Genomic DNA, 57671 nt, shown 5'->3' with positions numbered 1-57671 from the left:
GCAAGAGGAGTCGAATCGACTCCTCACTGCGAAGCAATTTTGCGTACAGTTGAAGAATTGTCACCTCACTCACATACCCCTTCCGATCCAATTGTTACTCTAGAAGAACTGAAACAATGCGATGGCCTTGCATTTGGTAGTCCCGTCTGGTTTGGCAACATGGCTGCGCCGTTAAAGCACTTCTGGGATCAAACCACTCCTTTGTGGGTAAGCGGCGACTTAATCGATAAGCCAGCGTGTGTATTTACCTCATCTTCTTCGATGCATGGTGGTCAGGAAACAACACTCCAAAGCATGATGACCCCATTATTGCATCACGGGATGATGTTACTGGGAATTCCTTATGCAGAGCCAGAGCTACACTTAACTCAGTCAGGTGGTACCCCTTATGGCGCGAGTAGTGTCGGCAAAGAGCCCACTCTCACTAATGATGAGGTTCGCCTGGCACAGAAGTTGGGTAAACGACTGGCAACAGCGGCCATAAAGCTGAAAGGCAGTTAGTAAATTCAAGGATAGTAAGTCGATGTCTGAATCTTTTGACCAACCTGCACTCGGTGCGAAAACCAAAAGCTATCGTTATTTAGCTTTGATCGGCAACTTAGCGTTATTAGCTTGGGTAGCAATTTGGCAGCTCGCGCTGTCTCCTCACCCTCATTTGAGTAGCACAACACTTGCCATTGCTTGGTGTATCCCATTGTTACTCCCTTTACCAGGCATATTAGCAGGCAAGCCATATACTCACGCATGGGCAAACTTTGTGTTAATGCTGTACTTTCTACACGCATTAACCATTTTATATGTCGATGGTGGAGAGCGTTGGCTCGCAGTGGTTGAACTCGTACTCACAACCTTAGGCTTTTTTGGCAACATTCTGTTTGCACGCGCCAGAGGTAAAGAGCTGGGACTTAAATTGAAGCGCTTATCTCAGGTAGAAAAAGAAGAAAAAGCGAAATTCAAAAAATAAGGCGTGTAATTACGCAAAAAAAGAGTCGCGAATTGCGACTCTTTTTTATTATTTTCAAAATATTATACCAGTCTGGAAAGTTAACTGGTCAGGGAACAGGGTTCGATAAACAAACTCTATTTGCCATGGATGGCAAATCAAAGCCCCATGGATGGGTTCATGTGTGTTTGTGTTCGATGCCTGTTTTCTGGTTCTCTATAATTAAGTATGACCACTTTCGTACTTAGGTGGTTATTAGAACTCTATGAACGTTGCCCCTCAGTCCATTCATAAATGACATCATACTGTTCTTGCACTGGCTGAACGACGGCTGGTTCAGATTCTTGCAATTCCTCAACCGATACGTCAGCAGTTAAGGCATCTGACCCTAATTGATCTTCTTCCGTGACCAATTCCGTTTGCATTGAGTCTTGCTCAGGCTGCACAGGATCCACTTCTTCCACTGGCTTTACTGGCTCTTGGTACTCGCCCAGTTGCGAGATCGATGACGCTTCTTTTTCAAACGTTTCTTTAGAGGCCAGGAGATGAAGTTTAAGCGTTAATTCATCCCCCTGAACACGCTTAACCTCACTGCCAGCAACAGAGTTAAGTTTGTGTAACGCGCTCTCTAAGTGGAAAAAATCTATAGCGGAATGAATGTTGACCACTTTCATTGTGATCCCATCAGAAGACTCACCAGACACAACCACGGCACTCTTGCCTGCGTAATAGTCGGTAATTCCGTCAACCATCTCAGCCATTGCATTAGCCCCAGATGCTGACCCGCTGCGAGGAGAACGCTGAGAGATAAGAATTGCCGATGGTGATTGGTCATATAACGTCCAGCGAATTTGATCGCCCTGAGTTTTTACCACCAACACAGCATCTACCGGGTAACGTTGGCTGGCCTTGGCAATCGGCTCAGCAAAACCACCCCATAGATCGGAAACGTTAACACCAGTCACATCATCAAAGTCCCCGACAGGAAAAGTGATTGGTAACCCTCGAGCTTCAGCAGCGGTGTGCAATGCAGAAACCTTCGGTGAGTCTGAGTGCTCCCAAGCAATGGTACGTTCATACGCTTGCTCTTCAATCGCCCAGACGAGAATATTGGCGCGGTGAGCAGACCAAGATGGCAACTGCGCCTGCGTAAGAAGAGAATGAATCTGACCACTGCTGAAACGCATTTTCAAACTTGGTTGGCCATCCACTTGACCGTAACCAAGTTGAGAAATATAGCGCGAGCTTGAGCTTAACGCCTTTTGAATAATCGGATTGCTTAAAGAGGATTGAGAACCAGTCGCTCGAACAATTACCTCTTTCATACCTTGTTCACGAGCCAAAGACTCGCCGTTGTTTTGCTCACTGTCGATAACCACTTCAGCACGATAGATATCTACCTGTGTTAATGCGTAAACGGGCAGGGACAACCAACCTATCAGTAAAAGAGCTAAATAGCGCATAGTTTCATTTTCCTCTAATTAAGAGAAAGCATAATAAGCAACTATCAAATCTTGAGCAAGGCGAGTCATAGACAAATGGCTTAAAATTCAATCAACTTACGCTATTTGCGGCCCAGTGTTCAGAGTCGACTCACCTGCCATCCTTTTTCTTATCAATCAATGTGCGTATTCAAAAAGTCAATTCGTCTGTGTTCCAGATAAATGAACATCTCCTTGCCGACATTACTTGTTCCGATATAAGCCACACGTAATCACATCTTTTAGTTTGCGCATAATCCAATAAAATATGAATTTTGGTTAGTAAAACAGGCACTTTTGTAAGAAATTGGCTCTAAAAGCCTATTTTAGCCACTTAAAATCAGCGAAAAGTTTGATCTGACCATTGTCGCAAACGTTTGCTGAGTGATATTATTCGCCGGATTTGTCTGCGTATCTTTAAATAGGAAATGATTATGAAAAATGCGTTACAAGGCGCTCAGATGCTCTTTGTCGCTTTTGGTGCTTTGGTACTCGTGCCACTTCTGACTGGCCTTGATCCAAACGTTGCACTCTTCGGCGCCGGTGTCGGTACCCTCCTCTTCCAATTAATCACTAAACGTTCTGTTCCAATTTTCCTGGCCTCTTCTTTCGCGTTTATTGCTCCTATTATGTTCGGTATCCAAACTTGGGGTATTGGTGCAACAATGGGCGGCTTAATGGCAGCAGGTATGGTTTATGTTGCTCTAGGCGCGGCGATTAAAGTTCGTGGCGTTGGCTTTATCCATAAGATTTTGCCACCTGTGGTTGTTGGCCCAGTGATTATGGTAATCGGCCTAGGTCTAGCACCAACAGCAGTGAATATGGCGATTGGTAAAACTGGCGATGGTGCGGCTCAACTGGTTAACGGTGACGCTGCGATGATCATTTCAGCGGTATCACTGCTTACGACTATCGCACTAAGCGTATTTGCTAAAGGCTTTCTAAAACTGGTACCGATTGTAGGCGGTATCTTGGCAGGTTACTTAGTGTCTCTTGCGTACGGCGTTGTTGATTTTACTCCAGTCGCTCAAGCTGCTTGGCTCGCAATGCCAAACTTCACGACACCAGAATTCAACATCAATGCCATCCTATTTATGATCCCTGTTGCGATCGCTCCCGCTGTAGAACACGTTGGTGATATGCTGGCGATTTCAAATGTAACTGGCAAAGACTACCTCAAAAAACCTGGTCTGCACCGCACAATCGCGGGTGACGGGGTAGCCACTATGGCTGCAGCTATGGTTGGTGCGCCGCCGAATACAACGTACAGCGAAGTAACTGGCGCAGTAATGCTAACCAAAGCCTTCAACCCGAAGATCATGACATGGGCAGCAGTGACGGCGATTGTTTTGGCGTTGGTGGGTAAACTAGGTGCTATCCTTCAAACTATCCCAGTTCCAGTAATGGGCGGCATCATGATCCTTCTGTTTGGTTCTATCGCAACCGTGGGTCTGAACACATTGATCAAAAACCACGTAGATCTGCATAAGTCGCGTAACCTGGTTATCGTTGCGGTTACGCTCGTATTCGGTATCGGTGGCATGGCTTTCGGTATTGGCGAATTCAGCCTACAAGGCGTTAGCTTATGCGGTATCGTGGCAATCATTCTTAATCTCGTGCTTCCTCATGACCTAGGTGAAAACCATGTGGTAGATAACGCTCAGATCGAAGAAGAAAACTCGAACTAATTCGTCACTTCAATTCGACACATACAAAAAAGGCTTGGTATTGACCAAGCCTTTATTTTTTTGCATTGATTCAGCGTGATTTTTGGCGCTTATTTAGTACCGAAGATCTTATCACCCGCATCACCTAGACCAGGAACGATGTAACCTTTGTCGTTTAGTTTCTCGTCGATTGCAGCCGTGTATAGCTCAACATCTGGGTGCGCTTTCTCTAGTGCTTCAATACCTTCAGGAGCCGCGACCAGAACAAGTACTTTAATCTGGTTACAACCTTTCTCTTTCAGAAGGTCGATAGTTGCAATCATAGAGCCGCCAGTTGCTAGCATTGGATCCACAACCAGTGCGATACGCTCATCAATGTTAGAAGCAAGCTTATTAAAGTAAGGTACTGGCTCAAGCGTTTCTTCATCACGGTAGATACCTACTACACTGATACGTGCACTTGGCATATGCTCAAGAACACCGTCCATCATGCCTAGACCAGCACGCAGGATTGGCACGACGGTTACCTTCTTACCTTTAATCTGGTCAACTTTTACTGGACCGTTCCAACCTTCGATAGTAACTTTCTCTGTTTCAAAGTCTGCTGTCGCTTCGTAAGTGAGTAGGCTACCGACTTCGGTCGCTAACTCACGAAAACGTTTTGTGCTGATGTCACCTTCTCTCATTAGACCAATTTTATGTTTTACTAGAGGGTGTTTTACTTCAACAACTTTCATGTACATCTCCGGCTATAATAGGCAATATTTAAATAAACCTTCAGATTATACACGATTTCCGCAGGGAAAGCAGGATATATAACTAAAGAAAAAAACTAACGCAAACGTTTGCTATCTGTATTTAAGCACTGGTAGAATAGCGCCGTTTTCATATCCAACTTAAATACCGAGGACTTCCCTGTGAGTGGTAATAACTCTTCTCTTAGCTATAAAGACGCTGGTGTTGATATTGATGCAGGCAACGCGCTTGTAGATCGTATTAAGGGTGCAGTAAAACGTACTCGTCGCCCTGAAGTGATGGGTGGTATCGGTGGTTTTGGCGCTTTATGCGAATTGCCGACAAAATACAAACAACCTGTATTGGTTTCTGGTACTGACGGCGTAGGTACAAAGCTTCGCCTCGCACTGGATATGAACAAGCACGACACTATCGGTGTCGACCTGGTTGCAATGTGTGTAAACGATCTTATCGTACAAGGTGCAGAACCATTGTTCTTCCTTGATTACTACGCAACAGGCAAGCTGGATGTCGATACCGCAGCAGACGTTGTTTCTGGAATCGCAGATGGCTGTTTGCAAGCAGGTTGTGCCCTAATCGGTGGCGAAACGGCTGAAATGCCAGGCATGTACGAAGGTGAAGACTACGACGTAGCTGGCTTCTGTGTTGGCGTTGTAGAAAAAGAAGAAGTGATCGACGGTACGAAAGTAGCGGCGGGTGATGCGCTTATCGCAGTAGGCTCAAGTGGCCCTCACTCAAACGGTTACTCTCTGGTTCGCAAGATTCTGGAAGTTTCTGGCGCAGACAAAAACGAAATGCTAGAAGGCCGCACTATCGGTGAGCATCTTCTAGAACCAACTAAGATTTACATCAAATCAGCACTTAAAATGATTGAGAAGCACGACATCCATGCTATTTCTCACATCACTGGTGGTGGTTTCTGGGAAAATATCCCACGCGTTCTTCCTGAAGGCACTAAAGCAGTAATCGACGGGAACAGCTGGGAATGGCCAGTGATTTTCCAATGGCTACAAGAGAAAGGGAACGTTGAAACTCACGAAATGTACCGTACATTCAACTGTGGTGTTGGTCTAATCGTTGCCCTTCCTAAAGATCAAGCGGAAGCTGCGGTTGCCCTTCTGCAAGAAGAAGGCGAAAACGCATGGGTGATTGGTGAAATCGCTCAAGCAGAAGCAAATGAAGAACAAGTTGAAATCAAGTAACTTGCGATTCTCGCTCAAAAAGTAAAAGAATGAGGACGCTATGTCCTCATTTTGCTATCTGGAACTCGAAAACCATTTCAATAGTAGGTGATATCAACGCCAACAATGAGATAATCATTCTTGCGTGCATTGGTATCCTTTAAAAACCTACATTAGTAAGGCAGTCTCAACATCATGAAAAATATAGTGGTCCTCATTTCTGGTAGTGGCAGTAACCTACAAGCGATATTGGAAGCGTGTGAAGCAAATATGCCTAACGCTCAAGTCGCTGCCGTTTTCTCAAATAAAGCGGATGCTTACGGATTAGAGCGCGCGAAACAATTTAATGTTGCAGGCCATTTTGTCGACCCAAAGGCATTTGATTCACGTGAAGCATTTGATGCAGAACTAATGAATCAAATCGACCAGTACCAGCCTGATGCTGTCATTCTTGCTGGTTACATGCGTATACTCAGCAGTGAATTTGTTCAACATTACATGGGTAAGATGATCAACATTCACCCTTCGCTACTGCCAAAGTACCCAGGATTGCACACTCACCAACGTGCGATTGACGCTCAAGATAAAGAGCACGGCACCAGTGTTCACTTCGTAACGGAAGAACTAGACGGTGGGCCGGTTGTTCTACAAGCAAAAGTGCCGGTATTTGCAGAGGATGATGCCAATACCCTAGCCGCTCGTGTTCAAACTCAAGAGCACACCATCTACCCTATTGTCACTAAATGGCTTGTTGAAGACAGATTAAAGATGCAAGACGGCAAGGCTTGGCTAGATGGCAAACAACTTGGTGCTCATGGCTATGCTGCCGCTGAGGAAGAGTAACGTACTCCGACAAAATCAAAAAAGGCAGTCTTAATGACTGCCTTTTTATTAGTTGGAAAATCTCAGTTATTCAAGAGGTTCCGTCGGTGCCTGACTTGCTACTTTCTTTGGTGCGAAAGCGACATCTGCCAGCGCGGCTGCATTACCATCAATCAATTCACCTAAATGAAACAGACCATATTCGCCCGGCTTCATTCGCTGCCATGCTTCATTGCCAGTAAGTGGCTGCGTCGCGATCACAGACACAACATCATTGGGTGTTGTCTCTTCCTGGAAGTTAATTTCAACATCTTCATCCAGTAAAGCCGCTTTCCCAAACGGGGCGCGTCGCGTGATCCAGTACAGGTGATTGGTGCAATACGTCATGACAAACTCACCGTCACTCAGCAGCATGTTAAATACACCCTTTTCTTTCAGTTGATCACAGCATTTTGCTACATAACGAAAAACCGCTTCCATGTCCTCAGGAGGCTCTGGATATCGATCTTCCATTTGCTTCAGCAACCAACAAAACGCCAGTTCACTATCCGTTTGACCTACCGGACGGTGTCGCCCTGTATGCAGGTCCTGGTAGCCTGTTAGCTGGCCATTGTGAGCAAATGTCCAATACTTACCCCACAACTCACGTGTAAACGGGTGAGTATTTTCTAAATTGACTCCACCACGATTGGCCTGTCGAATATGACTGACCACAGCACGGCTTTTAATTGGGTAGTTCTGAACCAACTCTGCGATTTTTGAATCGCAGCTTGGTTTCGGATCTTTAAACGTCCGAAATCCTTTACCTTCATAGAAAGTGATTCCCCAGCCATCACGGTGCGGACCAGTTCGACCTCCACGCTGCATCAGTCCGGTAAAACTGAAACAAATATCCGTTGGAACATTGGCGCTCATGCCGAGCAATTCACACATGGTTTAAAGAACTCCTTAAAAATACCAACCTTGAAACAGGAACTACCGCCTGATTTATTCCATCTCTTTTTCGATCAACTGAATGACGATGTGAATAATCTTAATATGAACTTCCTGAATACGATCAGCGTAGCCAAAGTGAGGCACACGAATTTCAACGTCTGCCAGACCTGCCATTTTACCACCGTCTTTACCTGTCAGTGCAATGGTCTTCATGCCTTTTGCTTTCGCAACTTCAATCGCTTTAAGAATATTGCCAGAGTTGCCAGATGTCGATAAACCAAACAGAACATCACCTTTACGCCCCACCGCTTCGACATAACGAGAGAAAACAAAGTCGTAACCAAAATCGTTACTCACACAAGAAAGGTGGCTTGGGTCAGAAATCGCAATGCCAGCATAACCCGGGCGATTATCACGGTAACGACCCGTCAATTCTTCAGCGAAGTGCATTGCGTCACAGTGTGAACCACCATTACCACATGAAAGCACCTTGCCCTCTTGCTTAAAAGAATCCGCAATCATTTTCGCAGCCGCTTCAATTTGAGCGATGTTATGGTCATCGCTTAAAAATTTGTTGAGCACTTCAGCCGCTTCGTTCAGTTCACTTTTAATCAGATCTTGGTACATAAGACGTTCTCTTTATTATGTCGGTCCTCGGCATGCTTTCACATTACCTCAGCAAATGGTTCTGACACCAACCTAGTATCAGACATTTCATTACTGAGAGTTTACCCACAAACGAGAATTAGTGTCGATAGCGAAGCAACAGATTTGGATTGGTAGCAGCCATAAACTTAGTAGCTTGCTCAATATAACAGCACCTAAATCGCACTTTTAGAATTATTACTCTACTTAGATCACTTTTTACCCAACCTTTGGTTTTACAATTCGTTAATACTTTGATTACAATTAAGAGAACTGGTTAGACCTCTTATCAGAAAACGGACATGCAACACTTATAAAGTCTGAAAAGGAAAACACATATGGACATCTTGCTTTCAATCGTTGCGATGACAATCGTCTTGGGCTTTACGCTCTATCACCGAATGTCACTCGTAAAATCCGTCAGCCTGCTCACTGCGACCATGTTGGTGCTGACTATTGCTGGCTCTGCAGGCTTTTGGGGCTGGGCAATTTACATTCTTGCTATCGCCCTATTTGCCGTATCAGGTATTCGTCAGTCTCTTATCAGTCGCAAGGCGTTAGTCGCTTTCAAAAAAGTGCTGCCAGCTATGTCTCAAACTGAAAAGGAAGCCTTAGATGCAGGTACAGTCTGGTGGGAAGCTGAGCTCTTTAAGGGTAAACCTGAATGGCAAAAGCTGCATGCTATTAAAGCACCTAAACTGAGCGCCGAAGAACAAGCTTTCCTTGATGGCCCGGTCAACGAAGTCTGTGCCATGGTTAACGATTTTCAGGTGACCCATGAACTGGCCGACTTATCTCCTGAAGTCTGGCAATACCTGAAAGACAACAAATTCTTCGCCATGATCATCAAGAAGAAATACGGTGGTCTGGAGTTTTCTGCTTACGCGCAATCACTGGTATTGCAAAAACTGACCGGTGTTTCTGGCGTTCTCTCTTCTACTGTTGGCGTACCGAACTCTTTAGGTCCTGGTGAACTGCTTCAGCACTACGGTACAGAAGAGCAAAAGGATTACTACCTCCCACGTCTGGCCGAAGGTAAAGAGATCCCATGTTTTGCCCTAACCAGCCCAGAAGCAGGTTCCGATGCGGGCTCTATCCCCGACTACGGTGTGGTGTGTAAAGGTCAGTGGGAAGGCAAAGAAGTCTTGGGCATGCGTCTGACATGGAATAAGCGTTACATCACGCTTGCTCCTGTAGCAACGGTGCTTGGTCTTGCCTTTAAACTGCGTGACCCTGAAGGCTTACTTGGTGACAAAGAAGATCTCGGTATCACCTGTGCGCTGATCCCAACGAATGTAAAAGGCGTTGAAATCGGAAATCGCCACTTCCCTCTCAACGTACCATTCCAGAACGGTCCAACTCGAGGAAAAGATATCTTCGTTCCTATCGATTTCATTATCGGTGGTGAGAAGATGGCAGGCCAAGGATGGCGTATGCTGGTTGAGTGTTTATCTGTCGGTCGTGGTATCACACTGCCTTCAAACTCAACGGGTGGTATTAAAACAGCTGCACTGGCAACCGGTGCTTACTCGCGTATTCGTCGTCAGTTCAAACAGCCTATCGGCCACATGGAAGGCATCGAAGAGCCTTTGGCACGTATTGGTGGTAACGCCTACGTCATGGACGCGGCAAGTAACTTAACCGTGGCTGGTATCGACCTTGGCGAGAAACCGTCCGTCATATCTGCAATCGTGAAGTACCACTGTACCCACCGTGGTCAGCAGAGCATTATTGATGCTATGGACATCGTTGGTGGTAAAGGTATCTGTATTGGCCCTTCAAACTTCCTGGCTCGTGGTTACCAAGGTGCACCGATCGCCGTGACGGTTGAAGGCGCGAACATTCTGACCCGCTCGATGATCATCTTCGGTCAGGGTGCGATTCGTTGTCATCCATACGTTCTGGAAGAAATGAACGCGGCGCACTCTAACGCAAGTAACGCTGTTGAGAAGTTTGATAAGGCGCTTGCAGGTCATGTGAGCTTCACCATGAGTAACCTTGTACGCAGCATCTGGTTTGGTTTAAGCGATGGCCTTGGTTCATCTGCACCAACTAAAGATGCGACTAAACGTTACTACCAACAATTGAACCGCTACAGTGCTAACTTAGCCCTTCTGTCTGATATTTCGATGGCGGTACTTGGTGGCTCGCTGAAGCGTAAAGAGCGTCTATCAGCTCGTCTTGGCGATATTCTCAGTCAACTTTACTTAAGTTCAGCGGCGCTAAAACGCTTTGAACAAGACGGCCGTCCGGTTGAAGATTTACCTCTGGTTCACTGGGCGCTGCAAGATAGCTTGAAGCAAGCAGAAATCGCCGTCGATGAATTCCTGGCAAACTTCCCGAACAAAGTAATGGGTCGTGCACTGCGCGTAATGCTCATGCCATTTGGTCGTGTACGTAAAGCGCCAAGCGACAAGCTTGACAGTAAAGTAGCGCGCATTCTGCAAACCCCGAGTGCAACCCGCTCGCGCATTGGTCGTGGTCAGTACCTGGCACCAACAGAACATAACCCGGCAGGTAAGATTGAATTAGCATTGTCTGTCATTCTGCAAGCCGAGCCAGTATTCGACAAAGTGTGTAAAGCGCAAGGCAAACGTCGCCCGTTCTTACGTCTGGATATGATTGCGGAAGAAGGGCTAGAGCAAGGAATTATTAGTCAGGAAGAAGCGGAACTTCTCAGAGAAGCAGAGCAGCACCGTTTGGATACCATCAATGTCGATGACTTTGAACCAGAGCAATTGGCAGCAAAGCCGAGTTATGTCCAGATGGACAGTGTCGCCTAAGCAAATCCAAGTAGTGGTCAATAAGAAAACCGGGAGCCAAATGGCTCCCGCTTTTTTTGTTCTCTACTTAGCGTATTTTCATGTTTGCGACTGAAACTAATGGGAACAAGTCGACTTCACGCTGGGGTGACTGATAGCTAGTTCACGGACGTAATAACAGAACGATGTATACTTTACTGTAAATAAACCATTTTTTGAGGGTGCGTCTGTGGCCAAAAAATTATTCTCGCAGTGGTTCCCTGGTCTCGTTCAGCTTAAGCATTATCAGCGTGAATGGTTCACTAATGACTTTCGAGCTGCTTTTTCTGTCGTTGCCGTTGCCTTACCTGTCGCCATCGCTTATGCACAATTAACCGGAGTTTCTGCCGTTATCGGCCTCTATTCATGTGTGCTACCGATGTTGGTTTATGCCTTGATGGGTACGTCACGACAACTCATTGTTGGTCCTGATGCAGCAACCTGCGCCGTGATTGCCGCCGTTGTCACCCCTCTTGCAGCAGGTGATCCCACCAAGCATTGGCAACTTGTTATGACCATGACGGCGATGACGGGTATTTGGTGTGTGGTTGCGAGTCGCTTTAAGTTAGGCATTTTTGCCGATTTTCTCTCCCGACCGATTCTGCTTGGGCTACTTAACGGTGTCGCTCTGACCATCATTGTCAGCCAGTTTGCTAAAGTCGTTGGCTGGCGATACGAGCAACGCTACCTACTAGAACGCTTATGGGAAGCTCCTCAACGCTTAACTGAAGTTCACTGGCCTACCGTATCGTTAAGTATTGCGACAATTGTGTTTTATCTGCTAAGCAAGCGCTTTCGTCCCGCTTGGCCAGCCGCCATGCTTGCTATATTGGTCACGACTGGCTCTGTTTGGCTACTCCACTTACAAGATATGGGCGTTTCAGTGGTGGGAATTACACAAGGCGGCTTTCCTCAGTTTCAAACACCAACGTTTGAATTGGGAGAGGTGCGTGAACTGGTGATCCCGGCATTGAACCTTGCCATTGTCAGCTTTGTCAGCATGATGCTCACTGCACGCAGCTTCGCAGCCAAAAACGGCTATGACATTGATGCCAATAAAGAGTTCAGAGCCTTGGGCTTTGCCAACATCGCGTCGGCATTTTCACAAGGTTTTGCTATCAGTGGTGCAGACTCTCGTACCGCAGTGAACGACGCTAATGGCGGTAAATCACAGTTGGTCTCTATCATTGCTGCACTGACTATCGCGGTTATCGCGGTCTTTATTTATGAGCCTTTACAGTTTATCCCTATCGCTTCACTTGGCGTGGTATTGATCATCGCTTCATTATCGCTGCTCGATCTAAAAGCAATATGGAAATTGCGCCAGCGCGACAAAGATGCCTTCAATCTTGCGAGCATCACTTTTCTGTCGGTGTTGGTCATTGGCGTGATTCCGGGAATTACCTTAGCTGTGCTGTTAGGACTGTTTCAATTTTTGCGGATAGTCATGCGCCCAAGCGATCAAATCCTTGGTTTGGATGAAAAAGGCACCATACGAACGCTCGATAGCTCAGGCAAAGCCACTCGGATACCAGGGATGGTGATTTACCGGTTTAACTCACCACTGACGTACTTTAATGCCCCTTACTTTAAGCGCCGGGTATTGGAGCATGCAGAACATACCAAAGACGTCAGTTGTATCGTGGTAGACGCCGTATCCAGCTTTACTCATCTTGACTTAAGCGTGATGGCAACCGTGTCGGATCTTCATGAAATGCTGAAGAAACGAGGCATACGATTAATTCTTGCTGGCCGTAAACGACGCTTACGTCAATGGTGTGATCTAACAGGCATTAGCACCAGCGACGGCGGGATTTTACTGCGTGCTGATATGTATCTCGCCATCAAACTTAGCGGATGCTACATCAGTGCTGTTGGTGAAGGACAGATCCCGGCGGTGCAAAAAGAACCAGACTTGGAGCCAACGCCAAGACCGATTCCCGAAGTGGCTTAATGCCGGTCGTTTAACAGCAATTAGCATATCCAAGTCTAGCGTCACCCTGAACAGCGACGAAGGAGCGTTATTCAGGGTCTTCTATCCGAGCACTTTGTTGTCAAAGATATTCTTATATCTTCTCAGCATGCTGATATTAGATTCCTAGTCTCGCTATGGCTCGCTGGAATGACCCGATAATCCCAGTGTAGCGACAGTCACCCTTTCTTAATTCTAATTCTAATTCTAATTCTAATTCTTGGGCATTTTCAGCTGCATCTCGGGTGTTGCTTCCCTTTTTGCTTTTAGCTTGCGCCATATCAGCCAAACTAAGAGTCCGATGATTAGCATCACCACATTACCGACAGCAATAATGGTCATGCTGCGCTTACGCTCCGCTTCACGTTCGGCAATAATGCTTTTTTCCATATCGATACGGTGCTGTTCGGCGAGTTCGGCTTCTTTAGCTTTACGCGCAGCTTCCAAGTCCACGTCGTCAACCACGCTGAATGTCTGCTCCTGAATTGGAAAAATCAGCGGACGTTGAGTGGCAAAATCGGTGGCAAATATACTGCCGTGCCATGAGTGCTTACCCAGTTCAGCATCGTTAGTTAAATCCACTGTCGCTTTCAAACCATCTTGAGAAACCTGACCTTGGCCGTGGCTCTTAAAGCCATCAGGCGCGCTTTTTTCCACACTAACTAAGATGGAACCTGGAGCAATCATGCCCTGCTCGCCACTAACCACCAGCTGATGAGGTTGGTTTTGTTCATGAGATTGAATAAAGGTGCGCGAGATGGGATTTGGATACACCAGTACGACCTGCTCTTGAGCACGCAAGAAAACGCCGTTTCCCGAGACAATACGTGCACGATATTTTCCCGGCTGGACTTCAATTGGCAACTGAACGGTAAATACCCCATCACCAGCCTGCTCATCCAGTTCTCGGCCGTCATCTTTGAATTCACCAAGCACTATTGGCACCGGACGCGACTCTTTAATAAGTTCATCTTCATTGTCAACAAACTTGGTGAAGGTAACCTGGAGGTTAACTCGGTCGAGAAAGTCTCTTAAAACAAGTGGTTTATCATCTGAAGTGAGTCGGGCGGTAAATTTGAGCGCTTCGCCGTTATATAAATGATTAGGAAAAGCGTCTGTGCTTAGCTTCAAGTGGGAAATTAAACGAATGTTATTTTTCGGCGTGACTTTACCCACGGCTTGCCAGGGGCCTGGCATCGGCTCATCGATTGACACAATATCGAGTGTAGGCTCCTGATACCAACGAAGATTATCGTAAGAGCCCCAAGCAAAGTATTTTTTACCGTCGGGGCGAACTAACACAACAGGTTGAGAACTTTTCTCACGATGCACCAGAAAGGTAATTTGCTCGATACTCGGATCGACACGAAAGCGATTATCTAACAGAGACATGGTAGATTCGCTCGCGGCACTCGCAAGACAACTCCAAATTGCCAGAATAGCAACCGACAAAGCCCTCAACATAGTTTCTCCTACTGATGCCAAATACAGTCGTTCACCAGCTCCAATCTTTTCTGGTGCGCCTCTAATTCATCGGCACTTGCGCGCAAAACCTTTAGCGCTTTTCTACCTTCAACCCGGCGAACACTTTCTACACCGCCTTCTTGTTTATTGGCGTTAAATTCAAGGCTTGTTTGGCCGCCCGTCATAAACAGGTAAACGTCAGCCAGGATCTCCGCATCGAGCAAAGCCCCGTGGAGTGTACGGTGCGAGTTATCTATGCCGTAGCGTTCACATAGGATGTCGAGGTTATTTCGCTTGCCCGGGAAGATTTTCTTCGCCATAGCAAGGGTATCGGTGACCTTACAGAAATCATCCGTTTTACCGATAGTTGGATCGAGCATTTCAAACTCGTAGTCCATAAACCCGGTATCGAAGGGCGCGTTATGGGCAACCAGTTCAGCCCCTTTAATGAAGTCGATAAACTCTTGGTGCACACTGGCGTACTCAGGTTTATCAACTAAGAATTCATCGGTAATACCGTGAACTTCAACCGCTTCTGACTGAATTTCGCGATCAGGCTTTAGATAGACGTGGAAGTGACGGCCGGTCAACTTGCGGTTTATGATCTCCACGGCACCGATTTCGATAATGCGGTGTCCCATGTAGTGAGGACCACCTTCTCGGTTCATACCCGTGGTTTCGGTATCGAGAACCACAATGCGATTATATTCAGAATTGCTGCTGGTATTCATAAGCTTATATGTGTCAGACTATGCTTTAATAAATGTTTCGGCTAATAGTACCAAAAATATGACCAAACACGTTGAGATTTTCACTGACGGATCTTGTTTAGGTAACCCTGGACCAGGTGGTTACGGCATCGTTTTACGCTACAAAGATGTGGAAAAGACCCTCTCCAAAGGTTATACCCTAACGACCAACAACCGCATGGAAATGCTCGCAGCAGTGGTAGCTCTGCAAACGCTGAAAGAGCCTTGCAAAGTTGCATTAACAACCGATAGCCAATATGTTCGACAAGGCATTACACAGTGGATCCATAACTGGAAAAAACGGGGTTGGAAAACCGCGGACAAAAAGCCAGTGAAGAACGCCGATTTATGGCAAGCGCTCGATAAAGAAACAGCGCGCCACCAAGTTGAATGGCATTGGGTCAAAGGTCATGCGGGACACCGAGAAAACGAAATCTGTGATGAGTTAGCCCGAACGGCTGCTGAAAACCCAACTGAAGAAGATACCGGCTATCAAGCCACCTAGTGCTTATCGCTTGATATCTTTTTCACTCCGGTGCCCTCTCGATTCATTACCCCAAGGGGGGTAAGCTTTTTCTTTAAACGCCAGTGTGGCTTGATTGGCTTGAGAGGGTAAGTTCGTTTTCGGGCAACAATGTAATACAAACTACCCGCAGGTGATGCCCATTCCCCTAAACTGTTTTCTAACCAAGTCCACATCGTACGATAGCGTGTCATAGGAAAAAGCGCATAACGATCACGATGAACCACCTGATAATTAAGCAGACCCAGCCAGTCCTGAACACGGTTGGATGAAAACATTCGACCACTCCACGGCAAATTATTTTTGCGCCATGGGAGCACGCTCGCTAAGCCTGTAAAACTAAATGGATTAAAACCAGTAATGATCAGGTAGCCGTCATCCATCATCACTCTGTCCACTTCCCTTAGCAGACGGTGAGGATCGCTTGCATAGTCAAGCTGATGAGCCAGAATGACAACATCAAAGCTTTTTTCTAAAAAGGGTAATTCGTAACCATCTGCAACGACATTATGCAACGGGTTCTGGATATCTACGTTGACTTGGTGTTGAATATTACAATTACTGCTGGTTAGCTCACAGCTCAACCCGCCCAGTTTGAGCATGTGGTAACCGAAGAGTTTCGGGCACCACTCATCAAACCGAGTTTGGATTGACTCAAGCACCCAAGGTCCGTTATTCATATCAGACCAAGTAGATGGGTGTGGTATAGTTTTGTTGCTGAGTGCTGGTTTCATTAACCACCTGATTAAAATGGGTGACGGAGAACGAATCGTGTTAGAGATCAAAAGCATACCCGCATTTAATGACAATTACATCTGGTTAATTCAAAATAACGATAAACGCTGTGCCGTTGTTGATCCGGGTGATGCAAAACCTGTATTAGATTATTTACAAGCTAACGAGTTAACTTTAGAAGCGATCATGATTACACACCACCACAATGATCACATTGGTGGCGTTCCAGATTTAGTTCGTGCCTTTCCTAATGTTACCGTTGTCGGTCCAAAAGCGGAGCCGATCCCGACGCTAACCGCACCAATGGAAGAAGGCGACAAATTAGAGCTGTTCGGTGAAATCTTTATGGTTATGGGCTTGCCTGGTCATACGCTGGGGCATATTGGCTATGTTGGTGATGGCAAATTGTTTTGTGGTGATGTGCTGTTTTCCGCAGGGTGTGGCCGAATTTTTGAAGGTACACCAGAACAAATGTTTGACTCACTGAGTAAAATCTCAGCGCTTCCGGAAGAAACTCAGGTCTATTGTGCACACGAGTACACCGCCAGTAACGTCGCATTCGCCCTTGCGGTCGAGCCAGATAACGAGAAGCTTCGCCAGTACCGTGATGATGTAAATCGACTACGTGCGTTGAAAATCCTTACCCTGCCAACGACGCTACGTCAAGAGAAATGGATCAACCCATTTTTACGAACTACCCACCCAGAAGTCATTAAGTCTGTGACGAATCGCATAAAAAGTGACGATCCATGCTCAGTTTTTACGGCATTAAGAGTGTGGAAGAACGAATTTTAACCAATTTTTACTTGTAAGTTTACAAGACCCCAGTATTATCATGGATTGATTTTTCAGAGAGGCGCTTCCGGCGCTTCTCTGCGTTTTGGGCAGGATATAAATCTAATTTTATGTCTACTCATTTCATATTAAGAGGTTTTAACCTCTTTTATTAGTGTTTAAAGAAATATGTCTATTATCTTGCGATTGCCACGTAGCGCTTGCTACGCGACAGGCTGGAGAAGATAAAAAGGCCCTAAATAGGCTGAATCCATGCGTTTGAAGTACAGCTTGGCTTTGGCGTTATTGCTTTCTGGTTGTCAGATGACCTCTCCAGATTCAACAACGTCAACACCAGAGACCAACAAATCAGAGCTAGCTGCCAAGCAAAAAGCAGCTAAGGAACAAGCAAAAAGTAAGCAATCTTTGGCAAGTAAGACGGCCAAAGAGTCGCCAAAGGTGCTTTCTCCTCAGGAACAAGAAGATGTATGGCAACGTATCGCCATGCAGCTTGAAATGGACATCCCACACAATAAAAAGGTGGATTACTACCGTACCTGGTATCTTAAACACCCAAACCACCTTAAAACAGTATCACAACGTGCAGAACCGTTTCTGTACATGATCGCTGAACAGATTGAAAAACGAGGTTTACCGATGGAACTGGCGTTATTGCCAGTGGTTGAAAGCTCGTTCGATGCATTTGCCTATTCACATGGTAGTGCTGCCGGTCTTTGGCAATTTGTTCCGGGTACCGGCAAAATGATGGGCCTTGAACAAAACTACTGGTATGACGGGCGTCGCGACGTAGCAGCCTCTACTGATGCAGCATTAGACTACCTTGTGAAGTTGAACAAGCAGTTTGATGGTAGCTGGGAACATGCTATTGCGGCTTACAACAGCGGTGGTGGTCGTGTATCCAGAGCGATCCGCAAGAACAAGAGCCGTGGTAAGCCAGTTGACTTTTTCTCTTTGGATTTACCTAAAGAAACCAGCAGCTATTTGCCTAAGCTCCTAGCACTGGCTGATGTGGTAGCAAATCAGGATAAATACGGTCTTAACATTCCGGCGATCCCGAATAAACCAGTATTAGCATTGGTTGATCCAAAAGAACAACTTGATCTCGCGATTGCAGCCGATTATGCAGGCATTGGTGTAAAAGAGCTACAAAGCTACAACCCGGCCTATAATCAGTGGTCTACATCGCCAAGCGGTCCACATAAGCTTCTTGTTCCAATAGAAAAGAAGGATGCGTTCCTTGCTCAGGTGGAACAGAACCGTGGTAAAGGCGTTAAAGTAGCGCGCTACAAAGTACAATCGGGTGACTCACTCGGTGTATTGGCGCAAAAATATGGCACGACAACGAAAGTGATTCGCCGTGCTAATGGTTTGTCGAGTGATAATATTCGCATTGGCCAGCATCTGCTGATCCCGACATCGACTAAAGATGACGCGAAATACGCATTATCAGCGAAGAACCGCTTAAGCAAGACACAATCTACATCACGTGGGCAGCTTAAGCTGACGCACGTGGTACAGTCTGGTGAAAGCTTGTGGTCAATTGCCCGTGACAATAACGTATCGTACAAATCTCTTGCTAAATGGAACGGCATGGGACCAAAAGACACGTTAAGAAAGGGCCAGAAGATTGTCATTTGGAAGAAAGCGGCGAGTGACTCCATCATTCGTACTGTATTCTACAATGTACGTTCTGGAGACACCATCAGCGGCATCGCAAGTAAGTTCAAGGTGAAGAGTAACGACATTGTGAAATGGAACTCTCTGCAAAAGAAGAAATACCTGCAACCAGGACAGAAGCTTAAGCTGTACGTTGACGTCACTAAGGTAAGTGTATGAGCCCATCAAGCAACCCGCTTGTGATGTTGCTGGATATATTCCGTTCGCCAACCTCGTGCTTTTTAGCGCTATATCAGCGTGGAGGCTGGGGGTGGCAACCCTTTATCCTATTGATGGTCAGCCCGTTCCTGTTTTGGGGCGCGTATTTCTCTAACGTGGACTTTACTTGGCTAAGTGAACAGCTAAGCGCACAGTTACAACAGATCGATCCCCAGCAGATCGACTTGCTGGAACCAAACACGTTAATGGCGAGTGCAATCATTAACGATGTCGTTAACCGATTTGCGACACTGCTTCTGCTAGCGTTTTGGTTCTTTCTTGCAACCAAAGCCAGTAAACAGCAGTACGGCTATTGGAAGTGGTTTGCCGCCTCTTGTGCGATTTTGTTCCCAGCCGTACTGGGCGATATTGCAAGCTATGCGAGCTTAATACTCAAGCATGGTGAAGTAATGACATACGCTGCAGATCTCAACAGCCTGAATGGCCTGCTGAAACTGCCGCTAACTAATGAATGGTCTCACTTCGCAAGTTCACTGCCATTGCTACTGCCATGGTACATCGTTTTAGGTTACGGTGTTGTCCTGACCTGGACAGAGTTCGAACGTGGACAGGCTTTGGTTATTTCAAGCCTGCCATGGATTATGTTTTACGTGGTTTGGGCGCTTTATATTGTCGTCACCTAATCGTCTAGGCTAAACGAGACCAGTAATGGATTATGATCGGAAGCGTCGCTCTGCGGCGCTTTCGCGTTTTTGAGCACAAGACCACGATAAAACACATGGTCGAGTCGCTGTCCGGTAATAAACTGGGTTCGATGATCCGGTGAAAACGCCACTTCTTGCAGGTTTGCTTGTTGTAAAGCTTGCTTCATTGCCTCCAATCGATACTCATTCCAGCTGTTAAAATCACCAGCAAACAGAATTGGCCCAGAGTGTTGTTTAAGCAATTCCTCCAAAGCCGCTATTTGAGAGTAGTATTCTTCCGTTCCAACAGTGAAATTAATCGCGTGTATATTAACGACGGCAAGTATACTACCGTTACTCAAACGGTACTGACTGTAGAGTGCGGATTTTGGTAAACGCAGCCACGGCTCCGTTGATGTATAAGCACAGGCTTTCTCAGGCAGCTTTTGTGCAATATTAATAACGCCAGCGCCACTGCCCAACGCTTTAAACGCACTTACCTGGTTGCTAATCCAACCACCGTCCACCAGCCATTGCTTGAACGGTTCTGTCATACTGGCTTCTTGCAGTAATAACAACTGCCGGTCAGAGGAAAATGAATCAAGCGCACTTTGCCAAGTATCTTTACCCTGCTTGTAGATATTCCAAATCAACACATTGAGCTCACCATCATCATCTAATACTTGTGAACCATCAAACTCGATGCACTGAATATCTTCAGTAACTTCTTCCCCTGTTTGGGTAATAATTTGCGGTTGCTCTGGAACCGTGAAGATAATTTGAAAGCCCAACACAACAGCCATGAAAAAAAAGACTATCGACACAACAAAACGCTTAAGCATAAAGGCGTACCTGAGTAAGGTTATGAAATAAAAAAGGGAGCCATATTCGGCTCCCTTTTAGCTTAATCAAAAAATTAAATCGCGTCTTCGTCTTCTTCGCCGGTACGAATACGGATAACACGTTCTACATCCGTTACGAAGATCTTGCCGTCACCAATTTTACCGGTTTGCGCCGTTTCGATAATGGTTTCTACGCACTTATCTGCGACATCTTCGGTCACTACGATTTCAAGTTTCACTTTAGGTAGGAAATCCACCATGTATTCTGCACCACGGTATAGCTCCGTGTGACCCTTCTGACGACCAAAACCTTTGACTTCAGAAACCGTCATCCCTGTGATGCCAACTTCAGCCAATGCTTCTCGAACATCATCCAGTTTAAATGGCTTGATAATCGCTTCAATCTTCTTCATGTTCATCCCTTAAGCTTTAATCGTATGGGGATATTATCGTTTACCGTCTTACAACATTCAATCTTTGTCTCGTTTTGGTGTCGTAAAATCTTGAGTTTGATGGAGTTTATAAAAGCAAAAATAATAAAGCCAGTGTGAGTCTCTGGCTTCAGTTAACGCGAATGATGGATGGGCGACTACAAGCTGGAGTAGTAAGCCGCTAAGTTAGCGATATCATCATCAGAAAGCAGTGACGCTTGTGCCTGCATGACTGCGGCAAGCCCACCATTACGCTCTTTGTTTTTGTAGGCTTTGATTGAACTGATGATGTATTGAGCATTCTGCCCTTTCAGGTTTGGGTACCCGGGGATGGTAGCGATGCCGTCCGCACCATGGCAAGCCGCACATACCGCAGCCTTTGCCTGACCAGCGGCAACATCTCCTGCCGCGAATGCTTGCCCAGATAACATGGTAAGCGCCATCATTGCGCCCATGATTACTTTCTTCATTGCTTCACCTTATCGTTTTTAATTGGAAATGCATTTTATGTTCGATATTGTGTCACGAATTACCGAGGCTTACGCCATATCAGCTCACAGTCTTGGCCACTGAATGCCTTATCAACAAACAAATCGGCTACCGCAACCACCTGATCTTGAAACATAAGAATCGGTATCTGGCGACGTAGCCAACTCGGTACATGGTACTCTTGAAACAGCTTTTTTAATTTACGACTGTGATTACGTCTTACTGGATGCGCCGACAACCCTTCTGGATTAAACGTAACGTTTAAGCGCTCCGGCTGAGGCGGCAAAGCAATAGTTGGCTGTTCGGTTGTCGTACTTAAAGTAAGCTCTCCCAAATTAGCTGGCAGAACAAGCGGTGAATTCACTTGAATAGGGCTTTGCCAACTGGAAACCTCCGCTGGTTCCGTCACCCAGTAGAGTTTATTCCGGAAACGGCGAACCTCACCCTGCTTTAACTTAAGTATTGGGTTGGCGTCTTGCTGTGCTAATACCACTTCACTCCAAATTAAGCCTAGTTGCACTTGAGTGGGCATATTAGCGTTATGTTTCACTAACCACATACGGAGCAAACGAGCCCGGGCAAGTTCACTGTGAGATGCTAACTCCGCAATATCCAGACTGAGATCGGCTTGCAACGCACGATAAAAAACGTCGTTAAGCAGTTCGTCTAATAACGTTTCTTGCTGAGCACATAAAGATGCACTGCGTTGTACTGCTTGGTGAATACTCGGCCAGCGTTGAGACAATTCGGGTACTACGCGGTGACGCAAAAAGTTTCGGTCGTAGCGAGTATCCTGATTACTTTCATCTTCCACCCACTCAAGTTGTAAAGACTGAGCAATAGCCTCTATTTGTTCTCGTCGGGTCGTCAGCAATGGTCTAACAAGTGTACCAGCAGAAAATGGGGTACTTTCTGCCATGCATGACAAGCCTTTAGGGCCACTGCCACGTTTAAGCGCTAGAAGAAAGGTTTCAAGCTGATCATCGGCGTGTTGCCCAGTCAGAAGAAGGTCACCGCTATCAATGTGCTTCGCCAACGCTTGATAACGCGCTTCGCGGGCGAGTAATTCTATGCTTTCCCCGCTATTGACGTCCAAGCTTACATGTTCGACGTCGCACGAAATTCCCGCTTGCTGTGCCCACAACTGACACTTATGCGCCCAATCATCGGCGTTACTACTCAATCCATGATGAACGTAGACTGCGTGGCACGGTATTTCGTATTCGCGCTGATAACGACCTAGTAGCTCTAACAATAAGCGCGAATCGATTCCGCCGCTAAAAGCGAGAACGACCTTCGACTTGGGCTGGTAATGCGCTGTCACTAATTGTGTAAAATGCTGATAAAGCGATTCCATAAGCAATCCGATCAAAACAAAAAAGGGCTGGACTCACATCCAACCCTTTCTATTTTATCCGTTATCTAACCAGATATCAGCAGTAACCGTAGCTCATCAGACGCTGGTAACGACGCTCACGTAGCGACTCTTCGTCAAGTTGTTCTAAATCTTCCAGCTGACGAAGCAAAGTTGCCTTCATGTTTTCAGCCATTTCAACGTGGTTACGGTGTGCGCCGCCAAGAGGCTCTTCGATGATTTCATCGATAAGCTCAAGCTCTTTAAGACGTGGCGCTGTCAGACCCATGGCTTCTGCTGCCTGTGGCGCTTTATCAGAATCACGCCATAGGATAGAAGCACAGCCTTCAGGTGAAATAACAGAGTAAGTAGAGTACTGAAGCATGTTCACGTAGTCACCCACACCAATCGCAAGTGCACCACCTGAACCACCTTCACCAACAACGTTACAGATTACTGGCACTTTAAGACCAGACATCACTTTCAGGTTTTTCGCGATCGCTTCAGACTGACCACGCTCTTCCGCACCAACACCTGGATATGCACCCGCAGTATCGATGAATGTGATGATTGGCATGTTGAAACGCTCAGCCATTTCCATCAAGCGTAATGCTTTGCGGTAACCTTCAGGTTTTGGCATACCAAAGTTACGTTTTACTTTTTCTTTGGTTTCGCGGCCTTTTTGGTGGCCGATGATCATAACAGGTCGACCATCCAAACGCGCAATACCGCCGACAATTGCTTTGTCATCGGCAAAAGCACGGTCACCCGCTAGCTCATCAAACTCTTCGAATGCGTGCTGAATGTAGTCCAGCGTGTATGGACGTAATGGGTGACGAGCCAGTTGAGCTGTTTCCCATGCACCTAAGTTGCTGAATGTTTTTTTCTTCAGTTCCAGGCTTTTCTTCTCAAGCTGTTCGATTTCTTTATCCAGGTCAACCGCAGCATCACCGCCGTGGCGAGATACATCGCGCAGGGCTTCAATTTTTGCTTCTAGTTCTGCAATTGGCTTTTCAAATTCAAGAAAGTTTAGGCTCATCGATGAATCCTTGTTGACTCAGCGTCTAACGTATTGCGCTGAATTTTTAGTTAAATTCGAGTTCTACCTGGTTTGTTCCAAGTAACTGCTTTAAATCATCTATTAATGTATCACTTGGCGTTACCCGCCATTCGGTGCCCAATGTTAACCGCGCTCTGGCGTCGGCACGCTGGTAGTATACATTGACGGGGACGGTTCCGGCTTTGTGCGGCTCTAAAATACGACTGAACTGCTCAAAGAATTGATCATTGATCTGGTTTGCATCAATCGATACCGACAAACCACGAGCGTATTTTTCACGCGCGCTGCCGAGATCCATAACTTCACGCGCCGACATTTTAAGGCCACCGTTGAAGTCATCAAAGCTGACCTGTCCTGAAACGACCAAAATTCTGTCTTTTTCGAGAAGTTCAGCATACCGATCCAGCGCATCGGAGAAAAGCATCACCTCCATTCGACCGCTTCGATCATCTAATGTCATGAGACCAATACGTGTTCCCCGCTTGGTTGTCATCACACGAGCAGCAATTACCAAACCAGCGACCGTCACCGACTGGTCCCGACGTGTTGGCGTGGCTTCTTTTAGTCGACAACTGGTGTATTTGTTTAGTTCCTTCAAATACGCGTTAATGGGGTGCCCAGTCAAATATAAACCCAGCGTTTCGCGTTCTCCGTCCAGCCAAACTTTTTCTGGCCACGCAGGAACCTGGGTATATTTGTGCTCCACTTCTTCTGGTGCATCGGTTAATACACCGAACATATCCGCCTGACCAAATGCTTCCGCCTGGTGGTGCTGACTCGCGGCTTTCACTGCATCATTCAATGACGCCATCATAGCCGCGCGATGAGGGCCAAGTCTATCTAGTGCACCAGCGTAGATCAGCTTTTCAATAACACGCTTATTAACACGTTTCAGATCGATACGAGCACAGAAATCAAACAGGTCTTTAAAGTGACCGCCTTTATTTCTCGCTTCCAGTATCGCATCAATTGGGCCTTCCCCTACGCCTTTAATCGCTCCGATACCGTAAACAATAGCGCCGTTTTCATCAACATTAAAGCGGTACAACCCTGAGTTAATGTCCGGCGGCAGTACCGTAAGCTTCATACGGAAACATTCGTCCACCAGACCAACCACTTTTTCAGTGTTATCCATGTCGGCAGTCATTACCGCAGCCATAAACTCAGCTGGATAATGCATTTTTAGCCATAATGTTTGGTAAGAAACCAAGGCGTATGCGGCAGAGTGCGATTTGTTAAAGCCGTAACCGGCGAACTTCTCTACCAAGTCGAAGATTTTCATCGCAAGTTCGCCATCAATACCATTATTGATAGCACCCTGCTCAAAGATTGCACGCTGCTTGGCCATCTCTTCAGGTTTTTTCTTACCCATTGCACGACGCAGCATATCTGCGCCCCCAAGGGTATAACCGGCTAGCACCTGAGCAATCTGCATTACCTGTTCCTGATAAAGGATAATGCCGTATGTTGGCTCCAGGGTCTCTTTTAATGATTCATGCTGCCACTTTTCATCAGGGTAAGAGATCGCTTCACGGCCATGTTTACGGTCGATAAAGTTATCTACCATGCCTGATTGCAATGGGCCCGGACGGAATAGTGCTACCAGTGCGATAATGTCTTCAAAACAGTCTGGCTGAAGTCGCTTGATCAACTCTTTCATACCACGCGATTCCAACTGGAAGACGGCGGTGGTTTCTGAGTTTTGTAGCAAACGGAACGACGCCTGATCGTCAAGCGGTATCGATTCTATGCGAACCGGCTCTTTACCTTCACGCTCTAAGCGCGGGTTAATCAAGCCGAGTGCCCAGTCAATGATGGTTAGTGTACGCAGACCCAAGAAGTCGAACTTAACCAACCCGGCGGTTTCTACGTCGTTTTTATCAAACTGTGTGACCGGGAAATGCCCTTCTGCATCCGCATAAATTGGCGCGAAGTCGGTGATCGTGGTTGGTGAGATAACCACACCACCCGCGTGCTTACCTGCGTTTCGTGTACAGCCTTCCAATATGTGACACATATCGATGAGCTCTTTGACTTCCTCATCGGCCTCATAGAGTTCAGGTAGCGCAGGTTCTGCTTTAAACGCCTTATCAAGCGTCATGCCTGGGTCTGGCGGAATGAGCTTCGAGATTCGGTCGACAAAACCAAATGGGTGGCCAAGAACACGCCCCACATCTCGGATTACCGCTTTGGCCGCCATGGTACCAAAGGTAATGATCTGAGATACCGCATCACGTCCGTACATTTCCGCTACGTGATCGATCACCTGATCGCGTTTATCCATACAGAAGTCGACATCGAAATCGGGCATGGATACACGTTCAGGGTTCAAGAAACGTTCGAATAGAAGATCATATTCCAGCGGATCAAGGTCGGTGATTTTCAGTGCGTATGCCACCAGAGAACCGGCACCCGAACCACGCCCTGGGCCTACCGGAATATCATTATCTTTTGACCACTGGATGAACTCCATTACGATCAGGAAGTATCCCGGGAAGCCCATCTGGTTGATAACATCCAGCTCGATTTGCAGACGCTCATCGTATTCAGGGCGACGTTGTTTGCGTTCTTGTTCATCCGGAAACAGGAACTCCAGACGCTCTTCCAGACCTTCGCGTGATTTCATGACCAGGAATTCGGTCTCTTTCATGCCCTCAGTCGGGAAAGCTGGCAGGAAGTATTCATTAAGACGCACGGTTACGTTACAGCGCTTCGCAATCTCGACACTGTTCTCTAGCGCTTCAGGAATATCCGCAAATAGCTCACACATTTCCTCTTCAGTGCGAAGGTACTGCTGTGGGCTGTAGTTCTTTGGTCGGCGCGGATCTTCTAGTGTGTAACCATCGTGAATCGCGACGCGAATTTCATGGGCATCAAAGCGATCTGCGCTTAGAAACACCACTTCGTTGGTTGCCACGACAGGCAGGTCGACTTGTTCAGCCAGCTCCACCGCAAAGTGCAAGTAAGTTTCTTCATCCGGGCGGCCAGTACGCAGCAGCTCTAGGTAATAACGGTCTGGGAAGTGCTGCTTATAAAACTCAACACAGCTCTGTACTAAATTCCGGTTACCTTTAAGTAGCGCTTTGCCGATATCACCATTTTTACCACCAGAAAGGACGATAAGACCTTCTGACATCTCGGCAAGCCAAGCCTTATCAATCACGGGATGATGCTGGATATGACCGCGTAAGTAAGCTTTGGAGATAAGCAACGTCAGGTTTTTGTAACCCACATTATCTGCCGCCAGTAATGTTAGCTGTGTCAGCTCCTCACCGAACTCATCAGATTGCATTTTAAAATCTGCGCCGATGATCGGTTTAACACCGCAGCCATGTGCTGTGCCGTAAAACTTCACCAAACCACACAGGTTGGTGAAGTCGGTCAATGCCATCGCAGGCATGCCGAGTTCGGCAACTTTTTTAACTATCGGTGGAACTTTGTTGATACCATCCACCATCGAAAAATCACTGTGAACTCGAAGATGAATGAACTTGGGATCTGACATTAACAGTACCGTGTAACTCTATTTTGTTGGGGATTCTAACCTAAAGGGGCTGGGTTTATAACTCCAATTCACCCCATAAGTTATTCTATGCCTAAGGCTTTCTTTACGGGTTTAAAGCTCTTACGGTGTTCGGCGATCACACCATGCTGCTCTATCGCTTCAAAGTGCGCTTTGGTTGGATAGCCTTTGTGTTTTGCAAAGCCAAACTGAGGGTATTGCATGTCCAGCTCTTCCATTTCGGTATCACGCACGACTTTAGCAATGATAGACGCGGCACTGATCTCTGCCACTCGCAAGTCCCCTTTAACCACCGCTTGTGAATCCATTGGCAACTCTGGACAACGGTTGCCGTCAATAAGTACTAACTCCGGCTGAACATGTAAGCCAGCAATCGCACGCTGCATTGCTACCATGGTCGCTTGAAGAATATTCAGCTCATCAATCTCTTGTGGCGAACAACGACCCACAGCCCAAGCAAGTGCTTTTTCTTTTATTTCAGGAAGTAGCGCCAAGCGCTTTTTCTCGCTGAGCTTTTTCGAGTCAGTTAGCCCCTCGATCGGGTTGTTCGGATCTAAAATAACCGCCGCAGTCACGACATCCCCGACCAAAGGACCACGCCCTACTTCGTCGACACCAGCAATAAGCTGGTAGCCTGATGGAATTTCAAACGGAGGAAGTTCGACTTTTGTTTTTGTCGTCTTGGTTTTGGTAGACTTAGCTTTAGCAACCATGTGGTTCTCTATTTATCAATCAGTTTTAATACCGCGTTTGCGGCTTGTTGATCAGCATCTTTGCGGATCCAGTGATGCATTTCAGTAAACTTGTCTATCATTGCTCTGTTGTCGCTTTCCAGTAGACGAGAGACTTCTGCAAACAGGTTTTCCGATGTGCATTCATCCTGCAAATACTCTTTGACCAACTCGTCATCGGCAAGAATGTTTGGTAGTGAGACATATTTGGTCTTTAGCAGACGTTTGGCCAAAAACGCCGTCAATGCATTAACACGATAACCAACAACCATAGGACGCTTTAGCAGCATACATTCCAGTGCAACCGTCCCCGATGCCAGCATGACCGCATCCGAAGCGGTAATCACGTTGCGTGCAGTATCATCCACCAGCTTAAAGTCCAATTCAGGCGCGTGCTCTTTCCACGCTTGCTCAAATTGCTCACGACGCTTTTGATTCACAAGAGCCACGACAAAACCCAAATCCGGGTATTTCTTGTGTAGTCGCTGACAAGTTTCAATAAACGGCTGTGATAGCATTTTCAATTCACTACCACGACTGCCAGGCAGTACGGCTAACCATTTTTTATCTTGCGCTAAGCCAAGCAATTCTCTGGCCGGAGCTTGCTCGGAACAAAGTGGAATGGCATCGGCCAGCGTGTGGCCAATAAATTCACATGGCACATTAAACTTGTCGTAAAACGATTTTTCGAACGGAAGAAAAGCCAAAACCAGATTCGTCGCAGCTTCGATCTTAAAGATACGCTTTTGACGCCAAGCCCAAACAGAAGGGCTGACATAATGAACCGTTTTGATCCCGGCTTGTTTTAAATCCAACTCCAGTCGTAAGTTGAAATCTGGCGCATCAATACCGACAAAGACATCTGGTGGGTTTTGAGTGAAGTATTTAACCAGCTCAGCTTTGACTTTAAGTAAGCGTGGCAAACGTCCTAGCACTTCCACTAAGCCCATTACCGCTAGCTCTTCCATATCGAAGAGGGACTCACAGCCTTGAGCGATCATTTTAGGGCCGCCAATGCCGACAAACTCCGCGTTTGGATACTGATCTTTCACCGCTTTGATAAAGCCTTCACCTAGCGTATCACCAGAAAGCTCTCCGGCAATGATGCCAATACGTAATGGTTTTTCCATATCTACTTCGCTATTTTTACTGTGCGCTATGGATAAAGAATTGCCCTATCCATAAAACACAAAAAGACCGCAGCCTAATTCAGGCGCGATCTTTTCACATTATTTAACCATCCGTAAATTAACGAATGATGCCACGTTCCGTGGTTTCCAGAATGTCACAGAAACGCTTCACTGCAGGAAACTCTTGCGCCATTTCCGCTAACACAGGCTTCACTTCTTCCAGTGTTTTACCAGAACGGTAGATTTCTTTGTACGCCTTTTGCAGAGCGCGAATTTCTGGTTTTTCGAAACCGTTACGCTTCAAACCAACTAAATTCAAGCCAAATGGCGTAGCATGGTTACCTTGTGCGAGTACGTAAGCTGGAACGTCCTGAACAACCGCAGAACAGCCACCAACATAAGCGTAAGCACCAACTGTACAGAACGGGTGAATTGCAGAAAGTGCCATCACACCAGCGTAGTCATCAACGGTAACGTGACCACCCAAAATCGAGTTATTACCGATGTGAGTGTGATTTCCTACCACGACGTCGTGCGCAATATGAGCATTCACACACAATAGATTATCGTCACCGATAACCGTAGTTGCTTTATCTTGGACAGTACCACGATGAACCTGAACCGCTTCGCGAATCACATTACGATCGCCAATAACCACAGTGGTATCTTCGCCGCCATACTTCTTGTCTTGGTTTTCTTCACCAATCACAGCATGCGGGAAAATACGGTTATCTTTACCAATTGTGGTATGGCCTTTAATAACAACATGAGACATGACTTCTGTGCCTTCACCGATTTCAACCGTTGAGGTAATGTAGGTGAATGGACCAACAGTCACATTAGCGCCAATTTTGGCACCTTCTTCTACCACCGCGGCTGGGTGGATTTTCGCGGTTTCATGAATCATATTAAAACTCTCGACGAGCACACTTCAGCTCTGCTGAACATACTACTTCGCCGTCTACTTTTGCCACACCACTAAATGCAGCAATGCCACGGCGCTCTTTCAGAAATTCAACTTCAATCACCAATTGGTCACCAGGTACGACTGGTTTACGGAATTTTGCGCCGTCAACACTAGCAAAGTAGTACAGTTCATTCTCTGTTGGTGCACCAAATGATTTAAATGCCAATAATCCCGTAGCCTGAGCCATCGCTTCCAGAATCAAAACACCTGGAAATACGGGTAGTTGAGGAAAGTGACCTGTGAACTGAGGTTCGTTAACCGACACATTTTTAATCGCATGAAGGTACTTCTCTTCTTGGAAGTCTGTCACACGGTCGATCAATAAGAATGGGTAGCGATGAGGTAAAAGCTCTTGAATCTCAGAGATGTTCATCGTTTTCTTTTCAGTAGTCAAAGTCGTATTCCTATATAAATTCTCTAGAACCAAGATGGCATGGCAGCGGCAATAGCCGCAATTATTCAAAATGCCAGCAAAGTGTATACCAACTTGATAATAAATATACTAATAGCGCGTTATTATAGAAGAAAAAGACCCGCATTTCGCGAGTCTTTGTTCAGAATATGGAACTAAGATTCTTCTTTTGGTTCCAGCAGTTTCTCAACGGCTTTCAAACGTTTATTCATCTCGTCAATACGGTGAACTCGAGTTGCGGTTTTACGCCACTCTTTGTTCGTCTGTAGTGGAATACCTGATGAGTAAAGGCCTTTCTCGTCGATACTGCGCATTACCATGCTCATACCGGTGATAGCGACACCATCTGCAATGGTGATGTGCCCGTTCAGAACCGACGCGCCGCCGATCTGACAGTATTTACCAATTGTAGTACTGCCCGCGACAATAGTACCACCTGGCATCACAGTACCATATCCGATGTGAACGTTATGAGCGATTTGAAGCTGGTTATCAAGAATGACGTTGTCTTCAATAACCGTATCTTCTAAAGCGCCTCGGTCGATCGTCGTACATGCCCCGATCTCAACACGGTTTCCGATTCGCACAGAGCCAAGTTGCGGGATTTTAATCCACTCGCCTTTGTCATTTGCATAACCAAAACCATCAGAGCCGATCACCGTACCAGATTGAACTAAACAATCATCGCCCAGTGAAACTTCATGATAAAGAGTAACATTAGCCCAAAGCTTGGTATTGTTGCCTAGCTTAACGTTTTTACCGATAAAGCAACCAGCCCCAACAATTACGTTGTCGCCAAGTTCTACGCCCGTTTCAATAACGGCGTTTGCCCCAACTGCAACATTCTCTCCCATCTTTACATCCGATGCGATCACAGCACTTGGAGCAATATCTGCAGCAGGTTTTGGTGTTGTGTCCATCGCCTGGACAACATGAGCAAAAGCAACATAAGGGTCCGCAACAACAAGAGCGTTACCCACACACTTGTCTTTATGCTCTGCCTTCACCATTACGACTGTCGCTTTACACTCAGACAGATGCTTTGCATATTTTGGGTTAGACAAGAAGGTTACGTCACCTTCTTGTGCTTTATCCATTGGTGCAACACGGTTAACAACAAGTGTGTCATCACCAAATAATTCGCCACCAGTAATCGTTGCCAACTCGGCTAATGTTAATGTTTTCATAACTTCTTATTTTAGAGCTTTAATTACGTCTTCAGAGATATTGTATTCTGGTTTAGCAAATTGAAGCATAGAGCTGTCAATCACTAGATCGTAACCTTTGTTTTTAGCGACTTTTGCCACAGCGTCTTGAATCGTTTTAAATAGCTTCGCTTTTTCTTCCGCTTCACGACGAGCACTTGCTTTTTCTAACGCCTGAGCTTTCACTTTGTATTCGCTGTCTAGCTTTGCAATATCGATACGCAGTTTTTCGATTTCGTCTTGACCTAGAAGCTCGCCATCGCGTTGTAGCTTCTCAATCTTCGTTTTAGCTTGAGATTGAATTTTCTTAAGCTCGTCGGCTTTACCTTTAAAATCTTTCTGCATTTTTTGCAGAACAACTTCACGCTGAGGAAGTGCTTGAAAAACTTGACCTGTGTTTACGTAAGCAATTTTTTGCGCCGCTTCTGCCGCGTTTGCAAACATTGATGAGCCAAGTACAAGAAGGCCAATCCCAGCCGCTTTGATCATTTTATTCAAAATATTTTCCTCTTTAGAAGGTTCGACCGATAGTGAATGTGAAGAATTCTTCATCATCGCCATCATATTTCTTAATTGGTTTCGCTAGTGAGAATACTAGAGGCCCCATTGGAGACATCCATTGCAACGCCGCACCGTAAGACGAGCGGTAATTGGTTGGATCTGAGTAGTCGTAATAGTATTTATCACCGTATTCCGCGCCTGAGTTACGGTAGTCAAATTCTGTATCCCAGACACTTGCCATATCAAAGAAGATACTGGTACGAATTTGGTTACGAACCTCGTCTGATGCGAACGGAGTTGGAACGATCAACTCTAGGCTTGCTAATGCGACAGCGTTACCACCTACAGCATCGTCTGTTGCCGTATCGGCGCCATTGTTTGCGCCAGAGTAATCACGGTAAACCGCTTTTGGACCTACCGAGTTAGAGCCAAAACCACGTAGTGATGTAAAGCCACCCGCGTAGTAGTTTTCGTAGAATGGGAACAAGTTATCGTTACCATTCGTTTCACCGTAACCGTTACCGTATCCTAAACGACCACGGAACAGGAGAGTGAACTCATGCTTTTCAGTCAGTGGCATGTATTGACGAACATCGTACTGCATTTTGAAATACTGAACGTCAGAGCCAGGAACTGTCATTTTGTAAAACGCGCGTTGGTGGTTACCCGCCGTTGGGAAGTATCCACGGTTGAGGTTGTTACGTGTCCAGGAGATATTGATGTCAAAATCGTTGGTGTTCAATGAACCATCTGAGTCAATATTGTCAGCTTGCGCACGTAAGAACTGCTCTACCTGTAAGTAAGGTGATAAGTTACCGATCTTGTTGTGCGTGTAACCAACACCGAACTCAAAGCGGTTTAGCTCATCGAACGGAAAACCCCATGTCAGGCTACCACCGTAACTTTGGTTGGTGTAGTCAACAATACCCGCTTCAGAAGCTTCGAACTCATCGTAGAAGATCTTGCCGCCCAAACTGACCCCATCAAGGTTCCAGTATGGGTCTCGGTAGTCCAGGCTGATGTTCTTCTGGTAATCGTTCATCATGGCGTTAATACCAACGCGATTACCACTTCCTAAGAAGTTGTCCTGCTGCAGACCAACCTGGAAGCTCACACCGGATTCTGTACCGTAGCCCACGCCAAAGTTCACGCTACCGGAGTTCGCCTCTTTCACAGAGTAAACCAGATCAACCTGGTCATCACTGCCTGGTACACGAACGGTTTGTACTTCAACGTTTTCAAAGTAACCAAGGCGATTCAGACGAGTTTTACCTGTTTCAATCGACTTTGAGTTTAACCAGCTGCCTTCCATCTGGCGCATCTCACGACGAAGCACTTCATCTTTGGTCGAGTTGTTACCCGTGAAGCGAATATCACGCACGTAAATTCGATTACCTGGATCAACATTGACGACAAGCGATACTTCTTTGTTTTCATCGTCAAATTCAGGAATGGTATTTACCTGCGGATAAGCGTAACCAGATTCACCCAGAACGCGTTTAACCCCTTCTTCCATCGATGTTACCAGCGAACCGTTATACGTTTCGCTGCTTTGAAACGGCACCATGTCTTCGAACGCATCTTGCTCTCCGACAAGATCACCACGGAATTTTACGTCCTTAACGGTGTACACCTCGCCCTCTTCCAAACCAAGAGTAATGTATACCCCTTTCTTGTCAGGAGAGATTGCAACCTGTGTTGAATCAACGTTAAATTTCAGGTAACCGCGATCGAGATAGAAAGACTTCAGCGCTTCGATATCACCCGCAAGCACTTGCTTTTGGTATTTTTCGTCAGCGAGGAAGTTCCACCAAGGCACGTCAACATTCAAGTTGAAACGAGACAATAGCTCTTCGTCAGAAAAGACTTCATTACCAATAAAGTTAATTTGCTGAATTTTTGCCGATACACCTTCGGTAAAGACAAACTTCAGATCGGAACGGTTACGCGGCAAAGGAGTCACTACGGCTTTTACAGTCGCGTTATATTTACCAACGCTGTAGTAAAAGTCTTCCAAGCCTTTCTCAATATTGCTCAGGGTTGTACGGTCAAGCGCTTCACCTTCACGAATACCTGATGCGTTCAGGTTTTCTTGTAGCTGCTCATCCTTGATCGCTTTGTTGCCTGAAAATGAGATGCTTGCAATGGTCGGGCGCTCTTTGACTTGAACAACCAGCACCTCACCATCACGCAGTACTCTCACATCTTCAAAGTTACCAGATGCGTACAGTGCGCGGATAATTTCTGCAACATCGCCTTGGCCAATGGTATCACCGACGCGTACAGGCATTTTCAGCAACGCGGCACCTAGTGCCACACGCTGCAATCCATCGATTTCAATATCTTGAACTACGAAGTTCTCTGCTCCATTTGCAGACACACTGGTCGCCAGTAAACTTGCAAATAGAATTCGCTTAATCGCCATACTTGTTCTAATTATTCCTTGCTACTGCTATGTCTCTGAACTCTCACAGACGAGTAAAATCATTAAATAGCGCTAACGCCATGAGCGAGAAGATGATCGCACCACCAATTCGGTACCCCATTTCCTGGATTCTCTCTGGAACTGGGCGTCGAATAACGGCTTCAATTGCAAAAAACAGCAAATGACCACCATCCAACATTGGTAAAGGTACGAGGTTAATAATACCTAGGTTAACACTAATTAGAGCGAGAAAACCTAAAAAATAGACCAGACCATAGTCTGCTGTCGCCCCTGCCCCTTTCGCAATCGAAATAGGGCCACTGAGATTATTCAGGCCAACGTCACCGACAATCAGTTTCTTAAGCATGCTGACTGTCAATCCGACAACTTGACCCGTTTTATCAATCGCTTTGCCAATTGATTCGAATACACCAAACTGTAAATCGAAGCGATAACTTTCTGGCCATTCTGCGACTTCAGGGGCAATGCCCGCAAAGCCAATCACTTCTTTGTTAGCCAGCTCACGACTGCCGGGGGTCAACGTCAATGACTGATGATAACCGTCACGTAGCACGGTCAACTCAATGGGAGTATTGGGGTTAGAGCGTACAGCCTCTACCACATCGTCCCAAACGGTCACCGTTTTACCGGCAATCTCGACAATCTCGTCTCCTGGCAATACACCGGCTTGCTCAGCAGCGCCACCTTCCGTAACTTGCTGGATACTTGTATAAATTTCCGGCGTATACGGTTCAAAACCTAGCGAGCGCATCGCCGACTCGGTTTCCGGATCAAACTTCCAATCTCTAAGGTCGAGCGTTTTTGTCTCCTCAGAGCCGATTTCATCATTTGATGCCACGGTGACCATCATCAAATCATCACCAATGTGAGAAATCAATCCCATATTGACAGATTCCCAGTCCGGAGTTTTGATACCAGAGATCGCTTTTAGTTCCATCCCCGATTCAATTCCTGCTTCTGCAACAATCGAATTGGGCGTAACGTCACCTACTACAGGCTTTACAGCAGGCACTCCAATAAGGAAAACCAGCCAATAAGCAAAGATAGCGAATAAGAAGTTAAAGATAGGTCCAGCAGCAACGATTGAGGTGCGCTTCCAAAGCGGTTTTTGGTCAAAAGCTAAGTGCTTTTCGTGTGGGGGAACATCATCAACACGGCTATCTACCATTTTGACGTAACCGCCGAGAGGGATCATAGAGATGCTGTATTCGGTTCCGTCTTTGCCCATCTTGTTCCAGATTGACTTACCAAAACCGATGGAAAACTTTTCAACTTTAACGCCGCAACGACGCGCAACCCAAAAGTGACCAAACTCGTGCACAGCCACCAGAATGCCAAGTGCAACGATAAAAGAAACGAGATTCCACAAAATACCAGTCATTAGCCACGCTCGCGTATCAATTCAAGGGCGATAGTTCTCGCCATTCTATCTAGCTCTAACAAGCTTTCCAAGCTATTCACATTATCAGCTTTACAGCTCGCACTGATTTTATTCAACACCGACTCATTGATGCGAGCTATGTCAGTAAAACCAAGGCGATTATTTAGAAATGCATCAACAGTCATTTCATTCGCTGCATTCAGTGTCGTTGTCGCATGTTGACCTTCATAACACGCATCAATCGCCAGTTTCAAGCATGGGTAGCGCGCAAAGTCGGGCTGCAAGAAAGTCAGCTCACCAACCTGTGTGAAATCCAGCGGTTTAACCCCTGCATTAACGCGAGACGGGTAAGACATGGTTAGCGCAATTGGTGTTGCCATATCAGGCTCACCCATTTGAGCTAAAACAGAACCATCACGATACTGCACCATGGAATGAATCACTGACTGCGGATGAATAATCACTTTTAACTGCTCACGTGATGCGTTAAATAGCCACTTCGCCTCAATGTACTCCAAGCCTTTGTTCATCATTGTCGCAGAGTCAACCGAGATTTTTGGCCCCATTGACCAGTTCGGGTGGGCAATGGCCTGCGCTGGCGTGACTTTTTCTAACTCAGCAATGTCAGTATAACGGAATGGACCACCAGAGCCTGTCAGTAAAATATGAGAAATTCCATGCTCGTCCAGATGACATCGACCTAAACTGGTTTGAACTTGCTCTGGAAGACATTGGAAAATAGCATTGTGCTCGCTATCGACAGGAAGTAACTCTGCACCGTGCTGCTGAACCGCATCAATAAATAGCTGTCCAGACATGACCAATGCTTCTTTGTTTGCCAATAACACACGCTTACCCGCTTTTACTGCCGACATTGTAGGCAATAAACCGGCTGCACCAACAATCGCCGCCATGACACTATCAATTTCGTCTAATGAAGCAACGTGACAAAGGGCATCAACACCACCCAGCACCTCAATATTTGGCGCGAATGAACAAAGTTCAGATTTCAGTGCAATTGCCGCAGACTTGTCCGCCATAACAGCGTATTTAGGTTGCCATTTACGACAAAGTGCCGCCATCTTTTCAACGTTAGTGCCTGCTGCAAGCGCAACAACTGAAAATAGTTCTGGATTCTGTTCGACCACTTTAAGAGTGCTTGCACCAATTGAACCTGTTGCACCAAGAATCGTTAACTTTTGCATGTTGTGAGACCGTTATAAAAACTCAGGAGCGTAAAGCCGCTCCCGATAAATTAGAATACGTAGTAAAGAAGAGCAAAGACGGGAAATGCTGCGGTTAGGCTATCAATTCGATCAAGCACACCACCGTGCCCTGGAATGATATTACTGCTGTCTTTAATGCCTGAGCTGCGCTTGAACATACTTTCAACCAAATCACCAAGCACGGAAATGACAACCGTAATAAGTGTAATGATCACCATATGTACAGAGCTCGTGAATTGAATATTGAACCAATCAGCGAACAACCAACCAACGAGCAAGGCGGCGATGATACCTCCTAGTAAGCCCTCAATGGTCTTATTTGGACTGACATTTGGAGCCATTTTGCGCTTACCCATACTTTTACCCGCAAAGTAAGCGCCACTGTCTGCAGCCCATACCAAGAAACAAACGAAAAGAACCAGCTTTGCGCCGTGGTATGGATCTACCGTGATATCTGTCGCTCTCAGAATAATGACGCTCCAAAGAAACGGAAGTAACGTCAAAAAACCAAAAAGGTGCCTTAGAAAAGGGCTACTCTGCCAAGATTTCGTGGACTTTGGGTAGGTAATCGCCATTAAACTAGCAATGATCCACCATACAAATCCAAGACCGAGCATCACAAAATGAGGCGTTGATAAGTGGTTGAGACTATTTGCCTCAGGAGAAATGTATAAAAAGCTAAGTCCGGTGACAATTGCTGCCGGAATAAGGGCTGCAATTCGAGAACGACTGCCTGTAAACTGGGTCCACTCCCAAAATCCTAACAAGGTGATCGCTGTCAATGCGATGATAAAGCCCATTAGGGGTAACTTAAAAATGCCTAAAATAACCAGGGGAGCTAAAATTAGTGCCGTTATTATTCTCTGTTTCAAACTAACTAGTCCTTATTGAGCTGCCATCAATGCCTTTACTTGTTCGCCAGTGCAGCCAAAACGACGCTCTCGGTTGATAAACCAAGTTACCGCTTCTACTAAACTGTCTTCGTCGAATTCTGGCCAGTATTCTGGTGTAAAGTACATCTCTGCATATGCCATTTGCCACAGCATAAAGTTGCTGATACGGCACTCACCACTCGTTCGGATAAGAAGATCCACTTCTGGTAAGTCTGCCATGGTCAAATGCTCGGTGATTAATTGCTCATTTATATCCTCTACACGTATTTCACCATTACGTGCTTTTTGTGCTAACGCTTTGGTTGCCTGTGTGATGTCCCATTTGCCGCCATAATTTGCCGCAATGTTGATCACCATACCGGAGTTTTCCGCTGTAAGCTTTTCTGCTTCGATAATTTTCTTTTGCAGACGCTCGCTAAATCGGCTGGTATCACCGATCACTCGCAACTGTAAGTTATTCTTATGTAATTTTTTTACTTCACTGGACAGAACTGAGATGAACAGTTCCATCAAAAGACCAACTTCCTCCTCGGGACGACGCCAGTTTTCACTGCTGAAAGCAAATAACGTCATCGATTTTATACCGAGCCGAGAAGCTGCCGCGACCGTCTTACGAACCGCACTCACGCCTTTTTTGTGGCCGAATACACGAGGTTTTCCTTTGGACTTAGCCCAACGACCATTACCGTCCATTATGATGGCAATATGTTTAGGAAGGGAGTCTGAGAAGGCTTGAGAATTTTGCATAAGGAGTTAATTGAGTTCCATCAGTTGGACAGACTAACATAAAAAAACGCTGAGCTGTGAGCACAGCGTTTTCCAACAGTGATGTAGGTGGGAGTATTAAACTTCCATCAACTCTTTTTCTTTTGCAGCAAGAACTTCGTCGATCTTCTTAACTGCAACGTCAGTCAGTTTTTGGATCTCGTCTTGTGCTTTACGATCTTCGTCTTCTGAGATTTCTTTGTCTTTCAGAAGCGCTTTTAGATCGTTGTTTGCGTCACGACGGATATTACGTACCGCAACACGACCACCTTCAGCTTCACCACGAACGATCTTAACAAGATCCTTACGACGCTCTTCTGTTAGCGGTGGAAGTGGAACGCGAATGATAGTACCTGCAGACATTGGGTTTAGGCCCAGGTCAGACATCATGATCGCTTTTTCAACTTTTTGAGTGAGTTCTTTGTCGAAAACTGTGATTGCTAGAGTACGTGCGTCTTCAGCTACAACGTTCGCTACTTGGTTTAGAGGAGTAGCAGCACCGTAGTACTCTACCGAGATACCAGAAAGTAGGCTTGGGTGTGCACGACCAGTACGAACTTTTGCAAGGTTGTTCTTTAGCGATTCAACGCTTTTGTCCATGCGCTCTTGAGCGTCTTTTTTAATTTCGTTAATCACGGTTTCACCTTAAAAATATCATCTTTCCTGAAGAAAGCTTAAAAGGGTTGAGCAAAGCGAAACACCATCCAACACCTCTTGGATGGTGTCTAGAATTATGCGTTGTCAGAGTTGATCAGCGTGCCTTCTGCTTCACCCATCACCACGCGACGTAGTGCGCCTGGCTTGTTCATGTTAAATACACGGATAGGCATTTTGTGGTCACGAGCAAGTGTGAACGCAGCCAAATCCATTACTTTAAGCTCTTTATCCAGAACCTCTGAGTAAGTTAGCTTATCATACAGCTCTGCGTCAGGGTTTGCTACTGGGTCAGCAGTAAATACACCATCAACTTTTGTTGCTTTTAGAACGATATCTGCTTCAATTTCAATACCGCGCAAACATGCTGCAGAGTCAGTGGTAAAGAATGGGTTACCCGTACCCGCTGAGAAAATCACCACTCGGCCACCACGCAATTGGCTGATTGCATCTGCCCAGTTGTAATCATCACATACACCGTTTAATGGAATCGCTGACATTACACGAGCGTTAACATAAGCGCGGTGAAGAGCGTCACGCATTGCCAAACCATTCATTACTGTTGCAAGCATACCCATGTGGTCACCGACAACACGGTTCATACCGGCAGCTGCCAGGCCTGCACCACGGAATAAGTTACCGCCACCGATAACTACACCCACCTGAACACCGAGTTCAACCAGTTCTTTAACTTCTTGGGCCATGCGATCCAGGACCGCTGGATCAATACCAAAACCGTCTTCACCTTGAAGAGCTTCACCACTCAGTTTTAATAGAATACGTTGATACGCTGGTTTAGGGTTCGTAGTCATGGAGTTTACCTTCCAAAGAGAGTTGTTGATTAACAGTCATGAATAGACACAAACTCATTTATAGCTATTCATCACGGCTAGTCGTTCACCGCTCATAAAAAGACCGCAGCCTTGGCTACGGTCTAATCTTTATGCAGTCTCTAAGGATTAACCTTTCTGAGCCGCAGCAACTTCTTCAGCAAAGCTCATTTCAGCTGCTTTCTCGATACCTTCACCTACTTCTAGGCGAACGAATGTAGCAACAGAAGCGCCTTTTTCTTTCAGCATTTCGCCTACAGTTTTCTTAGGCTCCATGATGAATGCTTGACCAGTTAGAGAGATTTCGCCAGTGAATTTCTTCATGCGGCCAACAACCATCTTCTCTGCGATCTCAGCAGGCTTGCCTTCGTTCATAGCGATTTCAACTTGAACTTCTTTCTCTTTAGCAACTACGTCAGCTGGTACGTCTTCTGGGTTAACGTACTCTGGCTTAGATGCTGCAACGTGCATTGCAACGTGCTTAAGAGTTTCTGCGTCGCCTTCACCAGCAACAACAACACCGATTTTCTCACCGTGACGGTAAGAAGCGATTGCAGTACCCTCAACGTACTGTACGCGACGGATGTTGATGTTCTCACCGATTTTAGCAACTAGAGCGATGCGAGTTTCTTCGAATTGAGCTTGTAGTTCTTCAACTGAAGCTTTTGAAGCTAGAGCTGCAGCTGCAACTTCGTCTGCAAATGCAGTGAAGTTACCGTCTTTAGCAACGAAGTCAGTTTGGCAGTTAACTTCAAGAAGAACAGCAACGCCGTTTTCTTCTTTGATGATGATTGCGCCTTCAGCTGCAACGTTACCAGCTTTCTTAGCTGCTTTCGCTGCGCCTGATTTACGCATGTTTTCAATTGCTAGTTCGATGTCTGCGTTTGCTTCTACAAGCGCTTTCTTACATTCCATCATGCCAGCGCCTGTGCGCTCGCGAAGTTCTTTAACTAGAGCAGCAGTTACAGTTGCCATTCTGTATTCCTCGTTTGATTCGAAATAAGGTAAAAAACAGGGGCCGAACATTGTTGGCCCCCATTACTAACTATAACTTAGTTTATGCTACACAAAGGTTTCACATAGACCAAGTGTGACCAGAGCCGCTATTATTCAGCTTCTACGAAACCGTCTTTTTCAGCAACTGCAGCTACGTCTTTGTTACGACCTTCAGACACTGCTGTACCAGCAGCGTTTAGGTATAGCTGTACTGCACGGATCGCGTCGTCGTTACCTGGGATAACGTAGTCAACGCCGTCTGGGTTAGAGTTAGTATCTACCACAGCGTATACTGGAATACCTAGGTTGTTAGCTTCTTTAATTGCGATGTGTTCGTGATCAGCGTCGATTACGAATAGAGCGTCTGGTAGGCCGCCCATGTCTTTGATACCACCAAGAGATTTCTCTAGCTTCTCCATTTCGCGAGTACGCATTAGAGCTTCTTTCTTAGTTAGTTTATCGAAAGTACCGTCTGTAGACTGTGCTTCAAGATCTTTTAGACGCTTGATAGACTGACGAACAGTTTTGTAGTTAGTTAGCATGCCGCCCAACCAACGGTTGTTCACGTAGAACTGGTTGCTTGCGATAGCAGCTTCTTTAACAGCTTCAGATGCAGCGCGCTTAGTACCTACGAATAGAACTTTACCTTTTTTCTCGCCAACTTTAGCTAGTTCAGCTAGAGCGTCGTTGAACATTGGTACAGTTTTTTCTAGGTTGATGATATGAACTTTGTTACGAGCGCCAAAGATGAATGGCTTCATTTTTGGGTTCCAGTAACGAGTTTGGTGACCGAAGTGAACACCAGCTTTTAGCATATCGCGCATTGATACAGTTGCCATTTTAAAATCCTCTATGGGGTTAGGCCTCCACATCCCCCATAACTCCGACCAAGCTTCTGCTCAGCACCCCGGAATATGTGACGGAATGTGTGTGATTTAAAGATAAAAGTTTATCGGATGAAACCTGCTTCGCTGCTTTAGTTTTCACAATGCAAAGAGAACAGACCTCTATTCCGGCGCGCTTTATATCATATTTTAGCTCAAGATGGCTAGTAAAAATTGTTTCTTATACTTCTCATGCTAGTCAGGATACGACCCACTTTGCCCTCTATTCCATGACGACACCTTAGTTAAGAATGACTCATATTCTTAACTGGCTTGGGTTCATCGCCTGATGTCTGTTAGAATGCGGCCATTCGCACGTTTACGTGCTTACGAATAAGTAGAGAAAGCCAATGTCAATCAAGATTAAAACTGCTGAAGAAATCGAACGCATGCGCATTGCGGGCAAGCTTGCCGCAGACGTTCTAGAAATGATAGAACCGCACATCAAGGTCGGCGTGACAACAGAAGAACTTAACAAAATTTGTCACGAATACGCGTTAGAAAAAGGCGCGTACTCTGCACCACTTGATTACCATGGATTCCCTAAGTCGATTTGTACGTCTATCAACCACATCGTTTGTCACGGTATTCCAGCCGAACAAGATGAGATTGGTAGCAACGGTCAAGTAAAACCTGCAGTACTAAAAGACGGCGACATCCTTAACGTCGATATTACCGTTATCGTCCCTAACGACGAAAACGCAGATCTGAGCGTGCGTCCTCAAGGTTACCACGGCGATACATCGAAGATGTTCCTGGTTGGAGATGTTTCTCCTGCCAATAAACGTCTGTGCATGGTAACGCAAGAAGCACTTTACGTTGGTATGCGTCAGGTTAAACCAGGTGCTACCGTTGGTGATATCGGTACGGCGATTGAGAAGTACATAAAAGAAAACAATAAGAACAATCCACGTAACAAGTTCTCTATTGTGAAAGACTTCTGTGGTCACGGCATTGGTGATGAGTTCCACGAAGAGCCACAAGTGGTTCACTACAAGAACAAAGACCGCCGTGTCCTAAAAGAAGGGATGTGCTTCACTATCGAGCCGATGATTAACGCTGGTAAGTTTGGTTGCAGCGTTGATGCTCAAGATGACTGGACAGTGTACACTGGTGATGGCAAAAACTCAGCCCAGTATGAGCACACCATTGTGGTAACGAAAGATGGTTGTGAAGTCCTGACACTTCGCAGCGACGATACCATTCCACGTCTGATGAAAAACGCGTAATAATTTCACTCAAAAATATCCCCGCCTTCGCGGGGATATTTTTTATCTGCATCAAATTTGTTAGATTGCTAATAGTTTTAGCTTGCACGGATAGCAAATATGTCACTTCAGTCCCCTCTTACGTTTACCGATGAACAAATCAATATCGGTGAACTAAAACAAGAGCTAGAGAGATTTGGCTCGGAACAAAAACAAGAATTTCTTAACCATCATCCCGTTACCAGCTTAGTTCTCGCCCGAGCGGAATACATGGACTTACTGCTAAAGCGCTTGTGGCAGCACTTTGGCTTTAACGATATTTACAATATTTCTCTGGTGGCCGTTGGTGGTTATGGTCGCGGAGAGCTTCATCCATTATCTGACATTGATATCCTGATTTTGTCGAATAAAAAGCTGCCAGGCTCGTTAGAAGCAAAAATCAGCGAGTTCATTACGCTTTTATGGGATCTTAAACTCGAAGTTGGCCATGCCGTTCGAACCGTTAGTGAGTGTGCTGACATTGGCCGCAATGACCTTACTGTCGCCACCAACCTTCAAGAAGCACGACTCCTGGCTGGTAGCGAAGACACCTTCGAGGCACTGAAAAAAGTCGTCTTATCCGATTCATTTTGGCCAAGTGAAACCTTTTATCGCGCCAAAATTCAAGAGCAGAGAGAACGTCATGCTCGTTATCACGACACCACTTACAATCTAGAACCAGACATCAAGTCAACACCGGGTGGCTTACGCGATATTCATACTCTCAGTTGGGTTGCTCGTCGACACTTTGGCGCCACGTCTTTGCTTGAGATGAGCCGTTACGGCTTTTTGACTGATGCAGAGTACCGAGAATTGGTCGAGTGTCAGGACTTTTTATGGCGTGTTCGCTTTGCTTTGCACTTAGAGTTGCGTCGCTACGACAACCGTTTGACGTTCGCTCACCAAGCACAAGTTGCAGAGAGCCTTGGCTACGTTGGCGAAGGTAACCGTGGGGTAGAAATGATGATGAAGGAGTTTTATCGAACCCTTCGTCGCGTCGCAGAGCTGAATAAAATGCTACTCAAGCTGTTTGATCAAGCCATTATCAACGGCGGCATTACAGAGAATGCAGAAATTCTGGATAACGACTTTCAGCGCAGAGGCTCACTGATTGAAGCCCGTAAGCCTGCTTTGTTCCAAGCTCGGCCAGAAACTATTCTCGACATGTTCTTGCACATTGCAAATGATTCTACCATTGAAGGGGTCAGTCCCCCGACTTTGCGTCAGTTGCGAACTGCGCGCCGTCGATTGAACAAGTTTCTGCATACTATCCCCGCCGCACGCGAAAAATTCTTGGCGTTGTGTCGGCACCCAAATGCCCTGCACAAGGCATTTAGTTTGATGCATCGACTAGGCGTTATGGCGGCTTATCTTCCGCAATGGAGCCAAATTGTTGGCCAGATGCAGTTTGACCTGTTCCATGCTTACACAGTCGATGAGCACAGCATCCGATTACTTAAGCATATTCATACGTTTAACGACCCGGCTAATCACGAGAAGCACCCGATCTGTTGCGATATCTACCCTCGTATGCAAAAGAAAGAGCTACTGATCATTGCGGCAATCTTCCACGACATCGGTAAAGGCAGAGGCGGCGATCACTCGGTAATTGGTGAGGGAGAAGCGTACGATTTCTGTATAGAGCATGGGTTATCGAAACCAGAGGCGAAACTCGTCAGCTGGCTGGTCAGACACCACTTGTTAATGTCTGTGACCGCTCAGCGAAGAGATATCTACGATCCGGATGTGATTACAGAGTTCGCTAAAAAAGTGCGAGATGAAGAGTCACTGGAATACTTGGTTTGTCTGACAGTTGCGGATATCAGCGCGACCAACCCAGAACTATGGAACGCCTGGAAACGAACGTTACTTGCAGAGCTATTTTACTCTACGCAACGAGCCCTTCGCCGTGGATTGGAAAACCCGGTTGATGTGCGTGAACGTATTCGTCACAACCAGCAAATGGCATCAGCAATGTTACGTAAAGAAGGGTTCTCTGCGCGTGAGATAGAAGTATTATGGCAACGCTTTAAGGCAGATTACTTCCTGCGCCATACCCATACGCAGATCGCATGGCACTGTGAGCACTTACTGCGTATGGACGATCTGAGCAAGCCATTGGTATTGATCAGCAAAAAAGCCACTCGAGGCGGCACCGAAGTTTTTGTTTATAGCAAAGACCAACCTGCGTTATTTGCTACCGTCGTTGCGGAACTCGACAGACGCAACTTCAACGTGCATGACGCTCAAATCATGACGAGTAAAGATGGCCATGTCATCGACACCTTCATTGTTCTTGATCAGCACGGTGAAGCGATCGATGAGACTCGCCATGCTGCGGTTATCAAGCATTTAACGCACGTGTTAGAAGATGGTCGACCAACTAAGATTAAAACTCGCCGCACGCCACATAAACTTCAGCACTTCAATGTGAAAACCAAAGTGGACTTCTTACCGACCCGAGGTAAGAAACACACCTTGATGGAGTTTGTTGCGTTAGACACTCCTGGCCTACTGGCCAAAGTCGGGCGAACATTTGCAGATTTGAATATCAATATTCACGGTGCGAAAATCACCACCATTGGTGAACGGGCGGAAGACTTGTTCATCCTCACCAGCGGTACAGGAGGCAGGCTCAGTGAAGAAGAGCAAAGTGCCTTACGAGAGCAGCTCATTGAAACGCTTTCTGATGAGGTAACCGCCTAAGCAGAAGGATCTTATACCATGGGCAAGAACGATAGCGATCTTGCCCACAAGTTGAGTAATTTAACCAATTATCAGCTATCTAGCACGTACATAGGCTGCTAAAGTAATACTGATATCATTTCAGTATACAGAGGTAGCCTATGTTTCCACACCTCACTGGTTTGGGCATCCAAGACCCAAAACAGATTGAACGTTATTCCCTTCGCCAAGAGGCACATAAAGATGTGCTAAAAATCTACTTCCAAAAACAAAAAGGCGAACTCTTCGCCAAAAGTGTCAAATTTAAATACCCTCGCCAAATAAAAAATGTACTTGTCGACAGTGGCAGTCACCAATACAAAGAAGTCACAGAAATTAATCGCAACCTCACCTTAGTTATCGATGAACTGAACAAAATAACCAAACCAACAAAAATGCCAGAATTGGACGTCAAAGAGAAAATTTTGTCTGACCTTCGTCATCTGGAAAAAGTCGTGTCCAGTAAGATCGCCGAGATCGAAGCGGATCTCGAAAAGCTTAAGTAACGCTTTAAATTCTCAGGAATCAGAAAGGGGCTGGTATCGTAACCAACCCCTTTTTCGTTTTTACACTAAACGAAGTGATTAACTCATTGAGCTAACCAGAGCTTCATCCCATTCAAATCGAGCAAATAACTGCTGCCACGTCTCATCAAAATTAGCTTTGATCACTATCTCTTGATCGGTAAACGGATGAACAAAACGAAGCTCTGATGCATGCAATAACAAGCGATGAGAATCAAATTCAGTTCGATACAACTTGTTGTGTTTACCATCACCATGGGAAGTATCGCCTACGATTGGGTGGCGTAGGTGCGCCATATGACGACGAAGTTGGTGTTTGCGACCCGTCTTTGGCTGCATTTCCACTAAACAGTAACGTGTGGTTGGAAATTTCCCTGTCGAATACGGCACTTCAACTTTCGCCAGAGGTTTATACGCTGTAACCGCCTCTTGTGCTTCTTTTTCCTGTGAAGCAAATTTATCCGCGATCTTGTCCAGTTCAACTTTAAGCGCGTAATCTAAAACCCCCGCTTCCTCAATCCAGCCTCTTACAATGGCATGATAGGTCTTTTCCATTTTATGCTCAGCAAACATCGGCATCACCTGAGACGCCACCTCGCTGGAAATCGCAAACACCAGGACTCCAGATGTTGGTCGATCTAAACGGTGCAAAGGAAAAACATGCTGGCCAATTTGATCACGCAATGTCTGCATAACAAACTGAGTTTCGTGTTTGTCTAACCAACTACGATGTACCAGCATACCCGCAGGCTTGTTCACCGCGACAAAGTATTCATCTTGAAAAACAATCTCCAATTCTACTGGAGTAATAACGTGTGATGTTTCTTGTTCTGACATTGAGGTTACTTACATAGTTCGTCGATAGTTCGGATGGTTACCAGTAGCTCAGCGTATTGCGGCTCTTGTTTCCATGCCTCTGAAAAATAGGGTTCCATTGAAAAACCACGTGGCAAAGGCTGGTTACTTTCTAGCAAAATTCGCATTCGGGCAATAAATACCCACTGTAGCCACTCATGCGGATGCAGAGTATCTATCGCGAACGGCTCCACGCTTTGTAATGCTTGTGGCGATGGCATCGTTTGTTGCCAAAGCTGGTGCTTGTGCAGCTGCGCTTCAAGTTGATGAAGTAATTCCGCCAGTTTTGTGCTTGTAGTCATTAACTTTTACATTTCGAACCTTGAATTAGCCAAGAATGATACCATCTCTTGTGAAAAGAACGTTAGGACGTCGTATTTAATGGAAAACATTCATACCCTCACTCAGTTGCTGAACAACAGTAACTGTGAATATCAAATCTTCGATCTAGGTCGTCGCATCAAGACCATTGATCCACAAGTCTTTGCCGATGTGGAACAAGGACAATGCCCGTACCCATTCCCGATGCAGCGCAAAGCACACCTGGCCATCGCCTACTGGAATGAGCAAAAACAACCTTGGATTTGGTTTCTTAAGTTTGAACTCGATGAGCGCGGACTACTGAAACAAGCGGATATTGGTAACTTCATTAAATACGTTGTTGAAGCCATGGGGACACGCCTGAATGAGGAGATGTCCGAAGAACAGCAACAAAAACTGTCCAACAACCCATACACCTTCAAACCTTCAGAAGATAAAATGGCGGTGTTTCACAGCTTAATTCGCTCGAGCTTGGATTTACCCACCAGCCAGTATTACGAGCATACACAGCACTATTTCTCCGGCGGTCTAGGCTGGGAAAACTGGCAAACTGTCGGTTTGCAAGGGATTACCGACATGGCAGCCCGATTAGGTCAGGAGCAAAATGCTGTAGCGCTGCGTAAAGCCATTCATCACCTACCTAACGAGCCTTTATATGCACTGTTAGGGGCGTTAGAACACGTAGACCTTCAAGAGCGCCTTGCTGAACGCATCGCTGAAAAAGCCCACAAAGAGATAGAAAGTAACGACCCCGATCTGTTCTTACTGTCTGCCCTCATTCGCGCGTTAGCAGGCGCACCAAAAGAGATTGCTCTGCCCGTATTAAAAGCGATTTTGCAAAGCCCTCGCCTCAGCCACCAAGAAGTACTTATCGGCATTGCAGGCCGTGCATGGCATCTGTTAGCAGACAGCGAGATCGCAGAGCAATTTTTGCTGCGTCTGGCACAAACAGGCAATCAAGCGTTGTTTAATCAACTGTTCGCCGATTTAGTCATGTTGCCAGAACTGCGAATGGTATTGCTGCCATTGCTGCACTCCAGTCCATCGGAAGAATTGACCCGTGCTCTGGTCAATTTACAGCAAGCAACAAAGCGTTAGTGAAGGATTAAGGATGATCGGAGATCTACTGGCAATATTGGGACTGTGCTTTTTCTGTTTTCTATTTTGGCAACAGCGACGTCAATCTGAACTGGCGAAGGCAGCAATAACACGCAAATGTGATCAGTTGGATCTCCAATTGGTGAGTATCGCTTTTGGTGCGCACAAACTAAAAACGCCAGATGGACTCTGGCGTTGGCATACGGTGTATCAATTTGAATTTTCATCCCTTGGCGACGACTGTTACCAAGGGGAATTAACCATGGTTGGGTTTAGGCCGCTGAGCTTTCACCTACCGCCTCATCGCTTGTAAAGGTCATTTCAAAGTAAGGGCCGTATAAGTCCTTACTTTCTCGGGTTACCATAAAGCCTAATTTTTCCAAAACCGCCAATGAAGCGTGATGACTGCTGTTAACGTTAGCGGTGACTTTACTCAGTCCTAATTCCCGACAAGCTTTTGGGAAGAAAGCCTTTAACGCTTCTGTCGCCAACCCTCTCCCCCAATACGCTTTATCAAAGATAAATCCTAACTCGGGCTCCGAGTCGAGCTGAGAAATAAATATATGCCCCATATAATCGCGGCTGGTGCTTTCAAGTACCGCCAGACTATAAATATTTCTATCATCGAGTATTTTTTCAAATAGCTGTTTAGCAGACGCTACAGTATGCGGACCGTTCATTTCGGCGCGATTTTTCGCACAGCAGTTAAGCATTACGAACTCAAGTTGTAACGACTCATCGTAGGGTAGAAGAAGCATTCTTCTGGTCACTATGGCCACATCTTTTCCTTGATTACAACAAACCAAAAATACCCGCACATCGCGTACTCTAACGATACGATTCATCAACTGCGGGGCATAAAACCTTGTAGAAAAGCCAAAAGTTAACCAACTGATAGGAAAGGGTATTATATTAAATTGCCTTAATAACAATATGTTACGTCGCAATTTATTCTTTTATTAATCTTATCTTATGATATTAATTTTATTAAAGTCACTAAATGCTGCGTAAGAAAAGTCCGATAATCTTGTCAGATCTGAGCCATTTCTTACCTCTGGTCGTATCAGTCATTCGAGCTTGATTAATCGACTCTTTTTATCAGTGACGTTCTTACTGACCAAATTTAAAGCATGTACTTAAAATAAGAAAAACCCCGACACTGATGTATCGGGGTCATGATCTTACTCGCAGCAGTCCGGCTACTAAATAATGCTCCATGCATCATCCATAATAGTGACTGATTCCATCAGTCCAGTCCTTACGTCGCCGTCCTAGCGGTGTCCTTATCAATCCTGATAGCCAACATTCCCCGTTAGCACACTTCACTTGTTCCTTGAGCGGTGTCCATTGCATCGTCCTGATGCTGTCCTACCTCAATCCTATGAGGGGTCCATTGTCTATCCTTTGTCATCAACATCCTATTGATGATCGTGTCCTTACAATGTCCAGTGCTCCTTGCTTGCTCACCCATCCTGAGTGACCAAATCGTCTTCCTGACGATAACCAAGTCCGTGGTACTTTCCTGTTCCGTGTCTTTTTCCTTCCGACAAGGTTTAATCTACTCTTTTCCTTTGCAATCACAATCATGCCAGCTAACATTTTTTCATGGCCTCAATGTTAACTTAATGTTAAAACATTAACTATCAATACGTTAGTGACTTTACTTTCTGTTTATCTGCTAACGAAATCGTTTTCTCTCACAAGCCATGTAAGAGATCTCTTACAAGACACAATCCAAATTGCCATTCGCTAAATTTAACCGCTCAACGTATTATGATAACAATATCGTTGTTAAGGATTAAAAATGTTAACGCAAGACGTCACTAAAGAACTGGAAGCCGTTTTAGAGCAGCTTCAGCAAGAAGGCAAAGAACCAAGTGTGGCTCTAGTTAAAGCACGCATGAGAACGCCTGTTCCGATGCCCGCATTAATCGCTACGATTAAGAGCTGGAAAAGCGCGAATCGTGTTCCAAAAATAGAAGTCGCCGCTCAGAAAACGTCGGAAGAAGATCGCCTGACTATGCTTGAGAATACCGTCGCACAACTGACCGCTCGCATAGAAGAGCTGGAAGCAAAGCTGAGCGAGAAAAAGTCATGAAGCTTTGGGTAGATGCAGACGCTTGCCCGAAGGTGATTAGAGAGACCATTGTTCGTGCAGCTGAACGAACGGGTGTTGAATGCACTTTTGTTGCCAACCACATAGTACCGGTTCCGAAACGAGCCAACATTCATTCGCTTCAAGTACCGGCAGGTTTTGATATTGCGGATAATGAAATTGTTCGACGTGTGGAGGCCAATGACTTGGTCATTACTTCTGATATCCCACTTGCAGATGAAGTCATCGACAAAGGTGCACTGGCATTAAGTTCCCGCGGAGAGCTTTACACCAAAGACACCATTAAAGCACGCCTGAATATTCGTGATTTTATGGATACGATGCGTTCTAGCGGTATTCAAACCGGCGGTCCCGCTTCCCTGTCACAAACAGAACGTCGAGAATTTGCCAATCACCTGGACAGGATTCTCGCTAAGCGTTAGTCCAATATCCGTGATAAAAATTCGATGACAAAAAAGCCTGCGAACTTCGCAGGCTTTTTTAGAGCTGTGTGAGGAGCGGTATAAATTAAGGCGTGTAATACGTCGCCGCGCCAGGACCTACCGGTAGACCAAATACGAAGACCCATAGGTAGAACAGCACACTCCAACCTACGATAAAGCAGATTGAGTAAGGTAGCATAGTCGCGATTAACGTACCGATACCCAGGTTCTTCATGTAGCGAGTTGCAACCGCTAGGATCAGACCAAAGTAGCTCATCATTGGTGTGATGATGTTGGTTGTCGAGTCACCGATACGGTAAGCCGCCTGAATGGTTTCAGGAGCGTAACCCACAAGCATAAGCATTGGTACGAAAATTGGCGCTGTTACTGCCCACTGTGCCGATGCAGAACCGATCATCAGGTTAATAAAGCCACACATTAGGATGAATGCGAAGAATAACATTGGACCAGTCAGACCGATGCTTTGTAGGAAATCTGCACCCGCAACGGCGAATACCTGACCAAAGTTCGTCCATTTAAAGAAAGCAACAAACTGAGCAGCGAAGAATACCAGTACGATGTACATGCCCATAGAAGACATCGATTTAGACATCGCATCGATAACATCACGGTCAGTTTTCATTGTGCCTACCACTTTACCGTATACAAAGCCAGGAATAGCAAAGAATACGAAGATGAAAGCAACAATACTTTTCAGGAATGGTGAACCTGCAATAGTACCCGCGTCAGAGCGTAGAACACCGTTTTCTGGAACGATTGTCCAAGCCAATAGTGCTGAGACTGCCAGAACAGCAATACCTGCTATTTTCAGACCTTTCTTCTCTAGGTCTGTCAGACCACCCATTTTGTCATTAGACAAATCTTCTGCGGCTTCTTCTTCATTGTACTTGCCAAGTTTTGGCTCAACGATTTTCTCAGTAACAAACGCACCAGTAATCGCAATGAAGAAAGTAGACACAAACATGAAGTACCAGTTTACTTCTGGGCCTACCGTGTAGGTTGGGTCGATCATTTGCGCTGCAGTTTCAGTGATGCCTGAAAGCAGTGGATCAACCGTACCGATAAGTAGGTTTGCAGAGTAACCACCAGATACACCAGCAAATGCAGCAGCAAGACCAGCAAGAGGATGACGACCTAATGAGTGGAAAAGCATGGCTGCCAGTGGAATAAGTACCACGTAGCCAAGCTCAGATGCCGTGTTTGAAATGATACCTGCAAAAACGACCGTCACTGTAACCATGCGCTGAGAAGCACCCATTACCAGACCGCGCATTGCAGCAGAAAGTAGGCCTGAGTATTCCGCGATAGCAACACCAAGCATTGCTACTAGTACCGTGCCTAACGGAGCGAAACCAACAAAGTTCTTCACTAAGTTAGTAACGATAAGTTGTAAGCCATCAGCATTAAGTAAGCTGACAACGTGGATCATACCATCCGCGGAACGACCACTTGCACCCTCTGGACGAGGGTCCATTACTGAAACTTCGAAGTAACCAGCTATACCCGACATCACCAAAATGGCTAAACAGAAAATGGCAAATAGTGTGATCGGGTGGGGTAATAGGTTCCCCAAATATTCGACAGTATCTAAGAAACGCGTAAAAAGCGGCTTCTTAGGCGTGTTTTGTTTAATTGAAGCAGATGAACTCATCTGTTCCCTCCTTGTTTTTATTCCTATGCAAATGTGACAAAGATGTCAAAAAGCGAGCGAAGGGTACTTGAGAGAACAGTCAATTAAAAGTCAAAAACGTTACAAATTGTAAAATATAGACAAATTTTCAACTACTTTAAATAACAAAGGTAGTTTTTTTATCCTTAAATAATGCATAAATCAACACTATCAATTAAACAAGGTGATAATCAACCGCAATAATATATATTGCTACTTTTGCACAGCCTTGAATCTCGGGTTAGTTTTACAAATGACGTAGAGGCGTCCTCTGCGCTTCACAATCTGGCAATCAGGGTGGCGGCTTTTCGCGCTCTTTAATGACTTAACCACTTTCATCTCTTTCTCCTTATTAATGAGTAAATTGCCCAAAACGACGATTAAAGTTAGCGATCCGCCCTTCTGCTTGGACCACGCGCTGTTTACCGGTGTAATACGGGTGAGATTCTGACGACACATCTAAAGTCATATAAGGGTACGTTTTACCATCTTCCCATTTAATGGTCCGGTCAGTTTTAAGGGTTGAACCAACAACAAAATATTTATCTACGCTGGTGTCGTGGAATACCACCGGGCGATATTCAGGATGAATGCGTGATTTCATCGTATTTTCCTCTCAAGACAACTGTTATGTTATAACATTTTAATTAATAATCATTATCAAAAAGAAAAGCAAGAGAAATTTGTGATATTTTTTCTGCTAAACGAATTGTTAAAGATGGTCACTATGTATTCCATTGAGCCAATTGGCATCATTGAAACGCCTTACAAAGAGAAGTTTGCGGTCCCTCGCCAGCCACGTTTAGTGCCTGCAGCAACAGCAAGAGTGAAACTTTTAGGAGAAGCAAATAACCCTGAAGCAGTCAGGGGGTTAGAACAGTTTTCTCATGTGTGGTTACTGTTTCTGTTTGATCAAAATTTAGAGGCAGGCTGGAAGCCAACAGTCAGGCCGCCACGTTTAGGTGGCAATGAAAGAGTCGGTGTGTTTGCTTCTCGCTCTACTTTTCGGCCAAATGGTATTGGTATGTCGGCGGTGGAAGTAAAGGGAGTCACCAAGCAAGGTGACCAAATCTATCTAGAGCTAGGCAGCGTCGATTTGGTTGATGGCACACCGATTGTCGACATCAAGCCCTACATCCCCTACTCGGATTCGATTCCAGATGCGCAAGGAGGTTATGCGGGGGAAGAACCCGAAAAGGCGCAGGTCACTTTTTCCTCGCAAGCACTGTCATCACCAGCATTGGCGATGGTAAAAAAGCGATACGATACTGATCATGTACTGTCAGTGATCGAACAAGTCTTAGCGCAGGATCCTCGTCCGGCGTACAAGAAAAACAAGCCGGACAGCAAAGAATATGCGGTAAATTTGTTCGAATTAAACGTCAAGTTTACGGTTACAGACAACTTAATCACGGTTACCGCGATCGAAAGCTTTTGACAGAGCGATTTGGCTGATATTATAGGCGGCTAACAAATTTCCCATTGTGGGACCTTCATACTCTCGTCGGTACTGACATGAGTAACTAACTTAAATAAACGGATAAATTTAATGCGTACCAGTAATTATCTTCTTTCTACTCTGAAGGAGACTCCAAACGACGCAGAAGTAGTGAGCCACCAGCTCATGCTACGTGCAGGTATGATCCGTAAGCTGGCTTCAGGTCTATACACCTGGCTACCTACTGGTCTACGTGTGCTGCGTAAAGTCGAAAACATCGTTCGTCAAGAGATCGACAATGCAGGTGCTATCGAAACTTTGATGCCCGTTGTTCAGCCGTTTGAACTTTGGGAAGAGACAGGCCGCAGCGAGAAAATGGGTCCTGAACTGCTTCGCTTTACTGACCGTCATGAACGTCCGTTTGTTCTTAGCCCGACCGCTGAAGAAGTGATCACCAGCTTGGTGCGTAACGAGGTAAACTCTTACAAACAACTTCCTCTGAACCTGTACCAGATCCAGACCAAATTCCGTGATGAACGACGTCCACGTTTTGGCGTAATGCGTTCTCGTGAGTTCTCGATGATGGATGCTTACAGCTTCGATATCGATAAAGAAGGTCTGCAAAAGACATACGATTCGATGCACGATGCCTACTGTAAAGCATTCGATCGTATGGGGCTGGATTACCGTCCAGTCCTTGCAGATAGCGGTGCCATTGGTGGTAGCGGCTCTCAAGAATTCCACGTACTGGCTGAAAGTGGTGAAGACCTTATCGCCTTCTCTACAGAGTCAGACTACGCAGCAAACCTTGAAAAAGCAGAAGCATTGGCACCAGCCGATTCTGCTCCAGCGCCAACTCAAGAGATGACGCTGGTAGACACACCAAATGCGAAAACCATCGCGCAACTGGTAGAACAACACGGTCTTTCAATCGAGAAAACCATCAAGACACTGTTTGTTAAAGCGTCTGATGAAGTTGATGCACCGATCATTGCCCTGCTTGTTCGTGGCGACCATGAACTGAACGAAGTAAAAGCTGAGAACCTTCCACAAGTCGCAGCTCCATTAGAAATGGCGACAGAAGAAGAGATTCGTGCTCTTGTCGGCGCAGGTCCAGGTTCACTTGGTCCGGTTGGCCTTAAACTGCCATTCATCGTTGATCGCAGCGTCGCGGTAATGAGTGACTTCGGCGGCGGTGCTAACATCGACGATAAACACTACTTCGGTATCAACTGGGGTCGCGACGTGGAACTTGGTCAGGTTGAAGATCTACGTAACGTTGTTGAAGGTGACCCAAGCCCGTGTGGTAAAGGTACCCTGCAGCTTAAACGCGGTATCGAAGTCGGTCACATCTTCCAGCTAGGTAAGAACTACTCTGAGAAGATGAACTGTGGTGTGCTTGGTCCAGACGGTAAAAACGTTATTCTGGAGATGGGCTGTTACGGTATAGGTGTTTCACGCGTTGTTGCTGCGGCAATTGAACAGAACCACGATAAGTACGGTATCATCTGGCCAGACGCGCTTGCACCGTTCCAGGTAGCAATCGTACCGATGAACATGCACAAGTCAGAAGAAGTGAAAGAAGCGGCTGAGAAGCTGTACGCAGAACTGACCGCAATGGGTATCGAAGTCCTATTTGATGATCGTAAAGAACGTCCAGGCGTTATGTTCTCTGATATGGAACTGGTAGGCGTACCGCATACTATCATTATCGGCGATCGTTCAATGAAAGAAGGTAACTTCGAGTACAAGAACCGTCGTTCTGGTGAGAAAACAGCAGTTGCAATGGCTGATATCGTTGAGCACATTAAAACTCAACTTCAGTAACAACTAAACTGGTCTTATTGCTTGAAAGGGTTGGCTTCGGTCAGCCCTTTTTTATACTTATAGACTCCCCCATTGATTAAACCATGCTCAACACCACCCACAAATTGAGGCAAGACAAGTCTCTGCTTTGAGTTTCAAAACGGCTATGTGTATATTTGACAACAGTTATCACTTTTAAGGATTATGCAATGCAAGTATACGGCTGTTGTGAATTGGTTCGTGAGCTTTACGCTCAAATCGGCAGTGGCGATCAAGCTTATGTGCCTCAAGCAATTTCTTGTGCATTAAAAGCGCTGAATGACGTTGCAGCAAACGAGTCACTACCGCAAGAAACTCGTGAAGCAGCAGCATTTGCTGCGGCAAACTTACTGATTTCTGATTTTGAGGATAAGTAATGAATCTGGCGAACTTTGAATCTATGGATCCTGTGATGCTGATGAGCATCGTCAACATGAAGCTGCGTGATGATTTCGGCGGTGATTTGGATAAGCTAGTAGCTTTCTTTGATATTGACCGCTCAGCGCTGGAAGCAAAGCTGGCAACGGCGGGTTTTGACTTTCTTCCGGAAGCCGGTCAGTTCCGTTAATACGTTAACTAACCACAACAATACAAACAAGGGCTTGATGATCGATCATCAAGCCCTTTTCTTTTATCTCTGAGTCAGTCGATTATCCGAATGAAGCCCAGATAACGGTAGCCA

57 protein-coding genes (2 of these 57 cut by a window edge) are annotated in these 57671 nt (G+C 45.9%); 22 read left to right on the top strand and 35 right to left on the bottom strand.

Features of this window, described 5'->3' with window-relative positions; all coding sequences use genetic code 11:
- A protein-coding gene (gene wrbA / locus RXX31_RS09290) for an NAD(P)H:quinone oxidoreductase (RefSeq protein WP_317588914.1) crosses the window boundary here: on the top strand, nucleotides 1-501 show its 3' portion. The gene continues 69 nt to the left of window position 1, outside the view; 501 of the gene's 570 nt are visible here — the last part of the coding sequence; the start codon falls outside the window, past its left edge; the stop codon is at nucleotides 499-501.
- 22 nt (nucleotides 502-523) lie between these two features.
- Complete coding sequence (locus RXX31_RS09285; RefSeq protein ID WP_317588913.1) at nucleotides 524-964, top strand: DUF2069 domain-containing protein; 441 nt, start codon at nucleotides 524-526, stop codon at nucleotides 962-964.
- Between the two features lie 242 nt (nucleotides 965-1206).
- Here RXX31_RS09285 and RXX31_RS09280 read toward each other — a convergent pair whose 3' ends face one another.
- Nucleotides 1207-2406, bottom strand: coding sequence for a DUF2066 domain-containing protein (locus RXX31_RS09280; RefSeq protein WP_317588912.1), 1200 nt, complete (start codon nucleotides 2404-2406; stop codon nucleotides 1207-1209).
- 452 nt (nucleotides 2407-2858) lie between these two features.
- Here RXX31_RS09280 and RXX31_RS09275 point away from each other — a divergent pair, with 452 nt between their 5' ends.
- Entirely contained in the window at nucleotides 2859-4112 is a 1254-nt protein-coding gene (locus RXX31_RS09275; protein ID WP_317588910.1) for a uracil-xanthine permease family protein, read from the top strand.
- An 89-nt stretch (nucleotides 4113-4201) separates the two neighbouring features.
- Here the strand turns inward: RXX31_RS09275 and upp are convergent, their stop codons facing one another.
- Entirely contained in the window at nucleotides 4202-4828 is a 627-nt protein-coding gene (gene upp, locus RXX31_RS09270; protein WP_317588909.1) for a uracil phosphoribosyltransferase, read from the bottom strand.
- Between the two features lie 180 nt (nucleotides 4829-5008).
- Between upp and purM the strand changes: the two genes are divergently transcribed.
- The gene (purM, locus tag RXX31_RS09265) at nucleotides 5009-6049 is read left to right on the top strand and encodes a phosphoribosylformylglycinamidine cyclo-ligase (protein WP_317588908.1); all 1041 of its coding nucleotides are present in this window, start codon (nucleotides 5009-5011) and stop codon (nucleotides 6047-6049) included.
- A 174-nt stretch (nucleotides 6050-6223) separates the two neighbouring features.
- Complete coding sequence (purN, locus tag RXX31_RS09260; RefSeq protein ID WP_317588906.1) at nucleotides 6224-6871, top strand: phosphoribosylglycinamide formyltransferase; 648 nt, start codon at nucleotides 6224-6226, stop codon at nucleotides 6869-6871.
- Nucleotides 6872-6937: 66 nt separating this feature from the next.
- Here purN and RXX31_RS09255 read toward each other — a convergent pair whose 3' ends face one another.
- Both RXX31_RS09255 and lpcA read right to left on the bottom strand, forming a co-directional pair.
- Nucleotides 6938-7783 (bottom strand): class II glutamine amidotransferase, encoded by an 846-nt coding sequence (locus tag RXX31_RS09255; RefSeq protein WP_317588905.1) that lies wholly within the window; start codon nucleotides 7781-7783, stop codon nucleotides 6938-6940.
- A gap of 54 nt (nucleotides 7784-7837) precedes the next feature.
- Nucleotides 7838-8413: a D-sedoheptulose 7-phosphate isomerase gene (lpcA, locus tag RXX31_RS09250; protein WP_317588904.1), complete on the bottom strand. Its 576-nt coding sequence runs from the start codon at nucleotides 8411-8413 to the stop codon at nucleotides 7838-7840.
- Between the two features lie 356 nt (nucleotides 8414-8769).
- Here lpcA and fadE point away from each other — a divergent pair, with 356 nt between their 5' ends.
- Together fadE and RXX31_RS09240 are read left to right on the top strand one after the other, a co-directional pair.
- Nucleotides 8770-11214 (top strand): acyl-CoA dehydrogenase FadE, encoded by a 2445-nt coding sequence (fadE, locus tag RXX31_RS09245; RefSeq protein WP_317588902.1) that lies wholly within the window; start codon nucleotides 8770-8772, stop codon nucleotides 11212-11214.
- Nucleotides 11215-11422: 208 nt separating this feature from the next.
- The gene (locus RXX31_RS09240; protein ID WP_317588900.1) at nucleotides 11423-13186 is read left to right on the top strand and encodes a SulP family inorganic anion transporter; all 1764 of its coding nucleotides are present in this window, start codon (nucleotides 11423-11425) and stop codon (nucleotides 13184-13186) included.
- 231 nt (nucleotides 13187-13417) lie between these two features.
- On the opposite strand, the gene RXX31_RS09235 is transcribed toward RXX31_RS09240, so the two are convergent.
- Complete coding sequence (locus RXX31_RS09235; RefSeq protein ID WP_317588899.1) at nucleotides 13418-14668, bottom strand: TIGR03503 family protein; 1251 nt, start codon at nucleotides 14666-14668, stop codon at nucleotides 13418-13420.
- A gap of 8 nt (nucleotides 14669-14676) precedes the next feature.
- On the bottom strand, nucleotides 14677-15399 hold the full coding sequence (gene dnaQ, locus RXX31_RS09230; RefSeq protein WP_317588898.1) for a DNA polymerase III subunit epsilon: 723 nt from the start codon (nucleotides 15397-15399) through the stop codon (nucleotides 14677-14679).
- A 58-nt stretch (nucleotides 15400-15457) separates the two neighbouring features.
- On the opposite strand from dnaQ, the gene rnhA reads away from it, so the two are divergent.
- Nucleotides 15458-15922 carry a ribonuclease HI gene (gene rnhA / locus RXX31_RS09225; RefSeq protein ID WP_317588897.1) on the top strand — a complete coding sequence of 155 codons (465 nt, stop codon included), beginning with the start codon at nucleotides 15458-15460 and terminating at the stop codon, nucleotides 15920-15922.
- Here the strand turns inward: rnhA and RXX31_RS09220 are convergent.
- Entirely contained in the window at nucleotides 15919-16674 is a 756-nt protein-coding gene (locus RXX31_RS09220) for a class I SAM-dependent methyltransferase (protein ID WP_317588896.1), read from the bottom strand. The two genes, rnhA and RXX31_RS09220, sit on opposite strands and share 4 nt — an antisense overlap.
- A 37-nt stretch (nucleotides 16675-16711) precedes the next feature.
- Here RXX31_RS09220 and gloB point away from each other — a divergent pair, with 37 nt between their 5' ends.
- The 3 genes from gloB (at nucleotide 16712) to RXX31_RS09205 (ending at nucleotide 19989) form a co-directional block, all read left to right on the top strand.
- On the top strand, nucleotides 16712-17470 hold the full coding sequence (gene gloB, locus RXX31_RS09215; protein ID WP_317588895.1) for a hydroxyacylglutathione hydrolase: 759 nt from the start codon (nucleotides 16712-16714) through the stop codon (nucleotides 17468-17470).
- 252 nt (nucleotides 17471-17722) lie between these two features.
- Complete coding sequence (locus RXX31_RS09210) at nucleotides 17723-19306, top strand: LysM peptidoglycan-binding domain-containing protein (RefSeq protein ID WP_317588894.1); 1584 nt, start codon at nucleotides 17723-17725, stop codon at nucleotides 19304-19306.
- A complete protein-coding gene (locus RXX31_RS09205; protein ID WP_317588893.1) occupies nucleotides 19303-19989 on the top strand; it encodes a YIP1 family protein in 687 nt (228 codons plus the stop codon). Before RXX31_RS09210 ends, RXX31_RS09205 begins: the two co-directional genes overlap by 4 nt.
- Here RXX31_RS09205 and RXX31_RS09200 read toward each other — a convergent pair.
- The 21 genes from RXX31_RS09200 to rpsB all read right to left on the bottom strand — a co-directional run bounded on the left by RXX31_RS09200 (nucleotide 19986) and on the right by rpsB (nucleotide 42664).
- A complete protein-coding gene (locus tag RXX31_RS09200) occupies nucleotides 19986-20831 on the bottom strand; it encodes an endonuclease/exonuclease/phosphatase family protein (protein ID WP_317588891.1) in 846 nt (281 codons plus the stop codon). The genes RXX31_RS09205 and RXX31_RS09200 overlap by 4 nt on opposite strands.
- 74 nt (nucleotides 20832-20905) lie before the next feature.
- Nucleotides 20906-21244, bottom strand: a complete 339-nt coding sequence (gene glnB, locus RXX31_RS09195) for a nitrogen regulatory protein P-II (protein ID WP_014232746.1) — start codon at nucleotides 21242-21244, stop codon at nucleotides 20906-20908.
- 176 nt (nucleotides 21245-21420) lie between these two features.
- Entirely contained in the window at nucleotides 21421-21732 is a 312-nt protein-coding gene (locus RXX31_RS09190) for a cytochrome c (RefSeq protein WP_317588890.1), read from the bottom strand.
- Between the two features lie 59 nt (nucleotides 21733-21791).
- The gene (gene tilS, locus RXX31_RS09185; protein WP_317588889.1) at nucleotides 21792-23108 is read right to left on the bottom strand and encodes a tRNA lysidine(34) synthetase TilS; all 1317 of its coding nucleotides are present in this window, start codon (nucleotides 23106-23108) and stop codon (nucleotides 21792-21794) included.
- Nucleotides 23109-23184: 76 nt separating this feature from the next.
- Nucleotides 23185-24144, bottom strand: a complete 960-nt coding sequence (gene accA, locus RXX31_RS09180) for an acetyl-CoA carboxylase carboxyl transferase subunit alpha (RefSeq protein ID WP_317588888.1) — start codon at nucleotides 24142-24144, stop codon at nucleotides 23185-23187.
- 46 nt (nucleotides 24145-24190) lie between these two features.
- The gene (dnaE, locus tag RXX31_RS09175) at nucleotides 24191-27670 is read right to left on the bottom strand and encodes a DNA polymerase III subunit alpha (RefSeq protein WP_317588887.1); all 3480 of its coding nucleotides are present in this window, start codon (nucleotides 27668-27670) and stop codon (nucleotides 24191-24193) included.
- A gap of 80 nt (nucleotides 27671-27750) precedes the next feature.
- Nucleotides 27751-28401, bottom strand: a complete 651-nt coding sequence (rnhB, locus tag RXX31_RS09170) for a ribonuclease HII (protein WP_317588886.1) — start codon at nucleotides 28399-28401, stop codon at nucleotides 27751-27753.
- A gap of 8 nt (nucleotides 28402-28409) precedes the next feature.
- Entirely contained in the window at nucleotides 28410-29549 is a 1140-nt protein-coding gene (lpxB, locus tag RXX31_RS09165; protein WP_317588885.1) for a lipid-A-disaccharide synthase, read from the bottom strand.
- 118 nt (nucleotides 29550-29667) lie between these two features.
- Nucleotides 29668-30456: an acyl-ACP--UDP-N-acetylglucosamine O-acyltransferase gene (gene lpxA / locus RXX31_RS09160; RefSeq protein WP_317588883.1), complete on the bottom strand. Its 789-nt coding sequence runs from the start codon at nucleotides 30454-30456 to the stop codon at nucleotides 29668-29670.
- Between the two features lies 1 nt (nucleotide 30457).
- Nucleotides 30458-30910, bottom strand: coding sequence for a 3-hydroxyacyl-ACP dehydratase FabZ (gene fabZ, locus RXX31_RS09155; protein ID WP_317588882.1), 453 nt, complete (start codon nucleotides 30908-30910; stop codon nucleotides 30458-30460).
- Nucleotides 30911-31083: 173 nt separating this feature from the next.
- Nucleotides 31084-32115, bottom strand: a complete 1032-nt coding sequence (gene lpxD, locus RXX31_RS09150) for a UDP-3-O-(3-hydroxymyristoyl)glucosamine N-acyltransferase (RefSeq protein ID WP_317588881.1) — start codon at nucleotides 32113-32115, stop codon at nucleotides 31084-31086.
- A 6-nt stretch (nucleotides 32116-32121) separates the two neighbouring features.
- Nucleotides 32122-32631 carry an OmpH family outer membrane protein gene (locus tag RXX31_RS09145; RefSeq protein ID WP_317588880.1) on the bottom strand — a complete coding sequence of 170 codons (510 nt, stop codon included), beginning with the start codon at nucleotides 32629-32631 and terminating at the stop codon, nucleotides 32122-32124.
- A 13-nt stretch (nucleotides 32632-32644) separates the two neighbouring features.
- Nucleotides 32645-35059 carry an outer membrane protein assembly factor BamA gene (bamA, locus tag RXX31_RS09140; protein WP_317588878.1) on the bottom strand — a complete coding sequence of 805 codons (2415 nt, stop codon included), beginning with the start codon at nucleotides 35057-35059 and terminating at the stop codon, nucleotides 32645-32647.
- Between the two features lie 43 nt (nucleotides 35060-35102).
- Nucleotides 35103-36461, bottom strand: a complete 1359-nt coding sequence (rseP, locus tag RXX31_RS09135) for a sigma E protease regulator RseP (protein ID WP_317588877.1) — start codon at nucleotides 36459-36461, stop codon at nucleotides 35103-35105.
- Complete coding sequence (ispC, locus tag RXX31_RS09130) at nucleotides 36461-37666, bottom strand: 1-deoxy-D-xylulose-5-phosphate reductoisomerase (RefSeq protein ID WP_317588875.1); 1206 nt, start codon at nucleotides 37664-37666, stop codon at nucleotides 36461-36463. The genes rseP and ispC overlap by 1 nt, the downstream gene beginning before the upstream one ends.
- Before the next feature lie 50 nt (nucleotides 37667-37716).
- A complete protein-coding gene (locus RXX31_RS09125; RefSeq protein ID WP_317588874.1) occupies nucleotides 37717-38559 on the bottom strand; it encodes a phosphatidate cytidylyltransferase in 843 nt (280 codons plus the stop codon).
- Between the two features lie 12 nt (nucleotides 38560-38571).
- A complete protein-coding gene (locus RXX31_RS09120; protein WP_317588872.1) occupies nucleotides 38572-39327 on the bottom strand; it encodes an isoprenyl transferase in 756 nt (251 codons plus the stop codon).
- Between the two features lie 96 nt (nucleotides 39328-39423).
- Nucleotides 39424-39981 (bottom strand): ribosome recycling factor, encoded by a 558-nt coding sequence (frr, locus tag RXX31_RS09115; RefSeq protein ID WP_317588871.1) that lies wholly within the window; start codon nucleotides 39979-39981, stop codon nucleotides 39424-39426.
- A gap of 95 nt (nucleotides 39982-40076) precedes the next feature.
- A complete protein-coding gene (pyrH, locus tag RXX31_RS09110) occupies nucleotides 40077-40811 on the bottom strand; it encodes a UMP kinase (RefSeq protein WP_317588870.1) in 735 nt (244 codons plus the stop codon).
- A gap of 147 nt (nucleotides 40812-40958) precedes the next feature.
- Complete coding sequence (tsf, locus tag RXX31_RS09105) at nucleotides 40959-41804, bottom strand: translation elongation factor Ts (RefSeq protein ID WP_317588869.1); 846 nt, start codon at nucleotides 41802-41804, stop codon at nucleotides 40959-40961.
- Between the two features lie 131 nt (nucleotides 41805-41935).
- The gene (rpsB, locus tag RXX31_RS09100; protein WP_317588867.1) at nucleotides 41936-42664 is read right to left on the bottom strand and encodes a 30S ribosomal protein S2; all 729 of its coding nucleotides are present in this window, start codon (nucleotides 42662-42664) and stop codon (nucleotides 41936-41938) included.
- 395 nt (nucleotides 42665-43059) lie between these two features.
- Here rpsB and map point away from each other — a divergent pair, with 395 nt between their 5' ends.
- The 3 genes from map (at nucleotide 43060) to RXX31_RS09085 (ending at nucleotide 47186) form a co-directional block, all read left to right on the top strand.
- Nucleotides 43060-43938, top strand: coding sequence for a type I methionyl aminopeptidase (gene map, locus RXX31_RS09095; protein ID WP_317588865.1), 879 nt, complete (start codon nucleotides 43060-43062; stop codon nucleotides 43936-43938).
- A 99-nt stretch (nucleotides 43939-44037) separates the two neighbouring features.
- Nucleotides 44038-46662 carry a bifunctional uridylyltransferase/uridylyl-removing protein GlnD gene (gene glnD, locus RXX31_RS09090; RefSeq protein ID WP_317588863.1) on the top strand — a complete coding sequence of 875 codons (2625 nt, stop codon included), beginning with the start codon at nucleotides 44038-44040 and terminating at the stop codon, nucleotides 46660-46662.
- 140 nt (nucleotides 46663-46802) lie between these two features.
- Nucleotides 46803-47186, top strand: a complete 384-nt coding sequence (locus tag RXX31_RS09085) for a DUF3461 family protein (RefSeq protein ID WP_317588862.1) — start codon at nucleotides 46803-46805, stop codon at nucleotides 47184-47186.
- A gap of 78 nt (nucleotides 47187-47264) precedes the next feature.
- On the opposite strand, the gene truC is transcribed toward RXX31_RS09085, so the two are convergent.
- Both truC and RXX31_RS09075 read right to left on the bottom strand, forming a co-directional pair.
- Complete coding sequence (gene truC / locus RXX31_RS09080; protein ID WP_317588861.1) at nucleotides 47265-48041, bottom strand: tRNA pseudouridine(65) synthase TruC; 777 nt, start codon at nucleotides 48039-48041, stop codon at nucleotides 47265-47267.
- A 5-nt stretch (nucleotides 48042-48046) separates the two neighbouring features.
- Complete coding sequence (locus RXX31_RS09075) at nucleotides 48047-48361, bottom strand: YqcC family protein (RefSeq protein WP_317588859.1); 315 nt, start codon at nucleotides 48359-48361, stop codon at nucleotides 48047-48049.
- Between the two features lie 79 nt (nucleotides 48362-48440).
- Here RXX31_RS09075 and RXX31_RS09070 point away from each other — a divergent pair, with 79 nt between their 5' ends.
- Complete coding sequence (locus RXX31_RS09070) at nucleotides 48441-49478, top strand: DUF3549 family protein (RefSeq protein ID WP_317588858.1); 1038 nt, start codon at nucleotides 48441-48443, stop codon at nucleotides 49476-49478.
- A 13-nt stretch (nucleotides 49479-49491) separates the two neighbouring features.
- Nucleotides 49492-49791: a DUF3301 domain-containing protein gene (locus RXX31_RS09065; RefSeq protein WP_317588857.1), complete on the top strand. Its 300-nt coding sequence runs from the start codon at nucleotides 49492-49494 to the stop codon at nucleotides 49789-49791.
- Here the strand turns inward: RXX31_RS09065 and RXX31_RS09060 are convergent.
- Nucleotides 49751-50236 (bottom strand): GNAT family N-acetyltransferase, encoded by a 486-nt coding sequence (locus RXX31_RS09060; RefSeq protein WP_317589336.1) that lies wholly within the window; start codon nucleotides 50234-50236, stop codon nucleotides 49751-49753. The two genes, RXX31_RS09065 and RXX31_RS09060, sit on opposite strands and share 41 nt — an antisense overlap.
- A 1046-nt stretch (nucleotides 50237-51282) precedes the next feature.
- Between RXX31_RS09060 and RXX31_RS09055 the strand changes: the two genes are divergently transcribed.
- Together RXX31_RS09055 and RXX31_RS09050 are read left to right on the top strand one after the other, a co-directional pair.
- Nucleotides 51283-51576: a hypothetical protein gene (locus RXX31_RS09055; RefSeq protein WP_317588855.1), complete on the top strand. Its 294-nt coding sequence runs from the start codon at nucleotides 51283-51285 to the stop codon at nucleotides 51574-51576.
- Nucleotides 51573-52016, top strand: a complete 444-nt coding sequence (locus tag RXX31_RS09050; RefSeq protein ID WP_317588854.1) for a YaiI/YqxD family protein — start codon at nucleotides 51573-51575, stop codon at nucleotides 52014-52016. Before RXX31_RS09055 ends, RXX31_RS09050 begins: the two co-directional genes overlap by 4 nt.
- 85 nt (nucleotides 52017-52101) lie before the next feature.
- Here RXX31_RS09050 and RXX31_RS09045 read toward each other — a convergent pair whose 3' ends face one another.
- From RXX31_RS09045 to RXX31_RS09035, 3 genes are all read right to left on the bottom strand, one after another.
- Entirely contained in the window at nucleotides 52102-53688 is a 1587-nt protein-coding gene (locus tag RXX31_RS09045) for an AbgT family transporter (RefSeq protein WP_317588853.1), read from the bottom strand.
- A 231-nt stretch (nucleotides 53689-53919) separates the two neighbouring features.
- Nucleotides 53920-54045, bottom strand: a complete 126-nt coding sequence (gene ykgO / locus RXX31_RS09040; RefSeq protein WP_005380299.1) for a type B 50S ribosomal protein L36 — start codon at nucleotides 54043-54045, stop codon at nucleotides 53920-53922.
- Nucleotides 54046-54058: 13 nt separating this feature from the next.
- Nucleotides 54059-54310: a type B 50S ribosomal protein L31 gene (locus tag RXX31_RS09035; protein ID WP_317588850.1), complete on the bottom strand. Its 252-nt coding sequence runs from the start codon at nucleotides 54308-54310 to the stop codon at nucleotides 54059-54061.
- Nucleotides 54311-54433: 123 nt separating this feature from the next.
- Here RXX31_RS09035 and tsaA point away from each other — a divergent pair, with 123 nt between their 5' ends.
- The 4 genes from tsaA (at nucleotide 54434) to RXX31_RS09015 (ending at nucleotide 57557) form a co-directional block, all read left to right on the top strand.
- On the top strand, nucleotides 54434-55144 hold the full coding sequence (tsaA, locus tag RXX31_RS09030; protein WP_317588849.1) for a tRNA (N6-threonylcarbamoyladenosine(37)-N6)-methyltransferase TrmO: 711 nt from the start codon (nucleotides 54434-54436) through the stop codon (nucleotides 55142-55144).
- 111 nt (nucleotides 55145-55255) lie between these two features.
- Nucleotides 55256-56971 (top strand): proline--tRNA ligase, encoded by a 1716-nt coding sequence (locus RXX31_RS09025; RefSeq protein ID WP_317588848.1) that lies wholly within the window; start codon nucleotides 55256-55258, stop codon nucleotides 56969-56971.
- Nucleotides 56972-57159: 188 nt separating this feature from the next.
- Entirely contained in the window at nucleotides 57160-57366 is a 207-nt protein-coding gene (locus RXX31_RS09020; RefSeq protein ID WP_118119123.1) for a YaeP family protein, read from the top strand.
- On the top strand, nucleotides 57366-57557 hold the full coding sequence (locus tag RXX31_RS09015; RefSeq protein ID WP_176291752.1) for a DUF4250 domain-containing protein: 192 nt from the start codon (nucleotides 57366-57368) through the stop codon (nucleotides 57555-57557). The genes RXX31_RS09020 and RXX31_RS09015 overlap by 1 nt, the downstream gene beginning before the upstream one ends.
- An 82-nt stretch (nucleotides 57558-57639) precedes the next feature.
- On the opposite strand, the gene RXX31_RS09010 is transcribed toward RXX31_RS09015, so the two are convergent.
- Nucleotides 57640-57671, bottom strand: the final stretch of a protein-coding gene (locus RXX31_RS09010) for a sodium-dependent transporter (RefSeq protein WP_317588845.1). The gene runs 1333 nt beyond the window's last position; the window shows 32 of its 1365 coding nt (coding positions 1334-1365); the start codon falls outside the window, past its right edge — the gene reads right to left on this strand; its stop codon occupies nucleotides 57640-57642.

Source organism: Vibrio sp. EA2, from assembly GCF_033042495.1.
Classification (GTDB): Bacteria; Pseudomonadota; Gammaproteobacteria; order Enterobacterales; family Vibrionaceae; genus Vibrio.
Note: the sequence above shows the minus strand (reverse complement) of the source record. Positions and strands in the feature narration are given on the sequence as shown.

What these genes read in the sequence shown, in the direction of transcription:
- RXX31_RS09285 (WP_317588913.1), top strand. Translation starts at nt 524, where the DNA reads ATGTCTGAATCTTTTGACCAACCTGCACTCGGTGCGAAAACCAAAAGC.
- RXX31_RS09280 (WP_317588912.1), bottom strand. Translation starts at nt 2,406, where the DNA reads ATGCGCTATTTAGCTCTTTTACTGATAGGTTGGTTGTCCCTGCCCGTT.
- RXX31_RS09275 (WP_317588910.1), top strand. Translation starts at nt 2,859, where the DNA reads ATGAAAAATGCGTTACAAGGCGCTCAGATGCTCTTTGTCGCTTTTGGT.
- upp (WP_317588909.1), bottom strand. Translation starts at nt 4,828, where the DNA reads ATGAAAGTTGTTGAAGTAAAACACCCTCTAGTAAAACATAAAATTGGT.
- purN (WP_317588906.1), top strand. Translation starts at nt 6,224, where the DNA reads ATGAAAAATATAGTGGTCCTCATTTCTGGTAGTGGCAGTAACCTACAA.
- RXX31_RS09255 (WP_317588905.1), bottom strand. Translation starts at nt 7,783, where the DNA reads ATGTGTGAATTGCTCGGCATGAGCGCCAATGTTCCAACGGATATTTGT.
- lpcA (WP_317588904.1), bottom strand. Translation starts at nt 8,413, where the DNA reads ATGTACCAAGATCTGATTAAAAGTGAACTGAACGAAGCGGCTGAAGTG.
- fadE (WP_317588902.1), top strand. Translation starts at nt 8,770, where the DNA reads ATGGACATCTTGCTTTCAATCGTTGCGATGACAATCGTCTTGGGCTTT.
- RXX31_RS09235 (WP_317588899.1), bottom strand. Translation starts at nt 14,668, where the DNA reads ATGTTGAGGGCTTTGTCGGTTGCTATTCTGGCAATTTGGAGTTGTCTT.
- dnaQ (WP_317588898.1), bottom strand. Translation starts at nt 15,399, where the DNA reads ATGAATACCAGCAGCAATTCTGAATATAATCGCATTGTGGTTCTCGAT.
- rnhA (WP_317588897.1), top strand. Translation starts at nt 15,458, where the DNA reads ATGACCAAACACGTTGAGATTTTCACTGACGGATCTTGTTTAGGTAAC.
- RXX31_RS09220 (WP_317588896.1), bottom strand. Translation starts at nt 16,674, where the DNA reads ATGAAACCAGCACTCAGCAACAAAACTATACCACACCCATCTACTTGG.
- RXX31_RS09210 (WP_317588894.1), top strand. Translation starts at nt 17,723, where the DNA reads ATGCGTTTGAAGTACAGCTTGGCTTTGGCGTTATTGCTTTCTGGTTGT.
- RXX31_RS09205 (WP_317588893.1), top strand. Translation starts at nt 19,303, where the DNA reads ATGAGCCCATCAAGCAACCCGCTTGTGATGTTGCTGGATATATTCCGT.
- RXX31_RS09200 (WP_317588891.1), bottom strand. Translation starts at nt 20,831, where the DNA reads ATGCTTAAGCGTTTTGTTGTGTCGATAGTCTTTTTTTTCATGGCTGTT.
- glnB (WP_014232746.1), bottom strand. Translation starts at nt 21,244, where the DNA reads ATGAAGAAGATTGAAGCGATTATCAAGCCATTTAAACTGGATGATGTT.
- RXX31_RS09190 (WP_317588890.1), bottom strand. Translation starts at nt 21,732, where the DNA reads ATGAAGAAAGTAATCATGGGCGCAATGATGGCGCTTACCATGTTATCT.
- tilS (WP_317588889.1), bottom strand. Translation starts at nt 23,108, where the DNA reads ATGGAATCGCTTTATCAGCATTTTACACAATTAGTGACAGCGCATTAC.
- accA (WP_317588888.1), bottom strand. Translation starts at nt 24,144, where the DNA reads ATGAGCCTAAACTTTCTTGAATTTGAAAAGCCAATTGCAGAACTAGAA.
- dnaE (WP_317588887.1), bottom strand. Translation starts at nt 27,670, where the DNA reads ATGTCAGATCCCAAGTTCATTCATCTTCGAGTTCACAGTGATTTTTCG.
- rnhB (WP_317588886.1), bottom strand. Translation starts at nt 28,401, where the DNA reads ATGGTTGCTAAAGCTAAGTCTACCAAAACCAAGACGACAAAAACAAAA.
- lpxB (WP_317588885.1), bottom strand. Translation starts at nt 29,549, where the DNA reads ATGGAAAAACCATTACGTATTGGCATCATTGCCGGAGAGCTTTCTGGT.
- lpxA (WP_317588883.1), bottom strand. Translation starts at nt 30,456, where the DNA reads ATGATTCATGAAACCGCGAAAATCCACCCAGCCGCGGTGGTAGAAGAA.
- lpxD (WP_317588881.1), bottom strand. Translation starts at nt 32,115, where the DNA reads ATGAAAACATTAACATTAGCCGAGTTGGCAACGATTACTGGTGGCGAA.
- bamA (WP_317588878.1), bottom strand. Translation starts at nt 35,059, where the DNA reads ATGGCGATTAAGCGAATTCTATTTGCAAGTTTACTGGCGACCAGTGTG.
- rseP (WP_317588877.1), bottom strand. Translation starts at nt 36,461, where the DNA reads ATGACTGGTATTTTGTGGAATCTCGTTTCTTTTATCGTTGCACTTGGC.
- ispC (WP_317588875.1), bottom strand. Translation starts at nt 37,666, where the DNA reads ATGCAAAAGTTAACGATTCTTGGTGCAACAGGTTCAATTGGTGCAAGC.
- RXX31_RS09120 (WP_317588872.1), bottom strand. Translation starts at nt 39,327, where the DNA reads ATGCAAAATTCTCAAGCCTTCTCAGACTCCCTTCCTAAACATATTGCC.
- pyrH (WP_317588870.1), bottom strand. Translation starts at nt 40,811, where the DNA reads ATGACTACGAACCCTAAACCAGCGTATCAACGTATTCTATTAAAACTG.
- tsf (WP_317588869.1), bottom strand. Translation starts at nt 41,804, where the DNA reads ATGGCAACTGTAACTGCTGCTCTAGTTAAAGAACTTCGCGAGCGCACA.
- rpsB (WP_317588867.1), bottom strand. Translation starts at nt 42,664, where the DNA reads ATGGCAACTGTATCAATGCGCGATATGCTAAAAGCTGGTGTTCACTTC.
- map (WP_317588865.1), top strand. Translation starts at nt 43,060, where the DNA reads ATGTCAATCAAGATTAAAACTGCTGAAGAAATCGAACGCATGCGCATT.
- glnD (WP_317588863.1), top strand. Translation starts at nt 44,038, where the DNA reads ATGTCACTTCAGTCCCCTCTTACGTTTACCGATGAACAAATCAATATC.
- RXX31_RS09085 (WP_317588862.1), top strand. Translation starts at nt 46,803, where the DNA reads ATGTTTCCACACCTCACTGGTTTGGGCATCCAAGACCCAAAACAGATT.
- truC (WP_317588861.1), bottom strand. Translation starts at nt 48,041, where the DNA reads ATGTCAGAACAAGAAACATCACACGTTATTACTCCAGTAGAATTGGAG.
- RXX31_RS09075 (WP_317588859.1), bottom strand. Translation starts at nt 48,361, where the DNA reads ATGACTACAAGCACAAAACTGGCGGAATTACTTCATCAACTTGAAGCG.
- RXX31_RS09070 (WP_317588858.1), top strand. Translation starts at nt 48,441, where the DNA reads ATGGAAAACATTCATACCCTCACTCAGTTGCTGAACAACAGTAACTGT.
- RXX31_RS09065 (WP_317588857.1), top strand. Translation starts at nt 49,492, where the DNA reads ATGATCGGAGATCTACTGGCAATATTGGGACTGTGCTTTTTCTGTTTT.
- RXX31_RS09060 (WP_317589336.1), bottom strand. Translation starts at nt 50,236, where the DNA reads ATGCTTCTTCTACCCTACGATGAGTCGTTACAACTTGAGTTCGTAATG.
- RXX31_RS09055 (WP_317588855.1), top strand. Translation starts at nt 51,283, where the DNA reads ATGTTAACGCAAGACGTCACTAAAGAACTGGAAGCCGTTTTAGAGCAG.
- RXX31_RS09050 (WP_317588854.1), top strand. Translation starts at nt 51,573, where the DNA reads ATGAAGCTTTGGGTAGATGCAGACGCTTGCCCGAAGGTGATTAGAGAG.
- RXX31_RS09045 (WP_317588853.1), bottom strand. Translation starts at nt 53,688, where the DNA reads ATGAGTTCATCTGCTTCAATTAAACAAAACACGCCTAAGAAGCCGCTT.
- ykgO (WP_005380299.1), bottom strand. Translation starts at nt 54,045, where the DNA reads ATGAAAGTGGTTAAGTCATTAAAGAGCGCGAAAAGCCGCCACCCTGAT.
- RXX31_RS09035 (WP_317588850.1), bottom strand. Translation starts at nt 54,310, where the DNA reads ATGAAATCACGCATTCATCCTGAATATCGCCCGGTGGTATTCCACGAC.
- tsaA (WP_317588849.1), top strand. Translation starts at nt 54,434, where the DNA reads ATGTATTCCATTGAGCCAATTGGCATCATTGAAACGCCTTACAAAGAG.
- RXX31_RS09025 (WP_317588848.1), top strand. Translation starts at nt 55,256, where the DNA reads ATGCGTACCAGTAATTATCTTCTTTCTACTCTGAAGGAGACTCCAAAC.
- RXX31_RS09020 (WP_118119123.1), top strand. Translation starts at nt 57,160, where the DNA reads ATGCAAGTATACGGCTGTTGTGAATTGGTTCGTGAGCTTTACGCTCAA.
- RXX31_RS09015 (WP_176291752.1), top strand. Translation starts at nt 57,366, where the DNA reads ATGAATCTGGCGAACTTTGAATCTATGGATCCTGTGATGCTGATGAGC.